General features: G+C 56.4%; 44 protein-coding genes and 2 tRNA genes. 17 read left to right on the top strand and 29 right to left on the bottom strand.

Translation table 11 applies throughout. From position 1 onward, the window contains the following. Positions 1–715 precede the first annotated feature (715 nt). Positions 716–1,771 carry a peptidoglycan-binding domain-containing protein gene (locus VFX97_02060; protein HEX5701985.1) on the top strand — a complete coding sequence of 352 codons (1,056 nt, stop codon included), beginning with the start codon at positions 716–718 and terminating at the stop codon, positions 1,769–1,771. Here the strand turns inward: VFX97_02060 and VFX97_02055 are convergent. The 4 genes from VFX97_02055 to VFX97_02040 all read right to left on the bottom strand — a co-directional run bounded on the left by VFX97_02055 (position 1,768) and on the right by VFX97_02040 (position 6,030). Then, a complete protein-coding gene (locus VFX97_02055; protein HEX5701984.1) occupies positions 1,768–2,235 on the bottom strand; it encodes a hypothetical protein in 468 nt (155 codons plus the stop codon). The genes VFX97_02060 and VFX97_02055 overlap by 4 nt on opposite strands. Before the next feature lie 459 nt (positions 2,236–2,694). Next, complete coding sequence (gene sdhB, locus VFX97_02050; GenBank protein ID HEX5701983.1) at positions 2,695–3,438, bottom strand: succinate dehydrogenase iron-sulfur subunit; 744 nt, start codon at positions 3,436–3,438, stop codon at positions 2,695–2,697. Between the two features lie 6 nt (positions 3,439–3,444). After that, positions 3,445–5,343 (bottom strand): succinate dehydrogenase flavoprotein subunit, encoded by a 1,899-nt coding sequence (sdhA, locus tag VFX97_02045; GenBank protein ID HEX5701982.1) that lies wholly within the window; start codon positions 5,341–5,343, stop codon positions 3,445–3,447. Positions 5,344–5,358: 15 nt separating this feature from the next. Continuing rightward, entirely contained in the window at positions 5,359–6,030 is a 672-nt protein-coding gene (locus VFX97_02040; protein ID HEX5701981.1) for a succinate dehydrogenase cytochrome b558 subunit, read from the bottom strand. Between the two features lie 156 nt (positions 6,031–6,186). Here VFX97_02040 and VFX97_02035 point away from each other — a divergent pair, with 156 nt between their 5' ends. Further along, the gene (locus tag VFX97_02035; protein HEX5701980.1) at positions 6,187–6,486 is read left to right on the top strand and encodes a Smr/MutS family protein; all 300 of its coding nucleotides are present in this window, start codon (positions 6,187–6,189) and stop codon (positions 6,484–6,486) included. Here VFX97_02035 and VFX97_02030 read toward each other — a convergent pair. From VFX97_02030 to VFX97_02015, 4 genes are all read right to left on the bottom strand, one after another. After that, positions 6,458–7,132, bottom strand: coding sequence for a hypothetical protein (locus VFX97_02030; GenBank protein ID HEX5701979.1), 675 nt, complete (start codon positions 7,130–7,132; stop codon positions 6,458–6,460). The genes VFX97_02035 and VFX97_02030 overlap by 29 nt on opposite strands. A 15-nt stretch (positions 7,133–7,147) precedes the next feature. Further along, the gene (locus VFX97_02025) at positions 7,148–8,203 is read right to left on the bottom strand and encodes an alpha/beta hydrolase (protein ID HEX5701978.1); all 1,056 of its coding nucleotides are present in this window, start codon (positions 8,201–8,203) and stop codon (positions 7,148–7,150) included. A gap of 94 nt (positions 8,204–8,297) precedes the next feature. Next, a tRNA-Arg gene (locus tag VFX97_02020) sits at positions 8,298–8,374 on the bottom strand. A gap of 133 nt (positions 8,375–8,507) precedes the next feature. Further along, complete coding sequence (locus tag VFX97_02015; GenBank protein HEX5701977.1) at positions 8,508–9,029, bottom strand: adenine phosphoribosyltransferase; 522 nt, start codon at positions 9,027–9,029, stop codon at positions 8,508–8,510. Positions 9,030–9,233: 204 nt separating this feature from the next. Here VFX97_02015 and VFX97_02010 point away from each other — a divergent pair, with 204 nt between their 5' ends. Both VFX97_02010 and VFX97_02005 read left to right on the top strand, forming a co-directional pair. Next, positions 9,234–11,429: a VWA domain-containing protein gene (locus VFX97_02010; protein ID HEX5701976.1), complete on the top strand. Its 2,196-nt coding sequence runs from the start codon at positions 9,234–9,236 to the stop codon at positions 11,427–11,429. Between the two features lie 64 nt (positions 11,430–11,493). Continuing rightward, entirely contained in the window at positions 11,494–12,609 is a 1,116-nt protein-coding gene (locus VFX97_02005) for a N(4)-(beta-N-acetylglucosaminyl)-L-asparaginase (GenBank protein ID HEX5701975.1), read from the top strand. A 145-nt stretch (positions 12,610–12,754) separates the two neighbouring features. On the opposite strand, the gene VFX97_02000 is transcribed toward VFX97_02005, so the two are convergent. From VFX97_02000 to VFX97_01985, 4 genes are all read right to left on the bottom strand, one after another. Beyond that, entirely contained in the window at positions 12,755–14,401 is a 1,647-nt protein-coding gene (locus tag VFX97_02000; protein HEX5701974.1) for a PDZ domain-containing protein, read from the bottom strand. A 7-nt stretch (positions 14,402–14,408) separates the two neighbouring features. Continuing rightward, positions 14,409–15,131 (bottom strand): hypothetical protein, encoded by a 723-nt coding sequence (locus VFX97_01995; GenBank protein ID HEX5701973.1) that lies wholly within the window; start codon positions 15,129–15,131, stop codon positions 14,409–14,411. Between the two features lie 2 nt (positions 15,132–15,133). Continuing rightward, positions 15,134–15,787 (bottom strand): sigma-70 family RNA polymerase sigma factor, encoded by a 654-nt coding sequence (locus VFX97_01990; GenBank protein ID HEX5701972.1) that lies wholly within the window; start codon positions 15,785–15,787, stop codon positions 15,134–15,136. Between the two features lie 380 nt (positions 15,788–16,167). Next, positions 16,168–16,977, bottom strand: coding sequence for a hypothetical protein (locus VFX97_01985; GenBank protein HEX5701971.1), 810 nt, complete (start codon positions 16,975–16,977; stop codon positions 16,168–16,170). Between the two features lie 261 nt (positions 16,978–17,238). Here VFX97_01985 and VFX97_01980 point away from each other — a divergent pair, with 261 nt between their 5' ends. After that, positions 17,239–18,279: a hypothetical protein gene (locus tag VFX97_01980; protein ID HEX5701970.1), complete on the top strand. Its 1,041-nt coding sequence runs from the start codon at positions 17,239–17,241 to the stop codon at positions 18,277–18,279. A gap of 159 nt (positions 18,280–18,438) precedes the next feature. On the opposite strand, the gene VFX97_01975 is transcribed toward VFX97_01980, so the two are convergent. Genes VFX97_01975 through VFX97_01960 form a run of 4 tightly spaced genes read right to left on the bottom strand, consistent with a single transcriptional unit; the run spans position 18,439 to position 22,275 of the window. Then, positions 18,439–19,860 (bottom strand): hypothetical protein, encoded by a 1,422-nt coding sequence (locus VFX97_01975; GenBank protein HEX5701969.1) that lies wholly within the window; start codon positions 19,858–19,860, stop codon positions 18,439–18,441. A gap of 47 nt (positions 19,861–19,907) precedes the next feature. Continuing rightward, on the bottom strand, positions 19,908–21,140 hold the full coding sequence (locus VFX97_01970) for a metal-dependent hydrolase (protein ID HEX5701968.1): 1,233 nt from the start codon (positions 21,138–21,140) through the stop codon (positions 19,908–19,910). Positions 21,141–21,154: 14 nt separating this feature from the next. Next, positions 21,155–21,439 carry a hypothetical protein gene (locus tag VFX97_01965; protein ID HEX5701967.1) on the bottom strand — a complete coding sequence of 95 codons (285 nt, stop codon included), beginning with the start codon at positions 21,437–21,439 and terminating at the stop codon, positions 21,155–21,157. Between the two features lie 29 nt (positions 21,440–21,468). Beyond that, positions 21,469–22,275, bottom strand: coding sequence for a hypothetical protein (locus VFX97_01960; protein HEX5701966.1), 807 nt, complete (start codon positions 22,273–22,275; stop codon positions 21,469–21,471). A gap of 283 nt (positions 22,276–22,558) precedes the next feature. Between VFX97_01960 and VFX97_01955 the strand changes: the two genes are divergently transcribed. Both VFX97_01955 and VFX97_01950 read left to right on the top strand, forming a co-directional pair. Beyond that, a complete protein-coding gene (locus VFX97_01955; GenBank protein HEX5701965.1) occupies positions 22,559–23,242 on the top strand; it encodes a sigma-70 family RNA polymerase sigma factor in 684 nt (227 codons plus the stop codon). Positions 23,243–23,569: 327 nt separating this feature from the next. Next, positions 23,570–24,370, top strand: coding sequence for a zf-HC2 domain-containing protein (locus VFX97_01950; GenBank protein ID HEX5701964.1), 801 nt, complete (start codon positions 23,570–23,572; stop codon positions 24,368–24,370). Between the two features lie 37 nt (positions 24,371–24,407). On the opposite strand, the gene VFX97_01945 is transcribed toward VFX97_01950, so the two are convergent. The 7 genes from VFX97_01945 to VFX97_01915 form a co-directional block, all read right to left on the bottom strand. Next, positions 24,408–24,998 carry a class IV adenylate cyclase gene (locus VFX97_01945; GenBank protein HEX5701963.1) on the bottom strand — a complete coding sequence of 197 codons (591 nt, stop codon included), beginning with the start codon at positions 24,996–24,998 and terminating at the stop codon, positions 24,408–24,410. A gap of 8 nt (positions 24,999–25,006) precedes the next feature. Further along, a complete protein-coding gene (locus tag VFX97_01940) occupies positions 25,007–26,353 on the bottom strand; it encodes an ABC transporter permease (GenBank protein ID HEX5701962.1) in 1,347 nt (448 codons plus the stop codon). After that, a complete protein-coding gene (locus VFX97_01935) occupies positions 26,350–27,258 on the bottom strand; it encodes an ABC transporter ATP-binding protein (GenBank protein ID HEX5701961.1) in 909 nt (302 codons plus the stop codon). The genes VFX97_01940 and VFX97_01935 overlap by 4 nt, the downstream gene beginning before the upstream one ends. Before the next feature lie 14 nt (positions 27,259–27,272). Next, complete coding sequence (locus VFX97_01930) at positions 27,273–27,575, bottom strand: acylphosphatase (protein HEX5701960.1); 303 nt, start codon at positions 27,573–27,575, stop codon at positions 27,273–27,275. A gap of 135 nt (positions 27,576–27,710) precedes the next feature. Beyond that, positions 27,711–30,539 carry a hypothetical protein gene (locus VFX97_01925; protein HEX5701959.1) on the bottom strand — a complete coding sequence of 943 codons (2,829 nt, stop codon included), beginning with the start codon at positions 30,537–30,539 and terminating at the stop codon, positions 27,711–27,713. 341 nt (positions 30,540–30,880) lie between these two features. Next, the gene (locus VFX97_01920; GenBank protein HEX5701958.1) at positions 30,881–31,462 is read right to left on the bottom strand and encodes a DUF2585 family protein; all 582 of its coding nucleotides are present in this window, start codon (positions 31,460–31,462) and stop codon (positions 30,881–30,883) included. A gap of 29 nt (positions 31,463–31,491) precedes the next feature. Further along, complete coding sequence (locus VFX97_01915) at positions 31,492–32,265, bottom strand: chlorite dismutase family protein (protein HEX5701957.1); 774 nt, start codon at positions 32,263–32,265, stop codon at positions 31,492–31,494. 227 nt (positions 32,266–32,492) lie between these two features. On the opposite strand from VFX97_01915, the gene VFX97_01910 reads away from it, so the two are divergent. Together VFX97_01910 and VFX97_01905 are read left to right on the top strand one after the other, a co-directional pair. Further along, entirely contained in the window at positions 32,493–32,873 is a 381-nt protein-coding gene (locus tag VFX97_01910) for a cytochrome c (protein ID HEX5701956.1), read from the top strand. Positions 32,874–32,995: 122 nt separating this feature from the next. Next, positions 32,996–33,072, top strand: a tRNA-Arg gene (locus tag VFX97_01905). A 115-nt stretch (positions 33,073–33,187) separates the two neighbouring features. Here VFX97_01905 and VFX97_01900 read toward each other — a convergent pair. Then, positions 33,188–34,072, bottom strand: a complete 885-nt coding sequence (locus VFX97_01900; GenBank protein HEX5701955.1) for a hypothetical protein — start codon at positions 34,070–34,072, stop codon at positions 33,188–33,190. 249 nt (positions 34,073–34,321) lie between these two features. Here VFX97_01900 and VFX97_01895 point away from each other — a divergent pair, with 249 nt between their 5' ends. Next, a complete protein-coding gene (locus VFX97_01895; GenBank protein HEX5701954.1) occupies positions 34,322–35,344 on the top strand; it encodes a tetratricopeptide repeat protein in 1,023 nt (340 codons plus the stop codon). A 72-nt stretch (positions 35,345–35,416) separates the two neighbouring features. Here VFX97_01895 and VFX97_01890 read toward each other — a convergent pair whose 3' ends face one another. The 5 genes from VFX97_01890 to VFX97_01870 all read right to left on the bottom strand — a co-directional run bounded on the left by VFX97_01890 (position 35,417) and on the right by VFX97_01870 (position 46,926). Next, positions 35,417–39,196, bottom strand: coding sequence for a carboxypeptidase-like regulatory domain-containing protein (locus VFX97_01890; GenBank protein ID HEX5701953.1), 3,780 nt, complete (start codon positions 39,194–39,196; stop codon positions 35,417–35,419). A gap of 597 nt (positions 39,197–39,793) precedes the next feature. Beyond that, positions 39,794–43,594, bottom strand: coding sequence for a TonB-dependent receptor (locus VFX97_01885; GenBank protein ID HEX5701952.1), 3,801 nt, complete (start codon positions 43,592–43,594; stop codon positions 39,794–39,796). 268 nt (positions 43,595–43,862) lie between these two features. Further along, on the bottom strand, positions 43,863–44,792 hold the full coding sequence (locus tag VFX97_01880; GenBank protein HEX5701951.1) for a serine hydrolase: 930 nt from the start codon (positions 44,790–44,792) through the stop codon (positions 43,863–43,865). Between the two features lie 70 nt (positions 44,793–44,862). Continuing rightward, positions 44,863–46,305 carry a DUF4139 domain-containing protein gene (locus tag VFX97_01875; protein ID HEX5701950.1) on the bottom strand — a complete coding sequence of 481 codons (1,443 nt, stop codon included), beginning with the start codon at positions 46,303–46,305 and terminating at the stop codon, positions 44,863–44,865. A 123-nt stretch (positions 46,306–46,428) separates the two neighbouring features. Then, on the bottom strand, positions 46,429–46,926 hold the full coding sequence (locus tag VFX97_01870) for a hypothetical protein (GenBank protein ID HEX5701949.1): 498 nt from the start codon (positions 46,924–46,926) through the stop codon (positions 46,429–46,431). A gap of 133 nt (positions 46,927–47,059) precedes the next feature. Here VFX97_01870 and VFX97_01865 point away from each other — a divergent pair, with 133 nt between their 5' ends. From VFX97_01865 to VFX97_01835, 7 genes are all read left to right on the top strand, one after another. Then, a complete protein-coding gene (locus tag VFX97_01865; GenBank protein HEX5701948.1) occupies positions 47,060–47,602 on the top strand; it encodes a BON domain-containing protein in 543 nt (180 codons plus the stop codon). Positions 47,603–47,783: 181 nt separating this feature from the next. Next, complete coding sequence (locus VFX97_01860) at positions 47,784–49,568, top strand: tetratricopeptide repeat protein (protein ID HEX5701947.1); 1,785 nt, start codon at positions 47,784–47,786, stop codon at positions 49,566–49,568. A gap of 932 nt (positions 49,569–50,500) precedes the next feature. Then, positions 50,501–52,135 carry an apolipoprotein N-acyltransferase gene (gene lnt / locus VFX97_01855; GenBank protein HEX5701946.1) on the top strand — a complete coding sequence of 545 codons (1,635 nt, stop codon included), beginning with the start codon at positions 50,501–50,503 and terminating at the stop codon, positions 52,133–52,135. A 38-nt stretch (positions 52,136–52,173) separates the two neighbouring features. After that, positions 52,174–53,284, top strand: a protein-coding gene (gene prfB / locus VFX97_01850; protein HEX5701945.1) for a peptide chain release factor 2 whose coding sequence is annotated in 2 segments (ribosomal slippage) — positions 52,174–52,245 and positions 52,247–53,284 — 1,110 coding nt in all. Because the reading frame shifts where the segments join, the coding sequence is not laid out codon by codon here. A 99-nt stretch (positions 53,285–53,383) separates the two neighbouring features. Beyond that, positions 53,384–55,831, top strand: coding sequence for a DNA translocase FtsK (locus tag VFX97_01845; protein ID HEX5701944.1), 2,448 nt, complete (start codon positions 53,384–53,386; stop codon positions 55,829–55,831). A gap of 131 nt (positions 55,832–55,962) precedes the next feature. Next, on the top strand, positions 55,963–57,015 hold the full coding sequence (locus VFX97_01840) for a caspase family protein (protein HEX5701943.1): 1,053 nt from the start codon (positions 55,963–55,965) through the stop codon (positions 57,013–57,015). Positions 57,016–57,262: 247 nt separating this feature from the next. Beyond that, positions 57,263–57,592 carry a helix-hairpin-helix domain-containing protein gene (locus VFX97_01835; GenBank protein HEX5701942.1) on the top strand — a complete coding sequence of 110 codons (330 nt, stop codon included), beginning with the start codon at positions 57,263–57,265 and terminating at the stop codon, positions 57,590–57,592. Positions 57,593–57,671 lie beyond the last annotated feature (79 nt).

Genomic DNA, 57,671 nt, shown 5'->3' with positions numbered 1-57,671 from the left:
TTCGTAAGAGCCGCCTTCTGACTTGGCGGTCTCTCATTAGCCTGCGTCTTATGATCACTGCGTTTCGCGTCGCTCACTCGAAAGAGCGTTGAAGTCACGAGCGCAAACGAAACCGTCAGCATGACAATCCATCTCACATGATTCCTCATACTCGAACACCTCCAGGGGGTTGGGTTTAAGAGATTGCGAATCGCACAGGTCGAACCTCTCGAGACGTGAACTGTGTCAGCCGCCGGAGCGTGCTCGTGCACAGTCGGCGGTCGCCGCTGCGAGGCAGGTTTGGGGGATGGTTGACTAACGGATGCGACGACGTGGAATGCCCTCTCGTTGAATGTCAGGGAACATCCTCTGGTCGAATGCGGCGGACAATATCTCAGCCAAATCAACCTGTCAACGAAAATCTGTATGAATCAATTAACTTTTGTAGGGGCAGTGAGAAAAGGTGCTAGTGCTTCAACCAGCCTGGAATGCGATATGACTAAGGTCTGCGATTCTCTTCATAAGATCGCTTCATGGAAGGCGACGGTGACGTCAATCCTTCCTCGAAGATTTGCGTCAAGGCCGGGTCGATTGCGCTCTTGACTACGCCTAATCACGGGCGTATAACCCGGCCGGTTCGAAACATCAGGAGTCCCACCAAGCTCGCTGTAATTGCGACTCCCCTAAAATGTTTCCTGCTCACTAACGTCTGCGCTCAACATTAAAGGAGAAGAGAATGGCTCAGTCCGGAGTCCCAACTATCGACGCCCTCATGCAGGATCCAAATGCGCCTCCGATCGTTAACAGCGGTGGTGACCGGCCCGCCGTGGGGATCGTTCAAGATTTGCTTCGCGCCCACGGCGTAAATGGAATGCCGCGTCAGGGCGATGCAGCGCATGGCAGCTTTGGTCCAACCACAACTGCTGCGGTTCGGAACTTTCAACAAGCTCACGGCTTACCGGTGCTCCCTCCCGGCAACCCACAAGTCGCAACTGTCGATGCTGCGACGCTGAGAGCTCTGGCCGCTGCCCCGACCGAACCGAATGCTAACCCGACCGCTTCGCGTGGATATCTGACTCTGACCCTGGATTTTCCGTACACCGGAATGCTTAGAGTGATGAGCATCACGACCGAGTTTGAAGGCGCCGGACGTTTTAACGCACAGAACCGGAACACTGATCGCGCCGGGTTGTCTTACGGGTTGATTCAGTGGGCGCAGAAACCCGGAAGGCTGCGGGACATCGTGTCAGCCTTTCAAACCGATGAGCCGCAGTTGTTCGCAACTGTATTCGGAGACGGCGATGCAAATCTGGCCCAGCGGATGGTCGCGCACACTCAGAAAGCGAATGGCGGAGTTAAAGCCAACGGCACCACCACCGATCCGGCGTTCAATCTAATAAGCCAGCCGTGGACAGGTCGCTTCACTCGAGCCGCGCTTGAGCCGGCCCTGGAAAAAGTACAGGTGCGCACTGCACTCGCAGCTTTTAACAACTCGCTCCAGTTCCTGCATGGGTTCGCCCCTCAGATCACCTCAGAACGAGGGATTGCCTTCATGCTTGATCTGGCGAATCAGCATGGGGATGGCGGCGCGCGGAGTATCTTCCGCGCAGTGATTCAAGCGCAACCGAATTTGACGGGCGCTCAATTATTGGCCGCGTTGGCCGACGAATCGGTGCGCCGGGTTGCCGGGCAATTCGGCGCTAACAGTCCGGAAGCTCAGAGTACGCGAAACCGGCGGAACGCCTTTCGCCTTTCGCCCCTGCTCTCGGATGGGAATTTTGATCCGACCTAATGGACGAGGAGTGTCGGATTACTTTCATCGCCAGGCTCGGACTTTGCCGACGCGGTTACGGAGTTAGCCACTCTTAACATCTGCACATATACCGCAAGCACCCAAAGCGCGGCGATCGGTCCGACATCAAAGGCCGGCGGATCAGGTGCAGCCCGCAGGTTCATGACCCCGGCCAGCACAAAGAGAATTAATCCTATCCCGCCGAACACCTTACCGAAGTTGCGGTGACGCAACATTTGAATGGCGAGCAAAATCCATCCGGTAAAGAAAAACAGATCAAACGTTAAGTCCATCCCGTAATCAATGAACCGCAGGCCGCGATACAACGCGACGGCTGACTCGCGCGCGCTTTCGGTGGTCGCCGATATAAACGCCTGACCCATTTTGCTCATGACGCTTCCCTGGATGATCATCATCTGCGCCATCACCGCACATGCGATGATCCCCAGAAGCGTTCCCACCATCTACTATTAAACTGGGGCTTTCGGAGCTCAGCAAACGTCTAAGTCCGACGAAGGACACCAGCCAAAGCACAGCGGCGCCCGCGAAGGCGAAGTGCAGCGCCATGTTTATGGCGATGTATTTCGGCGTGCCCCACGCGGCTAGAAATTCCTGCGTAGTCTTTGTCTCCGGACCGATGTAAGGGTCGGCGATTGCCAGCACCAGGTAGGCAACGATCCCCAGGAGGCCGCAAGCAGCACCGGCTCTATCATGCGCTGGCTATGATTCACGAAGCGGCTTTCCTCACCGGCAAGATAGACACGGAACCAAGAGCTGACCGGAAGCACGAGAGAGAAGAAAAGAGACTACCAGCCTCTTTCATCTTCAACTTCTGCTTATGCGCGTCCGGTGACGGATTCTTAGGTTGCGCTCGACGTTAATAGCGAAACGTCAGCGCAGCGTCAAGCGGTAAATTGGAGAGATTATTTCTTTAGCCAACCGAACAAACCGTGCACGACGGTCTCGCGGTTCTCTTCATAGATCGCTCGGGTGAGCGGGATATTCATCGGACAGGCTTTCACGCAATTCTGCGCGTTGCCGCAGTTCGTGATGCCGTCGTCGCCCATCAACGCTTCCAGACGCTCTTCGCGATCCATCGCGCCGCTCGGATGCATATTGAAGAGGCGCACCTGCGCGATCGCCTGCGGGCCGATGTAGTTGTCGCCATCGTACTGCGGACAGGCTTCGAGGCAGCAACCACAGGTCATGCAGCGCGAATACGCGTAGCGCTCCATCACGTCTTCCTGATCCATGCGCGGGCCGGGGCCGAGGTCGTGACTGCCGTCGAGTTCGACCCAGGCATGCACGCGTTTCAAGTGATCGAACATCTGCGAGCGATCGACGACCAAGTCGCGCACGTTCGGGAATTTCGACATCGGTTCGAGCTTAATCGGCTGATCGAGGTTATCAACGAGCGCCGAGCATGATTGTCGCGCGCGGCCATTGATCACCATTGTGCAGATACCGCAAACCTGTTCGAGACAATTCATGTCCCACGACGGCGGCGTTGTTTGCTTGCCCTGTCTGGTGACCGGATTCTTGCGAATCTCCATCAGGCACGAGATGACGTTGAGATTCTTGCGGTAAGGAATCTCGAACTCCTCCCAGCGCGCGGGCGCGTCGGGATTGTCGCGGCGTTTGATATGAATCTCGACTGTTTTGCTCATTGATTCCTAACTAACCCTGACGTCGCCCGTTGGTCCGCTTAAGTTCCCGGGCTTCTGCTCCATGTCACTCTTCGGAATCTGTGGGGCGCCGCCTTTTTGCGGCGAGCCCGAAGCCGCCGCAGTTTCTTTCTTATCAGCCGAGTAATCGCGTTTGCGCGGCTGAATCAGGGAAACGTCCACCGGATCGTACGAGAACACCGGGCCTTCACCTGAGTATTCGGCAATCGTCGTCTTTAGCCAGTTTGCATCATCACGTTCCGGAAAGTCAGGTTTGTAGTGCGCGCCGCGCGATTCGTTCCGATTGAGGGCGCCCAGCGTAATCACACGCGCCAGCTCGAGCATATTGTCCAAATGTCGTGCATGCGGCAAAGCCATGGTCGCCCAAAGATTCGAGTCGTTGATCGAGATGCGCTGATAACGATCCATCAGTTCGAGCAACTTCTCGTCCGTCGCTTTCAGACGATCGTTGTAGCGAATAACCGTGACGTTGTCGGTCATCACTTTGCCCATCTCTTCGTGCAGCTTGTACTGGTTCTCGGTTCCGCTCTGCTTTATCAGTCCCTCGTTAATTTCCTGCTGGCGCTTCGTTTCCTGTTCGTAAATCCGCGAACCGTTTGCGCCGTTCCGCTCGACGTTCTTCGCCCATTCGAGCGCCGCCGGCGCCGCGACGAAACCGCCATACACGCAACTGACCAGTGAGTTCGCTCCGAGACGGTTTGCTCCATGAATCGAGTAGTCGCACTCGCCCGCCGCCAGCAATCCGGGAATATTTGTGTGCTGCTTGAAATCAACCCACAGCCCGCCCATCGAGTAGTGCACGCCGGGGAAGATGCGCATCGGCACATGTTTCGGATCGTCGCCGACAAACATCTCGTAGATTTCGAGAATCGCGCCGAGCTTGCGATCCAATGTTTCAGCCGGGATATGCGTTACATCGAGAAAGACCTGGTTCTCGCCACTAACGCCGAAGCCCTCGAGACAAATTTTGAAAATTTCGCGCGTGGCGATGTCGCGCGGCACCAGGTTGCCGTAAGCCGGGTACTTCTCTTCCAGAAAATACCAGCGCTCGTTCTCAGGGATCGACGAAGGCGATCGATTGTCGCCTTTGCCCCGCGGCACCCAGACGCGGCCGCCTTCACCGCGCGCGGACTCGCTCATCAGACGCAACTTGTCTTCGCCGGGGATCGAGGTGGGATGCACCTGGATGAATTCGCCGTTCGCATACTTCGCGCCCTGCTGGTAGCACGCCGCGACTGCGCTGCCCGTGCAAACCATCGAATTGGTTGATTTGCCGAAGATGAGTCCGGGACCGCCGGTAGCGATGATGACAGCGTCCGCGGGGAATGCTTTCAGCTCGAGCGAGCGCAGGTTCATCGCGACCAGGCCACGACACACCTGATGATCGTCGAGTACCAGCGACATCATTTCCCAGCCTTCGTACTTCTTAACTTTGCCGGTGACTTCGTAGCGACGGACCTGCTCATCGAGCGCGTAGAGTAGTTGCTGACCAGTCGAAGCTCCCGCGAAGGCTGTGCGGTGATGCTTCGTGCCGCCAAAGCGGCGAAAATCCAATAAGCCTTCGTTCGTGCGCGAGAACGGCACGCCCATGCGATCGAACAGGTAAATGATCGCCGGCGCCATTTCACACATCGCTTTTGCCGGTGGCTGGTTGGCAAGAAAGTCGCCGCCGTAAACCGTGTCGTCGAAGTGCTCCCACGTCGAATCGCCTTCGCCCTTCGTGTTGACGGCGCCGTTGATGCCACCCTGGGCACACACGGAATGTGATCGCTTCACAGGCACGACGGAAAACAACTCGACGTTGTGCCCGGCTTCAGCAATCTTCATCGCCGCCGCCAAACCGGCGAGGCCGCCCCCGACAACTGCAATATTGATTTGACTAGCCATCTTTCGTTTTGACCGCTACAAGATTCCGCGCAGCAATCCGCCCGGCCGGATGAATGCGACTGCGGCGTTAATGCCGACGAAAAGCAGGACAACTCCAAAGCCGATACAGGCGTAACCGGCCAGACGCTGCGCGCGCTCGCCGATCGTAATTCCCCAATCGACGAGGAACAGCCAAATACCGTTCGCGAAATGCCAGACCGTCGCCGTGATTCCGACCATGTAGACGATGAAGATTGGAATCATGCGGAACTCGCGCGAAACAATCTCGAACGACTGCTCGGGATGATGCGCCACCGAAACTGTGTTCAGACCCGGAATCATTCCAAATCTAAAGTTCAGAACGTGAAACAAGATAAAGAAGAATAGAATGACGCCGGTAACGCGCTGAACCGTGTAGAACCAGTTGCGCGGATATGGATAAGCGAGATTGTTGGGTCGCGCTTCGGCCGTGATGACCAGGCCGTAAACCGCGTGATAGATCAACGGGATGAAGATGCCGAAGATCTCGACTAAAAGGATGTACGGAATCGCCTGGAGATCTTCGACCGCTTTATTGAAACTGGCGGCGCCGGCGATGGCTTTGGAATTCGTATAGAAGTGCTCCAGCAGAAAGAAGCCCAGCGGCATGATGCCGCTCAACTGATGGAGCTTTCGCAAGACGAAAGTCCGGCTCAGACGAATCGCCAAAGGAGATCTCCTTTTCGGATTTGCTCAATCAAGGTCAGCGAACTCAGCGGGAATTTGATAGCTTGCAATAGCAAGGAAAATTATAGAGCGGCGACGCGCAAATGCAAAACGCGGCAGTTGTACTTCGTGCTTTGTACTTCGTGCTTTGGACTTTAGATGACCGAAGACGACTACAACCCTTTCCCCGAACCCGTCGTGATCGAGATCACTGACGTCTTCGATCTGCACACGATTCCGCCCAAACAAGTAAAGGCAGTCGTTGAAGAATACCTGCTCGAAGCGCACGCGAAGGGTTTGCGCGTAGTGCGCATCATTCACGGCAAAGGCATCGGCGTGCAACGCGAGATTGTACGCGCAGTGCTGGAGCGAACTGACTTCGTATTGGATTGGACTGATGCGCCGCCGGAGGCGGGAGGATTGGGTGCGACTATTGTGCGACTCGCGGAACGTACTTAGTTGTGGTCCGCCAACGTCCGCCCACCAGTCGTTTGGTTGTAATCTTCACCCGCTTCTCGTCGGCTATCGTGGCATCCTCGACGATTTCCAGGACCTTCTTCGGCCGGTCGTTAAGAACAACAAATTCCTCGGTCATGTGCAGGCAACATCCGGATTTGCTGAAAGTGCGCAGACGCTTGCGCCGCGCATCGCGTTCGAGCTCGCCGAGACGCCCCGTTTGTGAAAGCTCGGTAAACTCCTCGTTTAGGATGAATCGTCCGGCGCGCGGCAGAAACAGATAAATCTGATACGAGGGCGCTCCGTAACCGCCGTTCCGTCCGTCACACAACGCGAGATCTTCAATGCCGTCGAAGTTGTAATCAGGAAAGCTCACCGCGCTTTGCTGGGAGAGGCGCGTGATGTTCGCGCTCGGCTGATCATTTTCGCCAAGCATGAACGAGGTGTCAGGAAGCTTGAAGACTTGAAATGGACTCCGGTGATTCTTTTTGAAGAGCGTGTACGTCGCGGGGCCCTCGCAGATCTTGTCCTCGCATCCGGCAACTTCGATCCGCACGTCGTAAAGCTTTGACGCACTCTTCACCTCGAACTGGACCTGCGCGGCAGCACACGTGCAGAACAGAAGTAGCGAAACGAGAATTTTAATCATTTCCTGGTTCGCAGCTTACGGCTTGTCGGTAACGACCAGTTCCTTCACCGGCGTCCCATCGCTCCACTTCCCCATAAAGCGTTGCTGCGGTGTGTTGCCAAGTGCGAACTGACGATTCTTTCCCGAGAAGGCGGCATCGCACAACCCGTCGAAGAGTTTCCAGAGTCCATAGTAATCCATGGCGTCGGTCATGGGAGTTCGGGAATCAATGCGTGCCGGGCCATCATTTGCCGAACCACCCGGGGGACCAGACCGTCTTGCCGTTAAGTCGCCCTCACCGTTGTCGTACTCTGCGTTAGGCGCTGTCGGCGCGCGGTGCCCTGCGATCAGACCGGGTCGTCCTCGTTCGTCGCTGACTAACAATACGAAATCTTTGTTGTCGGCCGAGATTTGTTTCGTTTCGTAATAGATTCTCTTCGCATCGTGATCGGCAACCAGACTGTCGCGGTCTCCGGCGATCGAAAGCAGCAAGGTGCTACTCGGAATTTTGCTCAAGTCCGCGATTGGGACGCTCACCGGAGCGCGTGTCATACCAGGTTCAATGGCCATCACGGCCCTGATCTGCGGGAGCTTATTCTCGCCGGCCAACGCCGCCAAACTGGCCGCCAGCACGCCACCAAGTGAATGCCCGACGGCGGCGACTTTATTCAAGTCAGGCCGCACGTGACCGGGCTCGCTTTGCAACCGTGCGAACGCGGCGCTGACGGCAACAAGTGTGTTTGGAATAAAGTCTTCGCGTCTGGTCAGGATGCTGGACTGATAGCGCGGGAACACCACGATGTTGCCGCGCTTCACAAGATGATCGATCCACGCGCCGTAATACAGTGGATTGGTACCGCCCCATCCATGCAGGAAAACAACCACCGGCGCGGTCTTCGGCTTTGGCCGATCAGGTTCGTAGATCCAGTATTCTTCGCCACCCTGCCCATACCGGTTCTTGATCACAGCTGCATGTGGCTTTTGTTTCCCGCCTGGCCCAGTGTCCGGCTGCGCTGGAGGAGTCGGCAACTGCTGCGACCTCACGGGCAAAGTCAGAAGCAAAACGGCAATAACGATGAGACTTCGAACCATACAAATTCTCGTCGAGTCAGAATACGAACTTAACTCAGGTATTCACTTGGACGCGAGATGTCGCGAAAGAGTTTGATTGGATGTCTTATTGAAATGGTGCCCCCGGCGCGATTCCAACGCGCGACCTCTCGCTTAGGAGGCGAGCGCTCTATGCAACTGAGCTACGGGAGCACGAACCAGGAATGGTACAACTGTCAGTGGTCAGTTGTCAGTTGTCAGTTGTCAGTTGTTATTCATCCAACCGTAAGTTGGCGCTTTCCGGTTTGAAATGCGCTTGACCACGGACCACTGACGACTGACCGGCTCACGACTGATATTTGATTAGCGACCTCACGTCGTAACCGTCAAGCTTCTTTCGGCCGGGCAGGAACTCGAGCTCAACGACGAACACGAGCCCTTCGACTGTACCGCCGAGTCCCTCCACCAGGTCGCACACCGCTTTCGCGGTACCGCCGGTGGCGAGCAAGTCGTCGGCGATGATGACGCGGTGCCCGTTGCTGATCGCGTCCCGATGGATTTCCAGAGTGTCCTGGCCGTATTCGAGGTCGTAAGAGATCGACGCGCGCTCAGCCGGCAGTTTCTTCGGTTTCCGCACAGGCACAAAACCGGAGCCAAGGTGATAGGCGAGCGCCGGCGCGAAGATAAAGCCGCGCGCCTCGATGCCAATCACGGCATCGATCTTGGTCCCTTCATATTCCGCCGCGAGCGCATCGACGGTTTTGCGCAAGCCTTCCGGATGCTTGAGAAGCGTCGTGATGTCGTAAAAGTTGATACCCGGCTTGGGAAAGTCAGGCACTTCGCGAATTAGTTTTTTCAGGTCGTCCATGAACGTTAAATTAACCAACAAAGTGGTCGTGACCTTCGATCTACGTGCCCTCGCCTTCTACATGAAGTCAGATTTGCAAAAGCATTCACCCAAAGGCGCAAGAGACCGTATAAGGCCACGCAAAGTAAAGCGCGACATGATATCATCCCCGCGATCTTTTCCTGCTAACCCCAGCGCTGGAAACCTAACCTCGGCTTGTGGAGCATGCGAGTTTCAAACTTGCTCAAACGGCTCGCAATCTTCTTCACCGCATTCTGCGCGTCTGCCATTTCCGCGGCCGCCCAACAACCGCAAAATCAAAATCCAGATGTAATCAGAGTCAACACATCCCTCGTCCAGACGGACGTGATGGTCTTTGATAAGCAGGGAAAATTTGTTGACGGGCTAAAGCGCGATCAGTTCGTGCTCAAGGTTGACGGCAAGCCGCGCGAGATTTCTTTCTTTGAGCTCGTCAAAGCCGGCAGCTCGAGCGAGGAGGCGCAGCTCGCGGCCGCGCGCGGCGTAGCGTCTAACGCCGGGGCGCCGGCGCCACTGGATCGGGGACGCCTGGTGTTTTTCTTTATCGACGATCTTCACCTGTCGGAAGGAAGTATGCATCACGCGCGAAAACTGCTGGCAGAGTTTGTCGATCGCGAGATGAGACAAAACGATCAGGTGGCGCTAATTTCCCCCAGCGGTCAAATCGGCTTTCTGCAGCAACTGACCGACAACAAGCAGGTGCTTTTGAAGGCTATTGAGCGGATGCGCGCTCGACCGTTCAAATCGGGCGACTATCAATCGCCACCAATGTCAGAGTTTCAGGCGCTGCGCATCGATATGCGCGACCGCGATGTGCTCGATCCCTTCGTCGATCAGGTTTTGCGAGATAACCCATTGCTCGGTCGCGCGCGCGCCGAAGAAGAGGTACGGGCGCGCGCATCCGCTATGCTGCGAATGGCCGCGGTGGGAACCACCAACACTTTGGCTTCGCTCCAATGGGTGATGGAAAAGTTTCGTTCGGCGCCGGGCCGCAAGGTGCTGTTCTTATTATCCGACGGCTTTTTTCTCGACTCCCGAAACTCTGATTCGTATGCGCGTCTGCGGAAGGTAACTGCTTCGGCCGCGTCTTCTGCGTTCGTAATCTATTCGATCGATGCGCGCGGGCTGGCCAACTTGCAGCCCGATGCGAGCACGCCGGTACTTTTTGATACCTCCGGCCGGATGACGCGCGGGACCATGGGTGAACTCGGCGCGTCGCAAGACGTACTGAATGCCCTGGCGAACGACACGGGCGGAAGGGCTTTCTTCAACAGCAACGCTTTGTCGGTGGCCGTCACCAGGGGGCTGAACGACGCCTCGGTTTACTATCTGCTCGCTTGGCGGCCAGACCCGAACGAAGAGCTCAATCCGAAACAACGACGGCTCGAGCTCAGTGTGATTGATCGTCCTGATTTGCACGTGCGCTCACGAAATAGTGTTGGTGAGGCGCCCAACGCCGCCCCGAAGAAGGCGGCGGCGCCGAGTGGAACCAGCAGAACGAACGAAGTCCGCAAGGATCTGCAAGCCGTAATGCCGAAGTCAGGCTTTCCCGTTAACCTCACCCTAAACTTCATCAACAGCGTCGAGAAGGGTGATGTGCTGATCAGCTCAGTCAGGCTGGTGCCGGCCACGCTTCATTTTGAGAACAAAGCCGGAGTTCCCACCGCGGCCATTCTGCTGACGGGCTTAGTTCTGAATGACGAAGGCAAGGTGCTGGATTCGTTCGACAAGCGATTGAACGTGCGCGCGAAATCTGCCGCAGACACCGAACGACCGCCGGACATTCTCTACACCAACTATTCAGTTTTGAAGCCCGGTCTGTACCAGGTCCGCGTCGTGGCTGCGGATGAAAATGGGGGGGCGGCGGGAAGCGCCTGGGAGTGGATTGAAATATCGGATTTTTCCGCGAAGAAACTCGCGCTGAGTTCGCTCCTCGTTGGCGAGCGCAAAGGCAGGTCCACCACTAATGACAGTACCCTCCCCGACGCCAACGCCGATCCGCTGTTAGCTCAGGTTGGTCTTAATGTCGCTCGCCGTTTCGCTTCATCCTCCTATCTGCGCTTTGTGACGATCATCTATAACGCCGCGAGCGGGCCGGGGACAGCAGGCGGTAATGGAAGTCCGCCGCCCGCCGGCCTCACGCCGCCGGCCAAACCTGACCTGGCGGTGCAGATCCAGGTGTTTCGCGATGACGAACCGGTGGTAACCGACCCACTACACCGGATAAGCACTGAGGGCGCGACGGATCTGGCGAGAATTCAGTACGCCGCGGAGCTGAAACTCGCGGGGCTTGCGTCCGGCAGCTACATGCTGCAAGTCACCATCATTGATCGCATCGCCAAGGCCTCAGCCTCACAACGTTTCAAATTCTGGGTTGACTGAACACGGGTTTAGTCTTAGCTTGTCCCCCGCGTGCCCCAATAAAACAATCCGAGGATAAGCTGCGATGAAACGACGTGATTTCATGATCAGCAGCGCCGTGGCCGGCGTTGCTCTCGCTTCCGAACGCGCGGTGAAAGCTAACGCGCCGACCATGCTGATTCCGGCAGCGGTCAAACCCTTAGTCGTTGCTTCATCTAACGGCAACCGATTCAAGAATGGCGGTGACGTGACGTGCGTGCAGAAAGCGTACTCAATGATCACCAAAGGTGACGACGTGCTCGACGCCCTGGTCGCCGGAGTGAACATCGTTGAGTTGGATCCACTGGACGACAGCGTCGGTTATGGCGGACTGCCGAATGCTGATGGAGTTGTTCAGCTTGACTCGTCGGTGATGCACGGGCCCAGGAAACAAGCGGGCGCAGTCGCCTGTTTGGAAGGAGTACGGACGCCTTCGCTCGTCGCGAAAGCCGTCAGCGAACAGACTGACCATCATTTGATTGTCGGCAAGGGCGCGCAGGACTTCGCGCGCGGCATGGGATTCAAGATTGAAGACGATCTGAACACCGCGAACTCGCGCGCCCGATGGCTTGAGTGGAAGCGTCGCATCGACCCTCTGCACTATCTCGATCCGAAAAAACGGGCCGAGGCCGGACGCCGCGCGACTGAACAGATGTTAGCTGAGGGACTCTTGCGCGCAGAGAATTTGCACGGAACGATCAATTGCGACGGCATCAACTCAAAGGGCGAGATTTGCGGCGTCACCACGACCAGCGGTTTGGCCTGGAAGATTCCCGGCCGGGTGGGTGATTCGCCGATTCTCGGAGCTGGTTTATATGTTGATGGCGGTGTCGGCGCCGCAGGCTCGACCGGTCGGGGCGAAGCGAATCTCTACAACCTGTGTTCATACCTGATTGTCGAAGAGATGCGGCGCGGCGCGCACCCGAAAGATGCGGGGATGACGGCTTTGAAGCGGATCCAGGCAAATACGATCGAGAAGCGTCTGCTGAACAGTCGCGGGCTGCCGAACTTCGGGATCAACTTTTATATTCTGAATGCGAAAGGCGAGTACGCCGGCGTCACGATGTACCAGGGTGTGAATGCGCGGTTCGCAATCTGCAACGACAAAGGTCCGCAGACGCTGCCGTCTGATGGTTTGTTGCCGGGAAAACCGGCGGACTAAAAACAGTTTCAGGTTTCAAGTTCAAAGTTTCAGGTTCGGCTTCGGACCTGAACTTAGACATGAAACCTGAAAGTTAATCTGAGATCTGAGATCTGAGATCTGAGATCTGAGATCTGAGATCTGAGATCTGAGATCTGAGATCTAATTATTCGACCGGTTCGATCACGAGCTGCTTCTTTTCTTTGTGACGCAGCACCGACAGGACCTGTTTCTCTTTCTTGTTAAACTGATGCGTAAAAATCCAGCCGCCACGGCCGACGAGGCGGCCATTAATCATTTCGATCACGTCGCCTTCCTTTAATCCCGCACGGGCGGCAGCACTTTCCGGTTCTACGCCGACAACCAAAACACCTGAACCACCCCATTGCGCATAATATTTACCCGAGAGCGTTATCGCTTCAATCCCGAGGGTCAAGCCTCCTCGCCAGCGAACCTTCGGCATTTCAAACTGCCAGTCGAAGACCGGTTGAAACGCGCCGCCCAGCTTTACTACGATAGAAAGCGACTGCTTCAACTTCGGTCGTTCGACGGTGAACTTCACGTCCTCGCCACTGCCGGCCTTGGTGAGCATCTCGGAAAACTCTTCAGCGCCCTTCACGTCGTTTCCGTTGACGCGCAGGATCACGTCTCCAACCTTCAGCTTGGCAAAGGCCGCCGGGGTGCCGGGCAGCACCGAAGTCAACAGGATGCCGACTTCGTTGTCGATTAGATCCTCAAGCTCTTGCTCGCTCCAGCCGAAGGCCATCAGGGATTTCTGCGACGACTCATCAACTTCTTCACCACGAATTCCCAAAAGAGGACGGGGCACGCTCGACTGGCGTTCGAGCACGCGTTTTGTGGCCGCGTGCACCGCAGCAGCCGTCAATAGCCGCGCGTTGTTACCTTCGATTGCATCAACAATACCGAGTGTCTTGCCCGCTTGATCGCAGGCGACGCCGCCGATTACATTTGGCGATAGTTGAATGCCACGCAGCTGCAAACCTTCCAGGTCGGTCTTCGCTTTTACCTTGGCTTGGGCGATTTTTGCTTCCGTCTTGCCGATGCGAACGAGAATCGTGTAAGGCGTCTCGGTAGAGACTCGCTCAGGAGCAAATAATTGCACGTTCTGGCCGTCGCTAACTTTCTTGTGTGCACTGCCCGAGATCTCTCCCGTCGTTGCCGCCTGAGTGAGTTGCAGTACCGACAAACCGGTTAGGCCATCCACGCCGATGTAGCGTGCGCGGAAAGTCCTGCCGTCCTGCGTCATCACCGTCAGATCGGGCTGCATTCGCGGAGCACGCGGCAAACGGCGGTGCGCGGCATCTCTGGATTCATCAGGTTCATCCGGCGGCGCCAGCAGACTGGAACGCTGGATTTCCATTTCGGCGGCAACTTGCGGCAGGCGCGCGACGATGGTCTTTCCGTCCTCGAGCGCCACGCCCGCAATGATGCTGGCATGCGCGTCCGCGTTCACGTCTTGCGGAGTGATAGTCGCGATCGAGCCGGGTTCATTTCGCAGCAGATAACGAAGCAACTTCACACCGGTGAGGCGATGCACGATCGTCACCACCTGCGGCGCGACCGGTTCCTGATCCTTAACCATCGTGACACGCGAAGGCCGCGGCGTTGGCTTGCGCACACTTTTCTGCGCTTTGGGCGATTGCGGCTGAGTCGGCTCGGCAGTTTGTGCCGGCTTGATTGGTGCGACCGGCGCGGGCGTCTGCACGGTCTGTGCCGTCGCGCTCGCGCACAACAGCGAAGTTGCGACCCACGTCAGAACGAACAAGCCAAATGATTTCAGACTACTTCTCATTTCAGTACTACCAAACCCTACTATTGCCTGTGTAACTTACCGGGACGCGGTTCCCCACCAAACTTTGCGAGCCAAAACTAACCGGAGGCAAAGAAATTTTCTTTTTCGTTCCGCGCTCGTCTTCGACCGCGAACACGACCGGTTTTGAAGGAGCATTCACGTAAGCCTGATCGCCCTGATGGATAGTCCGGGCGGGCAGTACGCTGTGATCCTCTGACCGCACCCGCGAACCAGCTCCCCGCTTACGAGGCGTGACGCTTGAAGCAGTTTGAGCGGCTTCGTCAGGCGTGTTCACGTCGGTCGTATCGCTGGGGGCCGGCGCCGTATCCGGGGAATGGCTCGCCGTCGCTCCCGGCGAAGGTTGCTGCACGGTCGCCACTTGCGGGGACGGCTCAATATCTCTCTGCGCGACCCAGACCAGAGTCCCACCTACCATGACAAAAAGCGCGGCTGCCGCCAGCGCAGGCGTTCGAATCAGGCGCGCGAAGAACGGTTCTCGGCTGGGCGCCTGCTCGCGGGCAATCCGCGCGCGCAGACGCATTTCGAAATCCGCGGGCGCGACCACCGGATCGAGACTGCCCACTAGCTGGCGCAGCTCATTTCGTTCGGCGCGAAAGTCGCGACAACCGGCACATAGTGACAAGTGCGCAGTCGCCCTTTCGCTCGGTCGCTCTCCCAATTCCAGTTCGTCAATCTGTTGCCGCGTAAAGCGGCATTCAAGGCTTCTCATGTTTACACCACCTGAACATAATTCCGCATTTTGTCGCGCAGGAAATTCCGCGCGCGATTGATCCGCGATTTCACCGTGCCTTCGCTGGTTTGCAAAATCGCGGCGATTTCGTCGTAGCTCTTGCCTTCCACATCGCGCAGCACCAGGGGCGCGCGATACCTGTCCGGGAGAGTGCTGATGGCCCGCTTAATCACGGCTCGCTTCTCCGCGTCGATGAGGGCAATGTCCTGTAAAGGCTGTTCGTCCACAGGCTGAAAATCCATCAACTCTTCGCCGTCGGGCGAAGTTAAGAGGCCGGTGAGCGAAACCAGTCTCCGTCGCTTGCGCTTGCGTAACTCGCTAATCGCCACGTTGGTGGCGATGCGGTAGATGTAAGTCGAGAACGCATGCGTCGTTTGATAGCGGCCGGCGGCGCGATAGACCCTTATGAAAGTCTCCTGTGCCAGATCCACCGCTGTGTCATAATCGTTCACCATCCGATAGATGTAGCTCGTAATCTGGTTGCGATAACGCCCAACCAGCTCGGCGAACGCATCTTCGTCGCCGGCCAGCGTTCCTTCCAGCAAAGCGTGATCGGTAGCGGGCTGCACAACCAACGCCGGCGCGGAGGCCGCAGCGGCAAAATCAAAATGCTTAACTGAACTTAACGCTCTCATGGGCAGGCAGGCTCTTCGGGTGCTTCCACCCGCAACGCCGAATCCTCGGAATTCCTGCGGGTTTTGCAAGCAGACATTATACACCGCTGCCTGCGACGCTCAGTGGTGAACACGCTAAACAGGGGGGTAGGTTCCAAAAAGGCGTGGAAAGCCATTTTCCAGTCATCATCTGTCATTTTTCCTTTGTCATTTTGACTGGCTTTGCGTGGAGCATCGACGGGTAAGAATCGATAGCACGTCCGAGGCAACGACTGACGGAGTTCCCGACGAAGCCGAAGGCTCACTCAACTCGACGTCGAAGGGCAGTCCGCAACCCTAATGACAAGTCAAATCTCAAATGCCAAATAAAAATGGTTTTTATGCGACCCTAAGAAAACAGCCTAGTCGGTTCCGCTGGCAGCGTCCGGATGCTGGAAAACTGAATCATCCGTCTTTACGCCGTAGGTGATGGTCATCACGCGCGTTTCCGTCGCTTGTTTGCCGTCCACGTACACAACCGTACGGTAAGGCACAAGGGTGCTCTGCGCGTAACGGTAATCGTAGAAGCGCTTCATGATTTTGATCGGTGTGGATGGGGCGGGCAGCGGATCTTCGTATTCCAGCCAGAGCACGCGCAGCGATTTGACGCTAATAAAGTAACGCGTCTTGTTGTTCGCTTTATCGGTGAGGTCAAGGACGTACAAATCGATTCCCTGCTGCTTGTCTTTACCGGCTGACGTCAACTTCGAATCGTTCTCTTTGTAACGCAGCAGCGCCTCGATACTGTGCGTTTGCTGCGAAAGGAACTCGGCCATGGTGTCCGCGCGCGGGGTAAACGGCGATCCATTGATGATGCCAAAAATACGCTCGCCGTTTTTGACCAGTGTGAACTCAGTCTGAGCCGTCTTCTGATCGAGCCGAATCCTGTCCTTCTCAAACTTATCACCGGCGATGAAGCGTCGCTGGTAGCGGACCTCTTCAGGCCGGCCTTCCGACGTCATCCGCGACATGCGCCCATTCTCCAAGCCGGTTTTGCGAACCTGGGACAGGCCCGGCCGCGTGCCGTGAACGATGATGACGCTTTCGGCGATTTGCTCAGCCGTAAATTCTTTCTGCGCCATGGCGGTCGCGGGCGCAAAAAAAATCGCGCCCAGTGCCAGCGCGGCAAAGAGGCTTGAAATAATTGATTGAGGCAACTTCTTACGATTCATACCTTAGATTCGGCTCTAACTCTGGTGACGAACTCCGCTCAGCTTTGGGCGGGGCGGATTGTAGCACAGCGAACCACCGGACACGGATGCGAGCCAACGGATAGATGCGCGGGACAATCGGAGTGGATGTCTCAGGTTTGACAATAAGGACGCCTGAAGTTACGTTGTTTTCGCTTCCGAAAAATCAAAATTAGACGTGGGCGGCAGCGTAACTTAGGGAAAAGGGGCGTGCGCCGTCAGCGGTTTGGAGTCGCAAATCTCATGAAACGTGTAGGCATTTTAGTGGGGCGGGAAAAGACGTTTCCCGAAGCATTGATCCGTAATATCAACGAGCGCGGCGAGGGCAAGGTCACGGCTGAGTACCTGGTTCTCGGGGGCGTCAAGCACGACGATCCGCCACCTTATGATCTGGTGATCGATCGCATCTCGCACGAGGTGCCGTTCTATCGCGCCACGCTGAAGCGTCTGGCGCTCGAAGGAACGATCATCGTCAACAACCCGTTTTGGTGGTCGGCCGACGACAAGTTCTTCAATTATTCGCTGGCGACGAAACTTGGTGTCGCTGTTCCGAAGACGGTCCTGTTGCCGCAAAAGGATTACATTCCGGGCATCGTGAGCGAGAGTCTGCGCAACCTGGAATTCCCGCTCGACTGGAAGGCCATTGTTGATTACGTCGGTTTTCCCGCGTTCATGAAACCTTTCGATGGCGGCGGCTGGAAAAATGTTTCGAAGGTGAACTCGCTCGAGGAACTGATTCACGAATACGACCAGACCGGAACACTGTGCATGACGCTGCAGGCTGCCGTGGATTTCGATCAGTTCGTGCGTTGCTACTGCATCGGCCAGGAAGAGGTGATGATCATGCCGTACGATCCGCGCAAGCCTTATCTTTCCGGCGAGCAGTACGTCTATGATCCGAATTACCTTTCGCCGGAATTGTCGGCCCGCGTTAATCATGACGTGCGGACACTGTGCTCGGCGCTGGGCTACGACATCAACACGGTTGAGTTTGCGATCCAGGGAGGCATTCCGTACGCCATCGACTTCATGAATCCCGCGCCGGATGCGGAGCTGGCATCCGTCGGCGAGTTCTATCACAACTGGGTGACTGAGGCAGTGACGAAGATGGCGTTCAAGCGACTGAGTGAGACGGTTGAGCGGCCGGAGTATCGCTGGGATGCGTTGCTGAATCCGCCGCCGCGAAAATTGGATGCCGTCGCGTCAGCGTCCGAACAAGCGGGCCGCACGGTGAAACCGAAATCTGAGAAGAAATCTACGAAAGCTCGCGGAGCTCAAAAGTAGAACGGTTAGCCGCGGAGCGGCGAGATGTTTATAGCTTTCCTTTCGCTTGGTTACGACGAGGCCGGAATGCGGGTGCATTTTGCCGGCCTTATCACTCCTGGATAGCCGCCACTCCTATAAACATTCGGCGCTACGGCGCCACACATGTCCGGGTGAACGTTACGCGCTTACTTTAATGTCGCGGCGACGTGACAAAAACTTCCGCACCACCAACGCGCCCGACCAGCCAATGATCGATGACGACGCCAGGGCCCAGCCCGCGCCCGCGACGATCTGATCGAGAAATGACCCGGTCAGGGCCACGAACAACGCAGCAAAGCTGACTCGCGCGGAAAACTGCTGAACACGGCCGGCGCTCTCAAGCCAATTCATCCGCCGCAACTCAGCAGATAAATAGTCATCATCGTCGTTGAGACGCGAATAGTAGTCGGCTTCAGTGCGCGCCATCCGCTTGGTCGCGGCATCGGGCGCAACGCGCGACGCGTCCCGGTAATGATGAATGACATGGGCCAGCTTCCCGTCACCCAGGGCAATCTCAGCCAGTCCAACATTAGCGCGAAACGCATCCGGATCGATTTCGATCGCTGAGCGAAATGCTTTGGCGGCACGTGCCGGCTGTCCGAATTCGGAGAAGCTTTCGCCGACGCGCTCGGCCAGACGTGCGTCTGCGTCGCCTCGCCGCAGCGACAGCCTAAGGGCGGCGCCTGCGCGGGCCAGCAAACGCGCATCGCTAAAGGCGGAAGCTTGTGACCGCAGCAGCCGCGCGAATTCGTAAATCAGGTGCGGATCATGCGGCGCCAGATGAAGGGCGCGCCGAAACGCTTCAGCCGATTCACGCAAACGTCCCGCGACGCGCAGCCGGTTAGCGATTGCGCGCAGCATCTGCCCGCGTTCGGCGTCGTCATCAACTGCGCCAGAAGGGTTTGCGACCCGGTTCTCAATTCGATGCCGCGCGTTTTCGTCAGCGTTTTCAAGCACGGACGGTGCGGCAATCCCCAGTCGATTCACCTGCTCAAGAAGTTCTTTCGGATCGCATAAGTAGTCGCGCAGCTCGCACGCGCGAGCGTCCAGCTTCTCCTCCGCAACCCGGGGAAAGAGTGCGCTAATCATTTCGCGGAACTTTCGGCCGCCGCTCGCAAAAACAAAGTTCCTGCCTTTGCCGCTGATCTCAATTCGGTAACGATAGCGAACTCTGCCCCCGCGACGCAGGGTACGCACGGCCGCGACTTCGACACGCTCGATCTCATCAACAGTTAGTCTTGGACGCCGGCCGCGCACAAGCCGCTCGAACAGCGGCAGCAGCCCGGAACGAAGCAGAGTAAAGCCGTCGAAATAGAGCCGGTCAGTCGCGATAATTACGGGAATCACAATCCAGGCAGACGCCAACACTACCAGCGCGGCTAAATCCCTGTTAGTGCGCAGCAGAATGACGGAGACAAATGTCAGCAGCGCGGCAAACGCGAAGTAGCCCGCCGGTGACACGCGAATACTCGCCATCAAGTCACGCTTCAGCGTCGCCCCGCGAGCGCACGGATTATCGCGCAACGTTTCGAGAAGTTGTTTCTGGGTTACTTCGTTCACAAGAAAAATCTCAATCTCAGATCTAAAATCTCAGACCTCAGTTGTCTTTACTTAGACGCGCATTCGACCGGCACGTTCAGAGAAAAAGTGCCCCGAGTTGCGCCGGGTTCAGTGTAACGCAGGTCGGCGATTTGAACGATGGTCTGGCTGACGCAGTTCTCGTCCTGCACCCGCGCGATAGGAAAGCGCGCAAAGTTGAGCAGAATCCTCGCGCGTCGATCCTCCGCGGCCAATGCAGAGAGTTCGGCGGCGCGGCCGGTTGGCTTTTCGTAGCGCTTGAACACCGATTCCGGAGAATTGTGTTCATAGCCATTCAGGCTTGGTGGTGGGCTGGGTGAAGCGTCTGGTGAATTGTGCTGATAGCCGCTTACGATTGCTGGCGAGCTGGAGGAAGAGTCGGTGAGGCTGACAAAGTAGCGATAGATCGCGCGGTCAGTCTCTGCCACGCACGACCAACGCAAAGGATTCGCGAGCGTGGGCATCGCGGCCACTCTCAAAACACGTTCGTTGATAGGGCCCGCAGAGCGGGCCGCCAGGTCCCGTGCATGATTAAGTGCCGCACGGTGCGCTAACCCGAGCGCCCCCCAGTAGATGACAAGTCCGGCCAACGCCGCTACAGCAATTGTCCTTTCGCGGCCGCGACTGAGTTTAAGCACTCGTACAACGACTAAACTGAGCACCCCAACCAATAGCACGACGCGCGCGATGTTGATCCCGGCGAGACTCGGGTCAGGACGCGAAGCCACCAGAAAAGTCAGCCCCACAAATGCTGTCGCGAGCAGTGCCCACACAACCATCTTCGGCCAACCGCGTCGCGTGGCCAGAAAAGCGGCGCCGCCTACCAGCAGCAGAATGTACGGATCGACGATGAACACGAGATCGCCGTAAAACCAGCGACCGCTCCAGGGCAGAAACGGCCGCACGCCGTAGTTGTTCGTCCAGTCCAGCAACGGATGGGTAGCCGTCATAATCAGTGAAGCGAGCAACAATCCGCGAAATCGCGTCCGCGGTCCGGTGCCACGGAGGCGAGCGAAGAGGCGCTCTCCTAGCCAGATCAGCGTCGGCACAATGAATGCTAGCGCCATCACCCCGACAATCGAGTGAGTTATGCCGCGATGATGATGCAAGTAGGTCCACCGGTCAGTGACGAATCCGACGACGACATCCGAGTCCGGACTGTTCGCCGCAAGCATGCAAACTGTCGTCGCCAGTGGCGAGAGCCGCTCAAGTCCCGCTTTCGCTGCGGTCAGTCCAACCAGTGTGTGGGTAAATGGATCCATGCCGACGCGCGAGACTATTCGCCAACCAATATCCCGTCAGGCGCAATGATGAAGTCGTCGCACATAGGCGAGCTAGTCCAGCGTGCGCTGAAATCGTCAATGGCTCCTAAAACCCGTAAGGTTTGACGGTGCGAGTCATCGACGAACACCTGCATCTCAATTTGGTAGTTAGTTCCGGAAGGCCCAACACGCTCGACTGTGACGGGTTGGTCATTCCGCGCAAGGAGGTCTGAATAAGACAACTGGCGATACTGCGCCAGTATTTCAGTTAGAACCTGCCGCGCTTCGGTCTGATCCATCGAATGTCAATTCGACAAGCCTAACTATCTCAGAGGGTAAGGTCCATCGGCGGAGGGGCCGGTAATTGTTTGTGCCGGTCGGCATCAATTCGGAGGAGTTCGCGCACTGCTGCACGAGCGGCCGCTGACTCGCGAATCGGTTTGCCGTCTTTGTCTTTCGCGCTGCGCGCGGCGGATACCAGGTTGAAGAGCAAATCGGCAGCTTCCTTTTTCTTCCCCTGCTTATCGTAAACCAGCGCCAGCCGCAGGTTCGCCGATTCCGGCGTCACAATCGTCGCGTTTTGTCTCGCGAGGTCGGCATACATCGCGGCTGCTTCATCAAACTTTCCGTCCGATTCTTTCTTCTGCGCGAGTGCGAACTTTGCCAGCACGGCCACATCGCCGCTCCCGTTACTCAGATTCTGCAGCTCCGTCACGCCACGTTCGGGCTCTGTCACCAAAAGGTTACGGGCAATGAACAATTGCGCCTGGCTGCGGTACGGATCGCCATACTTGGCGGCGACTTTCTGAAATTCTTCGATCGCCCGTTTAGCGCGTTCCTGCTCAGTACTGAAAACCGGATCTTTCGAGGTTGGTGGCGGGGTCGGGTTAATTTCCGCCCGCGCAATCGCGATGGCGCGACCCATGGCGGCTTCAGCTTCGTCCGCTCGTTTCTGCCGCCAACGATAGATTCCGTATGCCGCCGCCGCCAGAACCACCACCGCCAGCAACACATAGAGCACCTGTCGCCCCCGTCCGGCAGTACGGGTCGCCACCCGATCGGCAAGCAACATCGTGGTGTCGCGAAACTTATCGTGCTTCAGCTCGCGGGCGCGCTTCTTTTTGTATTTAGCCAAGCAATTTCCTCTTGCAAGTTCGCACGGTGACGCGCGTTCAAAAATGTGTATGATCGCAGAAACAGCGAATTTAACGGCGGGTCTGGTGGATGTCAAGCAGGCGCCGGCCGCAACTTTCGCCCAGTGCGCGTCATCAAAGTCACCGGCTGAACTTAGTCATTTAGGGAATGTCGGACAGGGAACAAAACATCGGACGAGGGAGTCTAAGGGAACGTCGGCACGAGCAAGCGCGGTCGAACGGTTTTAAGCTTGTCGCGCCAGACGGAGCCGTTGGGGGTTTAGCGTGAGCTACGGAGAGCAAATCGCCCTTCGCACCCAGGCGGAGTTGAACGAAGTTGCTTCGGCAGCTTTAGTCGGTGTCCGTTCGACTGCTGAAGACCTGTTCCTTGAAAAACCGGAAGACCTGTTCCTGGAGAGATTGAAGCGCGGCGAGGCCGCAGCGTTCGAACAGTTGGTAGCGGAAAGAACCGGCGATATTTACGCGCTGCTTTATCGCCTGACCAGTGACCCTGAAGAAGCTCGGGACCTGACGCAGGAAACATTTTTACGAGCTTTCCAGGCGATAGCGAAATTCCGCGGTGACGCGGATTTGAAAACCTGGCTGTACCGGATCGCAATCAACCAGGCGCGAAATCGCTGGCGCTGGTGGCGCAGGAGACGCCGGGATGCGACGGTTTCACTGGACGCGCCGATCGGAGAACGCGAGCAGACGATCGCCACGCGCCTGGAAGACGCCAACGCCTCCAATCCTGAACAGGAAGCGCTCGCACATGAGCGCGAGAATCAGTTGCGCGAGGCTTTGCAGAGTTTGCGTAGCGCTTATCGTGAGGCCGTCGTGCTGAGAGATGTTGAAGGCCTGACGTACGAAGAGATTGCGGCGGCGCTGCAAATCAACATCGGGACCGTAAAATCGCGGCTGGCGCGGGGACGCCTGGAGCTGCGACGCAAGTTAGAAGGCTCTTTGTAAATTGAAAGTGAATGGTTGGCCAGCCCCGGCTTCACGGAGAACCGGTGCCAAAAGGGTCGAAGTGACGGCTGGACAGGGTGGCCAATTCGGAAGTGTGAGAGTGAGTTTGGAAACGTGGTCAGCAACAACACGTGAGCTTCACTCGACCATGGATGAATCGATAACGCCAACCTTGCAGAGCCGGCGTTGCTCCAGGGAAGAGCAGCCGGGGCTGGCCAGCCGTTCACTGAAAGGCAGAGGTCAGATGTCAGACGTCAGATATCAGATCAACGCGTGAACAAGACTGATTTCGATGTCTGATACCTGACATCTGAAGTCTGAGTTGTTATGAACTGTGAAGAAATTCAGGAGTCGCTTTCGCTCTATTGCGATGATGGGCTAGCGGATGCCGAACGCATCCGTTGCGATCGGCACCTCGAAGTCTGTCCGGTTTGCCGTGACGAGCTCGCGCAGTTTCGCGCCGTGCGGGTCAGTCTCGGGACAATGTCGCGGCCTTCAGTGCCTGCTGATCTAATCCCGGTAATCCAAAATGCGGTTCGCGCGGAGGTTTCAGTCCAACGAGCGCGCCGCAATGCGCCTTTCGGCGAGGCTTTCGTCGATTTTATTTCCGTTTGGCTCCAACCAAGGGCCATGCGCTACGCGTTCAGCTCGGTCGCGTCAATTATCCTGTTCGCGGCTGTGTTCGCCGCCCTGCGACCACACATGCTGGCGCTGAAGGAAGCCGCGACCGCATTTGAGCAATACAATGCGGTGAGCAGCAGCGGGCCCTACGATATAAATCGGCCTATTACCCCGACCAATTACGCCGCACTGCGCACGCCGTTCAATTCTGAGTCGCCTAGTCTCAATCCGAACGGCGGCCTCGCCACTCTGAATCTTGCGAACCCGCATTCGCATCAAAGTGAGAGTACCGATGACATGGTCGTGATCGCGGACGTGTTCAGCAACGGAACGGCTTCCGTTGCGGATGTGATGCACGCGCCGCGCGACCGCCGGATGCTTGATGACTTTCAGGCGGCGCTGAGAAACAACGCCGTGTTCGTGCCGTCTTCTTTAGACCGCCGGGCCGGAACAATGCGGGTCGTGTTTTCGATTCAGACAGTGGAAGTACGCGATCGGAACTACTAACCCAGACATCAGACATCAGACATCAGAGTTCGGGACTTTAATCTGACGTCTGACTTCTGATGTCTGACTTCTGACCTCTTGCCTTACCAAATCTCGCTTCGATAATTCCCTTCCGATTCTTCTTTCCCACATTTGCGGTTAGCGACGGATAGGTTTCATTCACCGCCGCCAGTTTGCCGCCGTCGATGAGCTTTTCAACTCGCTTGATGTCACGTTCAGACGCCTCGATCTCCATAAACAATCCGAACGGTAACTCATCAATCACGAGTTTCGCTTTGCCAACATCCCAGCGCGTCCGACGCTTTTCATAAACTAACGCGGGCGCGAAGCCGAGCGCCAACAAAATCTCGTGCGTGGCTTCCGCGTCGCTGACGCGCGTCTCGTTTTCCTGCTGATGCTTGATGGGAGAGTTCGTGGGAATGCGTTGCTTGAAAGTAAGAATTGCTTCGCCATTCACGCGGCGAATGCGCATGGCGCGCTTGCCGAATGCTAAATTGCCGCCGCGATAGATCGTGTTCTCTTCGAACTCGACCTTCTTGGGCTTATAACCCAAACCGCGAAGTCGCTTTTCGATCGCGCGACGCTCGCCGGGGGTCAAACGATATTTCTTTTCGATTTCGATCGGCATTGTTCTTTTCACGACTGCCGGATCCAACGCAAGACTTCTGGAATGGTTGCTTTCTTCCCGTACATCAACATCCCGACGCGATAAATCCGCGACGCCACCCAAATCAGTCCGACGACGGTAGCGAATCCGATCGCGAGCGACAGCATGATCTGCCACGCCGGCGGAGTCTCAGTCGTGATGCGCACCATCATCGTGATGGGCGCGAGGAACGGAAACATTGATGCCCAAAAAGCCAACGAAGAATTCGGGCTGCGAATGATTGGAAAGACAAAATAAAAACCGGCGACCAGCATCAGCACTACCGGCATGGCGAGTTGGCCACCTTCCTGCGTCGTCGTCACCATCGACCCGATTAACGCGTATACGGTAGCGTAGATGAAATAGCCAAGCAGGAAGTACAGAACGAAATAGACGAACATGATCGGCGGCACGTGCGGCACATTCATCGAGCTGCCGCCCATCATGGTTCCACCGAACCCGGCGAACGCCAACAGCGCCAACCCCCAAATACTGAGCTGCGTCAGCGCCACCAGCGACACACCCACTAACTTGCCCATCATCAGCGGAAAAGATCTCATCGACGAAAACAGAATCTCTGCAATGCGAGTTTCTTTTTCTTCGATGACGGCGCCCAAAACAATTTGGCCGTACATCAGCACGCTGATGTAAATGAGCATGCCGAAGGAAAACACCACCATGAAGCTGCTGCCGGAAACTTTCTCCTCCCCGCTGGCACTGATTTTCGTGCTGTTTAAGGTCACGCGCCGGCTGGCTTCGCGCAACACGCGCTGATCGATCTTGTTTTCCGCCAAACGCTCTTCGCGCACCGCGCGACTCAAACGCTCTGCCACCGTGCCGCGCGTGAAAATGTCGCCAGTGTTACGCCCGTAGAATTCAGCTTTTCCCGCGGTGAGAATGTCGGGAGGAATAACCACGTAACCATCGAGCTCGCTGCGGCGGACGCGCTCGTTCAATTGCCGCTTAACTTCCTCGAGCGCCCGTCCGTCGAGCGTCACTTGTTCAATATCAAAGCGTGCGTCACTGCGCTCTCCGGTGCGCTGGGCGCGATCCTGCTGGTTCGAGTTCGCAGCCGCACCCGAATTGGAATTCAAGTCATCATCGTCGTCGTCATCTTCGGTGTCGGCCAAAGCTTCGCGGAACCGATCGTAAATCTTGCCGGTCTGGTCGATGACGGCCAGACGCGTCGCGTTGCCGACATTGATGCTGGCGATGTAGACCGGCACCACGGTGAAAAGTGCCAACATCACCGGCCCCAGCACCGTCGCGACGATGAAGAACTTGGTGCGGACCCGCTGCAGGTATTCGCGTTTTATGACGGCAAAAAACTTTCTCATGATTCGCGGACCTTGGCGATGAAAATGTCGTGCAAGCTGGGCTCAGCCAGTTCGAATTTGTTGATGACTGCGCCACTCGCGACCAGACGTTTGAGCAGGGTTTGCGCATCGGCGCCCGGCGCGAGCAAGACCTCGAGATCGTCGCCGCTCTCGCGAGTGTTCGCGACCAGCGATGCGTCTTGCAGCACGTCATCGCTGCCGGTAAATTGAAGCTCAACGGCATTACGCGAGAAGCTGCGGCGTATCTCACGCAGCTTTCCATCCAGGACTTTATGCGAGCGATTGATCATGCAGACGTCGTCGCAGAGCTTTTCGGCAATCTCCATCTGGTGCGTCGAGAGAATGATTGTCTTTCCTTCAGCCTTCTTCTCCAGAATCGTCTGTTTCATCAGTTCCACGTTGACGGGGTCGAGTCCGGAGAACGGCTCGTCCAGAATTAGCAGGTCGGGATCGTGAATCACGGCGGTGATGAACTGAACCTTCTGCTGCATGCCCTTCGACAGGTCTTTCGCTTTTTTGTTTTTCCAGTCAGTCAGTTGCAGTTTCGCCAGCCACTTGTTGATCCGTTCGTCAGCATCCTTGCCCCGCACGTCCTTAAGTTCGGCAAAGAAGCGCAGTTGCTCGCCGATCTTCATCTTGCGATAGAGGCCGCGTTCTTCGGGCAGATAGCCGATGCGATCCTGAAGTTGCGAACTCATCGGCTGGCCGAACAGTTTGATACCTCCTGAATCCGGCACGGTGATGTTGACGATCATTCGAATGGTCGTCGTTTTGCCCGCGCCATTCGGACCGATCAACCCGAACACGCGGCCGCGATGGACCTGGAGACTAAGGTCGTCTACGGCCGTGAAGTCGCCGAACCTTTTCGTGACGTGGTCAACAATCAGGGTAGGTGCGTCGCTCATGTGGGACCGCGAAATCAATGCTCGATGCGGAATGCCGAATAGCTGCCCGTCGGATCGAGGGTTAATTCTTCGACGTCCTCGACGCGACCAAAACGCGGGCCGGCCGCGAGGTCGTGTTTGAAGGCTTCGACCTGTGTCGGCGAACCTTCGACGAGAGCTTCCACGCGCCCATCAGAGAGATTCTTCACGTACCCGACCACTTGATGCCGTGCGGCGGCGCGCTGCGCGAAGAAGCGATAGCCGACGCCCTGCACCTCGCCGCTGATCAAGAAGCGCCGGGCGACCTTGTGGGGATTTGTTGCGGCATCAAACTGCATTTTGTGAATCCGAGTCGGTCACACTATTACTGCAAAATTGAACGCGATAGTCTAGCGGCGCGGCGCGAGGTACGCACGCCTCTGGCGTGCTAATTGATGAAAAGGCTGGCACGCCAGAGGCGTGCGTACCGCTGTCTACTTCAGTTCGACGATCGCGATGCCTCCAGCCGGAATTGTTAGCTGCACATTGGCACCGTTCAATGGAAGCCTGGTATCCGTCAGCCATTCAGTCGCGGTAGTGACCTTTTGATTCCTCAAACCCACAGTCACATTCACAACCGCTGAACGATCGACTTGCGCCAGACCCTGTTGCGGTTTGAAAACGCCGCTGTCATTGAAAAGCGTTACGACCCAGCCGTTCGCATTTCGATTGACCAGGTATTCCACGTCGCCTTCAACTCGCACCGGCGTCGCTTCGGCAAAGAGATGTGCGAGAAGATGCGCCGCGAACGGTGTCATTCGTTCGTCTGCGCCCAGCAAGTCCGGCGCCGAAATAAAGATCACACGACCGCGGCCAATCTTATTCGACGTCACTAATGGATCGCCGCTAGGCGCCGTCATTAGCACCTGGGCCGTTGTGGGGTTGAACCGTTCGTAACGAAACATCTGCCCACTCAGATCCTGATTTTCCTGCGCGTTGATGGCGCACTTCGCGCTATCAGCTTCAGCCGTCGCATTGCTCATGCGTACACCCAGAAGGCTCTCGGGTAAACCCTTAACCTGCGCCGCGTTGAGAACGACGACACCACCTTTCCGAACGTAATCAGCGAGCCGCTCAGGCCACCCCTTTGACCAGTTCACTTCACCGCCCACGACAACTGCGCGGTAGTTGTCGATCGCTTCTTTCTGCGTGTCGGATGCAACCAGGACGTCGAAGATGTTTCCGAAGGCACCCGGCACGAACGCTTGCCGGTCACCGGTGGCCGGTTCGCCTTCGCGCACGAGTCCCGGGTAGTACGCGGCGCCGAACAATTGGCGTAACGCGCGATCGCTGCGATTGACTTGAGAAACACCGAAGGCCCACTGCGGGTAATCGATCATGTCCCAGCCGTGCGCCGGGTCGAGCAGAAACGCAATGGGCGTGTAAGGCGCACCGCGATCGGGGTGCTTCTCAGCAAAACGAATGAACTCGTTCGTAATGCGGCCAAGCGGATTCAGTTGGAAAGGATGCTCGCCCGGACCGGGCTTGAAAAATTGATCGAAGCCCTGCTCGAGATAGATCGCGGATGCGCCGGACATGTAATACAGGTAGTAACTCTTTCGATACCAGGACAGCGATGGCCCCATCGTCGCACCGTAGCGCGAATGGAAGAAGTGGTCGGGCCCGCCGAAATTCTGCACCTTGGTAAAGGTGGTGGCTGAGTCGCCAAAGTTCGGCGCATGATAGTAGAGAAATGCGCCACCGAACTGTCGCGTTGCGCCACGCGTGAAAGCGATGCGCATCGCGAACATCGGTTGCACGGCCGCCGTCTCCATTCCCAAAAGTCGCACGCCCCAATGGCTGAGCGCGTGCGCGAAAGAAGTGCTCGACGTGGACTGCGCCGGAATCAGCTTGTCCCACATCGGGCCGGCCGGTCCGCGGAAAGTCGCGCCCCACTTGCGCGCCAGCGCATCACTATAGAAGCTGCGCAAACCCTCGAGCATCTGCGTCCGTGTCATGTCGGGCTTGATCTTGAGGTGTTGCGGCGCTTCTTCCCACACGTAGCCGATGCTCTCGCCCGAGACCCAACCGATAAACTGATCGCGCAGCTCTCCGTTCAAGAGTGACCAGGCCGCTTGCGCGTCCGCGTCAGAAGCGAAGTTCGCTGCGCCGTAATTGATGAGAATCGCAAACGGCGAACGTGTCTCTTGCAGGTAGCGACGAAACGGGCTGCCTTCTTTCAGAAGCTCGGCCGCGTTGTTGATGTAAATGACGGGTACAACGAATTTTGAATCGAAGATCGGAACCTCACGCTTGCCCGAATATGTTTTGACGAATTCGTCGATCGGTTCAGCGTGGAACGGATAGAGCGGACGCTGATCGGCGGGCTTGTCGTACATCGACCAGAACTCTTTGGTGATGTTCCAGGGCATCACGAAATCGCGCCCGGCAACTTTTGGCGGATTCCATGATTGAGGCACACTCGGCGCCGCTGGTTGGTCGATTAGCGGCGCCAGCGCGGGACGCGTTTTCGCGTAGTCCCGCAGGTAACGAGCCGCCGCGAATTCAGGCTTCTCTCTTCCTTGCGGAGCGTAAGAGCTATCGTTGGTGAGCACGAAACAGTCAACCAGCCGCGACGCTTGAGCTGCTTTTTGAATTTCGATCGATACACGCGCCGGACCCTTAGCGAGCGTTGCTTTGGCGCCATCCCAGGCAAACGCCCACTGCCAGTACATTTTGATCTCGTCGTGAGGATCGATAACGTCTTTCGCGCCGAACTCCTGACTAAAGACATCGCGGCCGGATTGAGTGATCTTTATCGTGAAGCTCTCAGTTTTGCTTGCCCAATCCGCGTAGCGCACCCACAGTTTGTATTCACCGGCGCGCGGCACTTCGATCTCCTGCGAAATCGTTCCGCGTATCTCATCGGCGCTCGCGTTAACTGAGTTCCATTCGCTCTCGCCGCCCTGCGACCATTCGGCCGAAACGCCGGGTCCGTTAATTCCCCAACCCGGCTTCTTCGCCGCGGGCTGTTGCATCCACGAAGGGTTCAGCAGAGGCTCATGGCGCGCGTCGGCGCTGATGCCGCGCATGTTTTCAGCTTCATACCAGAGGTATTCGGAAGAGGGGGCGACCGGGAGACGCGGAGACGAGGTATGTTCGAAACCGGAGCGGGCGACAGTGAGATGGGGAGACGCGGAGCTTTGAATCAAGCCCTGCGCAAAGCTCGTCGGCGTAGCGTAGACGAGAAGGCATCCGACGATAATGGCAACCAGTTTTGTTAATTGCGGCGTGATGTCCTTGCGTCTTTTCTGATGCGCCATTGTTCGGGATGGTCGATCATTCGTACGAGAGCTGCCCAAGAATTCTGTCGTAAGCCTGATCAAGCTCCATTGCCTCCGCTTCGGAAATGTATTTACACCGGAACGCCAAATCTAACCAGACTCGTGTATCTTCCGCTTCGCCTTCCGAGTCGCTCAACTTGCTTTTGAAGTGTGCTGGATAGCGACGCTTGCGCCAAGCCTCGCCGATATTCGAACAGACCGAACGTGACGCTCGCCGCATCTGGTCAACCATTGAGCAGCGTTCCTCGGATGGAAAACGCTTCGTAATTTTCAAATATTCGCATAGCTGCCTCAATGGCTGCCTGATACCCGCGTTCGGTTTAATGACCCAGTTGCCAACCTTTAATCGCATCGATCGGACGAATCAGCATGATGATTTCCAGAATCAAGCTATCGCGAATCCAGAACAGCAAAACGATCTCACTGACGATGAAGATCGGCAGCGATCGCAACCAGCCCAGCTTGCGCGCTATCAGCAGGCCCAGACCACAACACACCATATCGCCCAGCGAGTTCACAACGGTGTCGCCCTGGTAGCCAAGCGCCGCCGTGGCTTCCCGATAACGATCGATCACCGCATTGGTATTCTCCAGAATCTCCCAAAGCGCCTCGAGCACCAGGGTGATCACCAACCGCCAACTCGTGGGCACATTTCTCTTCACCACGAAACGAAACAGGAGCAAGAGCAGGCCGGCGATCATGAAGCCGTGCAACAGATGTGTGAAGCTGTACGGATCCAGAAACGTTTGCGATGTCAGCGAACTCCACGCGTCCGACGTCCAGAAAAAGGACCGGCATCCACACCACCACGATCGGCCCTGAAACCGCAGCTGAACCGCCGTCGCGACGAAGATCAGAACGACCAGCGCCGGCCACATTCTGAGCTGTCGTTGCTTGTTCAAGCAGGATTGGAAAAAAGCTCCTGGCGGAATTATCCGAGTGCGTCCAGGCACTGAGCCAGACTGCGCCGACGGCAGGTGAACATCGGAGTGCTCTTCAACGTGAAGCAGCTTGCTTTGGTCTCGCGCAACTCCTGAAACATGTCGAGAAAATCCGAAGGATTGTCAGTTTCGAAGGCCACTACAAACTCCTGATCGTCCAGACCAAACGAATACGTCGTGTGCAGCTTTACTGAACGATACTTCGAGCCGATGCGTTGATACTCCTCCATCATCTCGTGCCGCTGCTCCTGCGGCCGCGCGTACCATTCATGCGTGCGCTGAAGCGGGCAAACGAACAGGTATTCGGACTGGCCCGGCACGACGTGAGTATGATCCTCTTCGTGATCTGAGCAGTCTTTTTCGATATACATCGATCGCTTGGTCATCGAAAGGAAAGACTCAGTCGCTTCCAGGTACTTCGCCATCGGCGTACCGTTCAGCACGCTCGTCATGTCTTGAAAGGGTTCGAGGTTGTAGCCGATGCGCCAAATCATAAAGTCGGCATTCGCGCGCCACCCGACCGTCGAATAAGTGTGGATCAAAAGATCTCGACGGAAATCATCGATCGTGTTTATGAAACGCTGTTTGCAATCTGCTTTGTCGGCATCCGCCAGCATGCGCCATTCTGGCAATGCTCGATAAAAAGTGAAGTTAACGAACTGCCGCGGACACTTTCGTTTGTGCTCCTCTAACTCTTCAACATTGGGCGCGAGCCGCAAAGCGCCGCGCGGACCGTTGGTTGGAGATTCTCGTTCGGTGCTCATCAGGGTTGAAGTGAACGACTCGAGGCGGCCGTAAAATGAAATCCAAATCCTTAAGTAAGGGCGCACCTATTCTGCGGCGAGTTAAACGCTTTTGCAATGCGAGGCGAACCAATCCGTCACGCTGTGACGCGCGTGGTATACTGCCCACGTTCCAGGAGCAAATTGCTGAGGGATAAAGAATGACTTTCCGCGGATCTTTCTTAGTGATAATCATCTGCACACTGCTAATGTGTGCATGCAGCAATCAGCCAACGACAACTAACACCGAGCCGAAAGCTCCGATGGCAACGGCGACGCCGACGCCGACGCCCGACGAGTTTGCTCTGGTGCGCGGCATCTACGCAAAGGATTGCCAGAACTGCCATGGCGTCGATGGCGTCGGCGGGACGGTAAAACTTGAAGACGGCAAGACACTGAAAGTTCCGAGCTTCAGCAAGGGCCATGCGTTGCGTCATACGGATTCAGATTTTCGCCGTCAGATAATTGAAGGCGGCGACGGCATGCCTTCGTTCAAAGTCCAATTGACCGGGCAGCAGATCGACGAACTGATTCGGATGATTCGTAAGGAATTTCAACCGGGGCACACGCCGCCGGCTGAAAAGAAATAAAGTAAACTTGTGCTTTGTACTTTGAACTTTGAACTAAGGTCTTAGTCTTAGGCTTAAGTGGGTGACGTTGGACAGAGATCAAAGAACAAAGACCAAAGTACAAAGACCTTCTTTTTTTATGCGCACCCATAGCTCAGTTGGATAGAGCGTCTGACTTCGAATCAGAAGGCCGGAGGTTCGAGTCCTCCTGGGTGCACCACTTTTAAGGTGCGCACTCCTCTGGAGTGCTTGCACGCCAGCGGCGTGCCAGTGCTAAAGCAAAAGGCCGGAGACGATCTCCGGCCTTTCACGTTTGAAACCAAGATAAACCGCGCTCATTTTTCTGATGATGTCTTAGTGACCTTCGTCCCGGACTTCTTTTCGTTCTCAGTGGCGACTAAGTTCACACGCGTCAGTCGCACATTGCCGTTGACGCCGCTGAACGTGAGCGGCGGGCCGCCGTTTCCAATTCTGGCTGAATAGCGCGAGCCGTAATCGTCCTTATCGATCGTAACGCCCGGAATCTCTGAACGTACACTGCCGTTCATCCCTTTCGCTGTAAGTTGGGCGTTCAGGCCGCTGGCTAATTTCAGCTCGATGTTGCCGTTGACTCCGCTGACACGCGCACCCGAATCAGAGAGGCTAGTCAAACCCACCGAGATGTTGCCGTTCACGCCGCTGATGGTCGCCGTATCATTTGCCTGACCTAAGGTGACGCCCCCGTTAACCCCTTTCACTTCGAGCGCACCATCGATGTCGCCGCCGTTGACGCGACCGTTAATCCCTCTCAGCCCCAGCGCAATCTGGCGTGGAGCCTTGATCGTGACATCTTCGGTGGCTTTGGATCCGAACAGGTGTTCCCAGAAGCCGTGACCGACTTGTTTGCCCTTTATCACCAGTCCCGTGGGCGTCTGCTCGACAGTCACTTGCCGCCGATTCAATCCCTCGCGCCCACCTGCGGTCCGCAGCACGTAAACTTCAGCGGTCTTGGTATCCGACGTTTGAATATCAACCTTGCCGTTGATGCCCGTGACATCGATTCGCGCGCCTGGCTGCAGCTCGAAGCTCTTCCGAATCTCCTCGCGCGCATCTCCCTGTGATTGTTCTCCGGAAGCTCCGACGACCCGGCTCAGGCTCTGCCGTACGCCACCGCTCGTGCGCCACAAGCCCAGAATTGCTGCGGCTACGACCAGCACTACGACGATTAGTACACGTTTCATTGAAGCCTCCTGATGATCGGTGGCGGCGGCCACCATTGGTGTTTCTACACGCTGAACAACGAATTGATTAGTGCGTAGGTTCCTCGAATCTGCGGTCGAAGACAAGGAAATCTTACCGAGCCACCCGTGCTGCGCGAACAACCGGCGATCTGTTGACTTAGCTCAGGAATTGGCATAAGAAAAGACCGTATCTCTTCTTAATCCCCAGCGGGACAAGTATTAGATTCCCTACGTGAAAGGAACCGCCGTATGACCCAGCTTTTAGTCCGAGCAAGACGCTCGATGTTCGCCGTACTCTGGCTTGCACTTCTAATTGCCTGCCTTTCCGTAAACGCAACAGCCCAACGTGGGGGCAGTAGCACCAGTTCCCCGATTCCGTTCGGCGACGGCCATATGATCTATGGCGACCTAAAGATTGGCGGCGCCGGCGCCGAAGAGACGACCACGTTTCACGTCGTGATCTATGCCGGAATGAACGTGGTGCAGCGTCAGCCTATTTCAAGAGACGGCCGATTCCGCTTCATGGGCATTCCCAACGGGGAATACGCGCTGGTTGTCGAGTACGACGGCCGTGAGGTTTACCGCGATCCTTTCCGGCTTGCAGAGCGGCAAAAAACGGACATTCGCAAAGACATTACTTTGGAGATGCGTCACTCGCCCACTAACGCACCGCCACGAACCACCGGCCTCTATAATCGATCTGCGAACAATCAAGCGCTGCTTGAGCGGGCCCGAACCGCCGCGGAGAATAAAAAGCTCTCAGAAGCCAGCAAGCTCCTTGAACAGATCGTCGCGAACGATCCAAAGGACTTTGTTGCCTGGGCAGAGATGGGTTCCATCCTGTTTCGCGAAGAAAAATATTCTGATGCTGACAAAGCTTATCAACGCGCGCTGGAAGAAAAGCCTGACTTTCTGGTGGTCCTGGTAAACCTGGGGAAAGTACGAATTGCGCAGAAGAACCCTGACGGCGCTATCGAAACGCTTACCAAGGCCGTCGAAATCGATCCCAAGTCAGCCGACGCTCATCACTATCTCGGCGAGGCTTACCTGCTGGGGAAGAAGGGATCGAAAGCGGTTGGCCACCTCAATGAAGCTTTGAAATTGGATCCCGCCGGCAAAGCCGATCTTCACTTGCGCCTCGCGGCGCTTTACAACGCAGCCGGCATGAAAGATCGGGCCGCTGCTGAGTACCAGCAATTCCTCACGAAGAAGCCTGACTATTCAGACAAAGCCAAGCTGCAGGAATACATCAACCAAAACCAGAAGCCGTAAGCGCAGGAAAACCAAAAGGGCTTGAAGCTTTCGCTCCAAGCCCTTTTCGGGGAAAGCACGTTCCGGTGCTGGCTAGAAATCCAGCCGGATCGCGAACTGCATAATTCTCGGTGTGCCTTGAATTGCGGTGAAGTTGCCAAACGTCGGGCCCGGCTGTCCGTTCTGCGGATCCAGGCCAAACGTATTGTCGGCGTTTCCGGTCAGTCGCTGAGTGTTCGTAACGTTGAAGACCTCCCAGCGAATCTGAAGTTTGTGCTTCTCGTTCCAGGGCATATCAAACGACTTGTACAAGCCCATGTCGAGCGCCACGTAACCAGGATACCGGATGATGCTTCGGTCTCCCGTTTCACCAGGCGCCGGACTGCGGAAGCTTTGATAGGCCGCCACCGGATCCGAAAAGATATTCGGCGCCGCATTGCCGACTCCGCGAGTTGGCGAAGACTGGATGTTGCGGGTCCTAACCACGTTGCTGCGCACGTTCCAGTTGGTCGGCCAGCCGCCGAGGTCCACCAGATTGACGAGCGGTAAGCCGGAGTTCCAGCGGAAAATGCTGGTTACTTGCCAGCCGCCGATAATCGCGTTCACCAACCCATTCGAGCCACTCGCGAACTGACGTCCGCGACCGAACGGCAATTCGTAGATCGAGTTGAAGTTGACGATATGGCGAATGTCGAAATCCGACACCGAACGGTTGTCACGTTGTCGTAGTGGATTCAGGATGAAAGCAGCACCGTAAACGCCGCTGGTCTGGAGTCCGGACGCATCATCCATGGAATGGGACAGCGTGTAATTGAAGTCCCAAATCAATCCCTTGGTCCGCTGACGGATGGACAACGTGCCGCCGTGGTAGTCCGAACTTCCAATGGTGCCGAACGCTGAAAGCGCGCCGTATTGGCTTTGGAAGAACAACCGGCGACCGGAATTGTCATCCAGCAGTTGTTGCAGGAAGGTCCAGTCGTTTCCGAATTCATAACACCCGCCCACAGAATTGCAGTCAGTGTTGAGCTGCGTTCCCGCGCGCGGCACAGCCATGACCAGGTACGCAGCTTGGGTGTTGCTTAGGCCGGCGCCAAAGAAGATTCCGTCAATGGTTCCCGGCGCATAAACGTTTTCGAACCACGGAATATTCGGGACCTGCGAAAGCGGCGTGTTGTTACGTCGCAAAGTCTCAAGCAGCTGACCCGCAGTATACCAATCCTGTCCCGACTTCTGATCGACGATGTTATTGAGCGCCATCACGTCGCGCGTGGCCAGCAGGTTCCGGCCCAGCCGGCCGATGTATGACGCCTCAACCAACAAACCCTTGGGCAGCTTGCGCGTAAAGGTGAAATTCCAGCTGTAGTTGATCGGCGAAACGAGGTTCGTATCAAGCGAACCTTCGATGCGCTGCTGGAAATCCTGCGGTTGGGTTTGTGGGAATACCAGGTTTGCCGGCACCGTAATTCCGGGCAGGCTGCGAATGGTCATATTCGGACCGGTGATCGGCGGTGCCGGATTATTGGTGATGTTGTAAGTGTTGGCTGAAATAGTCTGGCTGGCGCCAAACCCGAGCGTGTTGTTCGCGTTGAAGTTCACCGCCAGAGCTTGTCCAAAGTAGTCGTTGGTGATGGCGAATCCGCCGCGCAACACTGTGTCGTTATCGGCTCCGAAGAGCTTGCCGAGAAATCCGGATCGGAAATTCGGCGACCAGGCCAGTGAGACTCGAGGCTGGAAATTGTTTTTGTCCCAGGGATAGAAGCCTGGCCTATCGTGAAAAGGTCCAGCCAGATCGACGGTGATGGGGGGTGTAAAATTGACCCCGCGCGCGGCCGCTTCGATTCGCTGGTCGAGGTAATCTGACAAGGCGACACTGGGTCTGGTTTGGTAGCCGTTCGTCTCATAAACCGGCCGGCTCAAGCCATACCGCAATCCCAGATTCAAGGTGAGCGTCGGTTTTAGCTTCCAGATGTCCTGGACGTAGACGTCGTACTCTTCAGTGGCGAAATTGCGTCCCACTCCGGCTCCCTGCGCCAGTGGCTTGCCGTCAATGCCAAAGTTAAAGTTGGCCGAATACTGTGACAGTCTGCCCACCAGCGCCGCGAACGCGTGACGCGTATTCACTGCTGTACCCGACGAAATAGTTGTTCCCGCGGGCAGCCCGGTAAGCCCAGGCAGCGACTGATTGATCGCGTTCTGGATAATATTTCCGGACGCAAAATAGAACGACTGATTAGTGATGCCGTTGTCGAACGACGTGGCAAAACTCTCGCGCTCGTTACGCACGACGCGAATGTTCGTGCCGAACTGGAACGAGTGGTTACCATGCAACCAACTGAAGTCGTCGGTGATGTTCGTCACCGGAGTCACGCGGCTGAAGGTGCGATTCGTCAGTCGTTCAGCCAGAAACACGCTGCGATACCGGACATCATCCGTGGTGGACTCCCCTTGATCGCTGAAAGCCTCACGCGTGAGCCCATACCGGAAACTGTTCGTCATCTTTGAGTTGATAGTCCACGCGTGTCCGACCACGAGACCAATCGGATGGCTCCACGTATCGGGCGATGGAAAGTCAGGGAAGTAAGGGGTGTTCGCGGTGATGTCTTTTTGATAGTTGCCGCGAAAGAAAATCGTGTGCCGCGCATCACTCGTCACGTTCCAGTCGAAGCGCGCGGTGTGCGCGTTCAACTCAACCGGCAGGCCCGCGTTGAAGCGAAATCCGCCCGTGTTAAGACCGTCTCCGCTCGTGGTGTCATTCGCGGTGTATCGAGCAGCAGCGGCCCCGAGAATAGCGGTCGCGGCGGGATTGACGTCGACGACCGCGACTCCGCCCAGCGTGATAGCGTTAACCTGAGCCGGGCTGAGCGTCACGAGAACACCGGTGTTCGTGCGAAACCTTAATTCGCCGCGGCCCAGACTTGGCAGGGGAACGATGCGTACGACGCTTGATTCGCGCGCGTCGCGACGACCTTCGTAGTTGTAGAAGAAGAAGAAGCGATCTTTCACGATCGGACCTTCGAGCGAGCCGCCAAACACGTTACGCAGCAGCTTCGGACGTGGTACCCCGGAACGGTTGTTAAAGAAATCGTTCGCCGTCGTGATCGTGTTGCGGTGATACCAGAACACGTTTCCATGGAGGTCGTTCTGGCCGCTCTTGGTAATGAACGAGACCTGCGCCCCGGACGAGCGTCCATAGCTCGCGTCCGCATTCGTGGTGATTACGCGGAACTCCTCAACCGTGTCAGGGCTGACTCGCAAAACCGGTGTGAAGGCCGTGCCCAGTTGCTGTTCGTTGACGTCGATGCCATCCAGCGTCAGGTTCGCCTGGTCGCTGCGACCGCCGGCCACGTAACCGTCAGGAGTCACCGCCGGCTGCAAGCTCAGCAAGTTTCCCACGTTGCGCGCGTTAAGCGGCAGTTGCAGGATCTGCTGGGACACAAAGTTGTTGCCCAAGCTCGCATCCTGAGTATTTACCAGGTTCTCAACCCCGCCGGCCGTGACGTTAACCGTCTCAGTAACGGCGCCGATTTCGAGATTCACATCGACTGAGTTGGCTCTGTCGGCGAGACCCTTTACGCCTGAAATGACGGCCTTCTTAAAGTTGGCCGCTTCGGCTTCGAGTACATAGGTGTCAGGCGGAACATTAGTGAACGTGAAACCTCCGTCACTATCCGTAACTTGATCACGACTAAAATTCTTCTCATCATTTCGAAGGGTGATTTTGGCGCCGGAGACGGCGTTGCCCTGGGGATCCTTTACGATTCCCCTGATCGAGCCGGTGCCGGTTTGGGCCGAGGCACTGGTTCCGAGGGTCGCCACAAACAACACCGCGATCATTAATGAAAGCCCACTCGCGAACAGTTTCTTCATTCTCATCGCTTCCTCCAGATAGCTTGTGTAGGACTGTTGGGTAATTGAGACGGCTTGAGGCAATGGGAGGTGCGAGTCACGGGACTCGGCCCACTGCCGGTGATTGGGAACTCGAACCAAGGACGCATTACGTCTGGTTTCAAGATCTAGAATCATAGTTTCAGTTCGCGGACAGGCACTTCTTATTCCAGCCGCAACAGAAATGTGAAACGTTATGAAACTGACGGTTTTTGCTTGTTTTGCCGATCAAATTACCGAAGACGCGCGGCATTATATACAAAACCTTGGAAATTGCATCCAGAATTTTGGCGCTTCTGCGAGAATCGCTGATGCCTGAATTCTAAACAGGTACGCCCGGGTTATCCACCGGCCAAGACAACCTTGGGCATTTCATCGACCGTGATCGCCATCGCGATCCGGGCAAAGAAAAAGGCCGGAGAAAATCTCCGACCTTCTAGTTTTGAGCCATGACTACAAGCTCATTTCTTCCGACAAGTCTTTAGCGGCCTGGTTTCGGAATTCTCTTCATCATCCGCCGCAGCGCTGACAAAAAAAGGCGGGCCGTGGTACCGACCCGCCTTGTATCACCGTTACTGGAACGGATTAGAAGGTATAGCGTAACGCAAACTGCATCACGCGTCCGGGCCGCGTTTCGCCAACCGGCGTCTGCGATCCGATGTAGGTTCCAAAGTTCGAGGGAGGCGTACCCAGGAACGGTTCAGGGTTAAGAGTCAGGTTGGCAATGGTGCCAAAGCGCTGAGTGTTGGTCACGTTAAAGACTTCCCAGCGGAATTGCAGCCTGTGTCCCTCCGCGTACCACATACCGAAGGACTTGCTCAGGCCGAGGTCCATCACAAAGTAACTCGGGATCCGCAACGTATCGATATTACGATCGCCCGCTTCACCCGCGCGCGCGTTGCGGAAGGAACGGTATGCTTCTGTGACATTCGAAAACAGATTGGGGCGGGCTGAACCGTCCGTCCCAACCACATCGACGTTCGCTGAAGCAACATCCCGGAGTCGCACACCCCGACTGGTTAGTTGGTAATTCGTCGCCCAGAAACCGACATCGGCGGGACTGCCGGACGGGAGTCCGCTATGCATGCGAACAATTCCGCTCAACTGCCAACCACCGATGATGCCGTTGACGATGCTGTTTGAATTGCCCAGGAATCTCTTGCCGCGACCAAAAGGAAGGCCGGCCAGGAAATTCATGTTCATGTTGTGCCGTACGTCAAAGTTGGAGACTGAGTAATCCAAATCCGGATCGATAGCATTCCGAGTTACATTACTCAACACACGCAACGTTTCCAGAGTGGATCCGTTGTCCATCGCTTTTGACAACGTGTAGTTGAAGTCGAAGAGGAAGTCGTTTCCAAGCCGTTGCCGGACGGAAACGCTACCCCCGTGGTAGTTAGACTTACCGATCGAGGAGAGTACCTGCAAGGCCGCGTACTGCGGATGGTAGAACAACCGATCGACGCGTGCATCCCGATCAAAGATCTCCTGCAATAAGGTGTAGTCAACGACATTGAATCCACCGACTGCCGGACGGGCGTGGAACAGGTAAAACACCTGCGTCGCGCTCAGGGTTGGATCGCCAAGCGCGGCGCCGAGCCCTGGGTACCAGTTTTCAAAGAACGGGATATTCGGCACGCTTGCAATCGGCGTATTTGCGAGCCGAAAATCGGTAAGCCTGGCTGCTGCTGAATACCAATCCGTCTGCGAAATCGGATCGACGATGTTATTAGGTTGAGCAACGTCGCGCACCAGCAACAGATCTTGCGCCATTCGGCCGACGTAACTGAACTCGACCGCTAATCCTTTTGGCAGTTCCCTACCGTAGGACGCGTTCCAGGTGTACTGCACCGGAGTCTTCAAGGACTGATCGAAACTCGCAAAAATCCCGAAGCCCGGCGGCCGCTGAAGCGGGAAGTTAAGCTGAGTGGGCGGATTCAAACCGTAGGCCGGCGTCCGCACATTCGGGTTGAAGCCGCTCACCAGCGGTGGAGGGGCCGTGGTCGTGTTGAAGGTGTTGGACGTGTTGGTCGTGGCGTTTGAGAAGCCAAACGAGTTCTCAGCCTCTGAGGAAACCGCCAACTGACTACCGACGCGGTCATACAACATTCGGAAACCACCGCGGAGCACTGAGCGCCCGTTTCGTCCGAACGCACGGCCAAACCAGTTGTCACCAAAATCCGGAGACCAGGCGACCGCAACTTGCGGAGCAAAGTTGTTTTTGTCCATCTCATAGTAATCCGGACCGTTATTAGCTTTGCCACCGAGGTTGAAACTGATTAACTGGTTATAGGGCACACCAGTCCGCATGCCGTTTACGCGGTTCTCGAAAAACTCTCCGAGATTCACGTTAGGCACCAATTGGAACCCACCTGTCTCATACACCGGCGTGTTCAAACCGTAACGCAAGCCGAGAGTGAGGGTCAGGTCAGACCGCACCTTCCACGAATCCTGAATATAAAAGTCATACTCGTCCGTGGCGTAAGATCTGCTGGACGGCGTACCTGGAGTGGCTGCGGAACCATCCTTGTTGAAGATCTGGTTGGCGGCGTTTTGCGTGCCACGGCCCAGAACTGCCGCTATCGCGAATTGATAATCGCTGGTAAAGCCAGCTGCCAGGTTTGCGGGAGCGGTTGGCAGAAGCGTCGCTCCTCCACCGGAATAGAAGAACGGATTAACCAGCACCGAGTCGAAGGCATTCGCGAAACTATCGCGATTGTTGCGGATGAACCGCATGTTAGTACCAAACTGGAAAGTATGCGTCCCTTTAATCCAGGAAACATCGTCACTCAGGTTCCATACCGGTGTGGTGCGGTTGAACGTACGTTGAAACAGGAAGGGAGTGTAAACATCCCGGAACGAAAGCGAATTGTCCGCTGAATCGCCTTGCTGCGAAAGCGCGAGGCGTGTCAGGCCGATCCGGAAGTTGTTAACCAGATTGTTGGTGACAGCCCAGGTATGCCCACCGACAAAACCTTTCGGGTGATACCAGAGGGCCGGAGAAGGCGTCGTGGGAAACTGCGGCGCCTGCTGGTACAAATCGTCCTGATAGTTTCCTCGGAAGAAGAGGGTCTGACGATCCGTGACACTAAAATCAAGTCGCGCTGTATGGGCTTCAAACTCGTTCTTGATAGGCGCATTGAAGCGGAATCCGGCGCGGTTAAGTCCATCACCGATACTAAAGTCGTTCGGCAACGGTGCGGTGGTAAGCACTGCCAGTGCGGCTGGGTTGACCCCTCCCAATGCGGGATATGCCGCAGCGATGTTGGCGGGAGTCCACGTGGCGAGCGCGCCGGAGGGGGTCCGGTAGATTACGTTCCCTTGTCTGAGCGAAGCCGTGGGAACAAAACGGAGAACCGATTGTTCTGCGGCATCGCGGCGGCCTTCATAACTGTAGAAGAAGAAAAAACGATCCTTAATAATGGGGCCGCCGAGTGAGCCACCAAAAATGTTCCGAAGCAACTTTGGCCGCGGAACTCTGGGATCTCCAACTTGCGCATTACCCGCGACAACCGCGGCATCGGTCGCCACAAAATTGCCGGCGGCGTTATTAAAAAAGTCGTTGGCCGTGGTGACAGTGTTCCGATGATACCAAAAAGCAGATCCGTGAAAGTCGTTAGTGCCTGACTTCGTCACCAGCGAAACCTGGGCCCCGGAAGATCTGCCCTGGTCAGCGTTCGGCGAAGACGTGGTGACGCGAAACTCCTGAACGGAATCAGGGGTCACGCGCAGGACGCTGGCAAAGGCGTCACCCGGTGTCACGGTGGTACTTCCGTTAACCGGATCGAGACCCGTCTGTTGCTCGTTAACGTCAACACCATCGAGCGTAATATTCGCCTGGTCACGACGGCCGCCATTTACTTCGCCTTGCCGAGTGACGCCAGGTTGCAGCGAAAGCAATCCGACTATATTGCGGGCGTTTAGCGGAAGCTCTTGGATCCGCCGCGATTCGATTGCATTTCCAATTGAGGCATCCGACGTGTTGAGCGGTGCGTCCAATCCCCCGGTCACCGTGATCGTTTCACTGATCGCGCCAACCTCCAGGGTGACATCCAGATCCTTTGCTGTATCAACCAGGGCCGCAACGTTCTCGGCCCTGACTTTCTTGAAGCCTGCGGCTTCTACATCGACGACGTAGGTGTCCGGAGGGAGCGCGGTAAATACGTATGCGCCGTCCGAACCCGTGATCTGATCACGACTGAAATTTTTTGCTTCATTCCTAACGGTAACTTTTGCGCCAGCGACCACATTACCCTGCTGGTCTTTGACAGTGCCGCGAATTGAAGCCGTTCCCGACTGCGCTAATCCAGTCAAAGAACTAAGACAGATGACTATGGAGAGACCAAGTACTGTGAAAAAAAGTGAGAAGAGCCTCGTTGTTTTCATTCTTCCTCCTTGAAAAATTACAGACCTCAAAACATCCTAATTTTTAGACGGGGAGACTCGGACCTTGAGCAAGCCTAGTCAGTTCCTTTAGGTAAGAGGGCTTCCGAAAGCTGGACAGGCACTTAGTATTCCACCAAGTGGGCAGTGGAGGGAGTTCAACAATTCCGCGCTATCTTAAGTTTCTCATTGGGCTTTGCCAGAGAAAGCCCCACACTATTTTCAAAAATATGGTGAGATGCAATTCATAATTTCGGATGCGTTTCCTTAGTCAGCGATCCAAGATTTTGGGTCTACTTAAGAACGTGCTGTCGGTCGCGAGAATGGACGACAAACGCATCATCAACAGATAAGCCGGGTTATCGACGGACCAAATTACCTCTGGCATTTCGTCGACGGTGATCGCGATCGCGATCGTTCCCTGCTTCGTGTAGAGGATCGCGACACAGCTTCGTAACAAATCGAGAGCGCCGTATTTGCTGGCCATCGGAACGCCGGGCAGGTCGCGGCCAATTGAGTTGCGACCTTGCTCGCGCTTCATCAGATCGAGCATCTGCTTTGACGCTTCCTTGCTGACGATTTCGCCGCGCTCAAGCTTCTCCATGATCTGTATCATTTCGTGAGGGGTGGTTGCGCCCAGGCCGAAACGCTTCAGGTTATCGCCTAACTTCCCTTCCTTGCTCTCTCCGCCGCCGCCGACGCGACGCATGATGCGCGTAGCCTTGAAACCGAGAGAGTTCATGCGTTCGTTAACCGCGTCGGTTGTCAGATGATCAAGGACCAGGTTCGTCGCCGTGTTGTCGCTGAGCACCATCATCAGGCGCACGGCGTCTTGCAGAGTGAGGCGGAGCCCATCGCTTAGTTCGGGGAGAATTCCCGAGCCACCGTATCGTGCCGCCTTTGTCAGAACCAGTTCGTCAGTCCACTTCGCGCGGCCTTCGGCGACCCGCGCGAACGCTTCAATCATCACGGCGATCTTGATCGTGCTCGCGGTTCGCACGCGCTCGTCACCATTGAATGAGTAGGTTTGGCCGGTATCGAGGTTCTTTGCGTAGAGAAAGACTTTTCCCTTGAAGGGAGCGACTTCAGCGCGGATTCGCGATTCGAGAGATTGAGAGGCTTGTTTTTCCTGCGACGAAGCGCTTACCACCGCTAACGATAAGACGATGGCTAATGAGGCTATTCGATAACTGCGTTTCATGGGCGGCGGGTATAACAAAAATGGCGCAGGCTGACAACCTGCGCCATAGAAAGCCGCCCGTGACTGCGGCTTAGTACCGCACGCGCACGCGATAGCTCAACGTCGCTTCGCCGTCTTTAGCGACGGGCACATTGAACTGCGCGGCAAACGCTGCGGTCTTCTTCGCTTCGAAGCTCGACGAAATCATTTCCCAATCGCCGCCGATTGGTTCGTTCACAATCACGCTCACGGCGGTTTCTTTGTGATTTCGAATTTTGATTTCGTAAGCGTACTCGTACACATTACGCGCGATCACTTTGTAGTCGGTCTGCTTGCGTTCCGCGACGATGTCAAAAGCGTCGCCGACTTTCACGCGCACATCCTCGTCCTTCGGCGTGTGATCGATCTTGTCCTCACCGATGAACTGCTGATTGCCGGTCGTGTCCTTTTTGTACAGCCGAATCGTACCGGCCGGCAGCGGCATGCCGAGTTTGTTCTGCTGCGCGTTGCGAAACTGCATGAACACGCCAACCTTCTCTTTGATGGGCTGGCCGGGATTGTTGTAGCTCTGGTAGTAGTGACGCTGCCCGTTGACGACGAACTCCTTTTTTACCTCGAATCCGGCGGCCTCGAGCAGCGAGACCTGCTTGGTTTCGTTGTCACGAATCGTCGCCGGCCGCTGTAACGTGTAAAGGTGATATTCAAAGAAGCCTTGCTCCTGGAATTGAGCTTCATTCTTGGATTGTCCTCGCGCCATGCTCACCGCCATGTCATAGGTACGTTCCTCAGAAACACGATTGACGTCGCCGGCGACCAGTTGCAGTCGCGCATTCTCAAACGTCGCGCCGCTGGAATTCATCAACGTGACCCAGCCCTGCAAATCGCCCTTCGTGTCATCCGCATTGACGACCAGCACGTAGTCAGCGCGCCAATTCATCCCGTTGGTGAGATAGCTCGCCTCAATCGTCTGCGGGCCTGACTCGCGGTTCTCGATGTCCCAAACCAAAGTCGGGGTGGCGACGAGATTCTTCGGCACATCGGGAAAGCGCATCTCGACGATGTTCGCAGGATTGATCACGATCTGCCCGTTGATGCGCCACACCTGGCCCGCATTGTTTGAAAGCAACGTCGCCTGTACGGGCTCAAAAATTTCCGAGTTGTTCTGATAGCGACGCAGGACCAGCGTGATCTGTTTGCCGACAAACTTGTCGAGCAGCTTTGCCGGATTCAGCAAGTCGTACTGATAATTCTGTTCGAGAATCCGCAACGCGGTCGGTGACAGAAGCGAAGCCAGATGCACCGTCTCAGGCCGAATCTGTGCCGTGACGTCCGCGAAACGCAGAGCGATGCGACCCGCCGGCAGGTTCAATCGCCGCGTCTCACGCACCAGGCCCAGGTTTGAGTTGTAAACCGTGATGTTCACTGACTGCCGATCGGCAGCCGTCGTAGTTTGTTCAGATGTTTGTGCGAACGTGCTCGCGACGCTCGTAAAAATCAGCGTTACAGCAAAGAGTCCGCTTACCAGGCGTTTCATGATGACTAACCCTCCAGGATGAACTTACCGGACGCGCACTTCCGCGCTCACGATTAGAACGAGGTACTGGTGGAGACTTGCGCAGGATTTCAGCGGAGTAGTTAGTTGGGACGCGAATTGAGATTAACGACGCTTGCGGCGTTTTACCGGGACGAATGTACCTGTCACTTCGTATCTGTCGAGGTCTGTGCCAACCTCGGGCAGGGTTGCCGGTGGTTTAGGTTCGGTCACCATTATGCCGACCACTTGCGGTTCACCCATTACGGTTTTGAATCCGTTGACGGCATAGCTGCCCGATGCACCGGCAAAGAAACCCAGGAGTCCCGCCGCCACGGCGCGTCGAATTCGTGACATGCGCTGCTTTAATCGCGCCAGCCCGACGGGACAATCGCGCGTCAGGATCGAGCCATCTTTTCGTCGATAGTATCTGATACAGAGACGTCGCTCAGTGCCGGCGATCAAATCTTCAGCCTGAGTTCTGGTCATGGCGGATAGGTTGTAAACATTCAACTCGCATTGACCGCAGAAGCGAATCCGTTCGTTACCAATCATTTTGTCCCAATCCGCCGGACATGGACTGGCGACTCTCACACGTGAAAGTGGATCTGAAAAGCGCGACATGACTCGGCTCCTTCGATTAAAGGATTAGACGCTCGACGCACGTCTCTGTTCCCGTACGCTTGGGGTTTGAACGGCGAGATTTAAACGCCTTGCAGATTTGCAATCCCAATTGGTAGGTTACGTGTCGCAACTCATGCATCGGCAAGACAGAAAGCGAGTCGTCGTTTCCACTTCCCGGCCATCCCGCAGTGCCGGGCCACCGCGCCGCCGAACCGGATCGCGCGAGGGGGTTGTCGCACTTAGCGTCATCGGCGCCGCGGCGCTGGCCACGTTTCTCGCTCTCTTTGTCACCAGCCGGCCATACGATCCGATGGATTCGACCTTCGACGCTCAACAGACCGTGCCTTCCGGACCGCTCGCGGCGCAATCACCGACGCCGACACCGACGCCCACAGCGACATCGACGCGACCTTCCGAATCGCCTGAACCGGCCGGCGAAACTGCGGCAGCGACCGTCGATGATGCAACTATCCAGGCCCAGATTGAGCGCGCTTCTCGATCTGATCCGGCGTTGGAGAACCTGGACGTCAGCACCATCGTCGAAGCCGGCCGTGTGACCATCATCGGGTCAGTTCCATCAGCCGAAACCAAACAGCGGGTCGAGCGCACCATTCGCGCAATCCGAGGCGTGGTGGCCGTCGACAATCAATTGGTGGTGATTGGGGCCACGCCGTAGGAACAATGTCCTACTCCAGAGTAGGGTCCAAAGTCTAATGGTTTAAAGTTCCAAGTTCGATGTTGGGGCTGGACATTGGGCATTAGACGTTGGACATGGAGCACCCTTCGCCACGTCGTCCAACCGCTGTTAAGATAGACGCATCGAATTTTTCCCGACCGTTTTCCAAAGGTTTTTGCTGATGTTTAGACGATTATTCGCAATATTCTCGACTGTTGTTGTTTCGCTGGTCGTTTCGACGGCGTCTGCCCCAGCCACTTTGGCGCAGTCAGGCGCGACGGAAACCGTTGTCGTGTTGCCGTTCGAGAACCGCTCAAATCATCCCGAATTTAACTGGATCGGCGAGAGCTTCGCTGACTCGATGTCGACTTTATTGACTAAACCCGGCCTGGTCGTGATCACGGGTGACGAGCGAGCCGTGGCGTATCAACGCTTGCATCTGCCGCTGACCGTGCTGCCGTCGCGCGCCACGGCGATCAAGATCGCTCGCGAACTAAGAGCCACGATCATCGTCATCGGTAATTTCAACGTGACGGTTCCGGCGGCCTCGCCCGACAAACCCGAAACGGCAAAGGCCCTGGCAACGATCGCAGGGGAAGCGCGCGTCGTCCGGATCAACGAAGGTCGCATGGCCGGTGACGTGTTCGACGGTGCGTGGGCGCCCCGCGTTTACGACTTTGGCGGCACCGTGACCGACCTGCAAAAGATGAATGGCGAGCTCGCCTATCAGATTCTTTCGCAGCGCGACAAGGCCCTTTCGTTTTCACGCAACCAGCTCATCCAGGAAGCGACGCGCGTTCCGCCTCAGGCATTCGAAGCCTACATGAAAGGCCTGCTGACCGCGGCCAAGGACCCGACGCGCGCCATCTACTTGAAGAACGCGATGAAGCTGTTTGAGAAAGAGAACGGCGGCGCCGTTTATTCGCAGGCGGCGTTCGCGCTCGGCGAGTTTCATTTGAGTCAGGGTCAACTGAAAGAGGCCGCTGAGTACCTCACGATGGTGCAAAAGAGAGAGCCGCATTATGGCGAAGCGCAGTTTTACGCCGGGCTCGCATATTGGAAACTCGGCGAGGACAAGAAGGCGCTCGAGATTCTGGTGCCATTGGCGGACGAGAAGGTGATGCCTCTCGTTGCCGTCTACAACAACGCCGGCGCCGTTTCGATCGCCGCCGCAAAGGCCGAAAAGAAACCCGAGGAGAAGACGCGGCTGTTGCTGCAAGCGATAACTTTGCTTTCGCGCGCCGCCGATTCGTCACCCGATGACGCTACGGTTCTTTTCAACTATGGCTACGCTTTGTTCCTTTCTGAAAAGTACGCCGACGCCGCCGAGAAACTCGAGAAAGTAATCGCCGCAGATCCCCGTGATGGCCAGGCGTACTTCCTGCTCGCAAAGACACAGGAGCGCGCGGGCCGCGCTGAACCAGCGAATGCGGCGGACAATCAGGCGCGTGTTTACATGCAGGCCAGCTATGCCAAGTGGCAAACCGAATGGCAAAAGTCCCAAACGATTCCCAACGTCTCGCCGCGCTCGCGCGACGTGTTGAACCAGGTCGATCTTTCGAACCTGACGCGGCTACAGCTGATTGAGCAGGCTAAAGTCGATAACACTGAAGAAGCTCTAAACAAAATTCGCGAACTGTATCAGCAGGGACGCGACGATGAAGCAATGGTCGAGATTCGAAAGCTGCTGGTGATTGAACCGACGAATGCCGAAGCGTTTCTTTTGAGCGGTCGCATCAATCAACGGCGTGGCGATCAGGAGGCTGCCATTGCGTCCCTCAAGACGGCCATCTTTTGGGACCCGTCGGCGAAAGCGATTGATGCGCACATTCTGCTGGGTCGAATCTTTCTTGAGCGCGGAGACATCGGCGAAGCACGCAAGTACGCGGCGAGCGCCATGACTCTCGATTCCGCGAATCAGGAAGCCGTCGCGCTGCAAAGGCAAGTGACGATGGGAAGACCGTAGCGGGCGGCAAAGAGCAAAGCGTTAAGAGCAAGGCGGCAAGAGTCTTACGATGACTCTTGCCGCTTTCGTTTTGTGCTTGGCGCGTTGCACTTTGCTCTTTACAAGCCGGTCGTGGCACGGCAGGTGCTGAGGATTAAGTCGGCAAGCACGATGAAGTTAAACGTGCCCCCGCCGCCATCACTTCTCTGAGCGCTGCAAGCCGCTGCGCCAGCCGCCCGCCGAGCGATCCTTCAGTTCAATAGCCCCCCTATCAAGAGCCCGGTCAGAAATGACCGGGCTTCCTGCTTTTAGCGTTGCGACAAAGTCAGAGCCACCTGCGGTAGCGGGTGGTTGATCTTCAAACATGAATGGGAAGAACTCTGCAATAACAACCGCCCGCTACCGCAGCGGCTCTGACTCTATCGTCTTGGCACGGCAAGTGCTGAAGACTAAGTCGGCAAGCACGATGAAGTTAAACGTGCCCCCGCCGCCATCACTTCTCTGAGCGCTGCAAGCCGCTGCGCCAGCCGCCTACCGAGCGATCCTTCAGTTCAATCCCCCCTATCAAGAGCCCGGTCAGAAATGACCGGGCTTCCTGCTTTTTACGAGCCGCCAAAAACCAACATGGTTATTTCCCAAGGTAAAACCCCGACTGAGGCGGCCCTTCCGGCAACCTGACCGCCTTTTTCGTCAGCGCCCACAATCAGTCTTCTTGCTTCGGTCATTACGACGGAATTTGTCACTTTGACGGTGACGGTTTTTGTGAAAGAGGCCCTCAAAGCGGGTCTGGGGAGCCTCACTTTCCCCCTTTCTGAAAAATATTTTTCGACCCTGTCGGATTTCTCGAAACGACTTCCAGAATCCTCCGCGGTTTGCTGTTGCGCGCGACACGGGTGCGTTAAAGCAGGCAAGAAGTCTGCGTACCGCGCGAGTGCTCTGCTAAACTCCGTCGCATGAGCGAAGTGCTGGCGGATGAACCGCCAATTCAAAGGCGGCGACCGCTTTTCCTCACCGCGATCCGCGCAAGCGCGCCGTCACTTCGTGAATTTGGATTGGCTTCTTCATCAGCCATTCTCCTTGTCCTTTCATTTCCAAATTTCGATTTGTGGTGGCTGGCCTGGATCGGATTAGCGCCGTTGCTCTTTGCCGTCGCGACGACTTCCAGAAAACGCACGGCGTTCGTCCTCGGCTTGATTTGGGGAATGATCTTTTTTTACGGAACCTGCTGGTGGCTAACGTACCCAATGATTCATTTCGCCGGGGTGGCGCCGTGGCTCGCGTACCCGCTGTTGCTGCTGCCAGTTGTTTTCGTTTCAGTTTTTCCGGCGATGGCTTGCCTCTGCATTTCGCACGTCGTCAAAAGATTCGGAACTTCGGCGTTAGTTGGGACGCCGCTGGTGTGGGTCGCATGCGATTGGCTGCGGGCCGTGGTCACAGGACTTGACTGGAATGCGCTTGGATACTCCCAGGCGTTTCAGCCGTTCTTCATTCAGAGTGCGCGAGCAGGCGGTGTCTACGCCGTAACTTTTCTCATTGTGATCGCCAATGCAGCAATAACCTTCGGCGCGATTCACCGGACGACTCGGCGGATCGTAGTAGCGGTAGTAGTTCTGCTGGGCGTCTATTGCGTTTTAGGAATGTCTTTTATGGCGGCAATGAACCGCGGTCCGGTTTCTTCTGAGCCTCAACCTTTTGATGCGGTCGTGGCGGTGCAACCAAATGTGCCCATGACTCAACAGGACGATGCCGGTTTCAGGATGCTGCTTGAACGTCATGTCCAACTAAGTGACGAAGCCTTCTCGAGAGCAGGAGTAACAGAAGCGCAGCATCGTCTTCTCATCTGGCCTGAATCACCGATGAACTTCAGCTACTCGCGCGATCCTCAACTGCAAGCAACCATCGGTTCGCTCGCGCGCACACATCGCACGTACGTGCTGCTTAATTCGCTCGAGCCGGCGCCGAATGGCGGCTCGTACAATTCTGCAATTCTCGTAAATGAGCAGGGTCAGAAAATCGCGCAGTATGATAAGATTCGCCTGATGCCGTTTGGCGAGAACGTGCCGCTGCCCCGCTGGCTACCGGGTTCGGGTTCGGTACGGAGTATCGTCGGCGAATTCACGCCCGGCAGTTCGCATACGCTGATGCCCCTCGGCGCGTTTCGTGCCGGGGTTTTTATTTGTATAGAGGCCGCTCATGCCGATGTAGCGCGCGCCTTCACGAATACCGGAGCCGATGTGCTGATTAATATTTCGAATGATGGCTATCTGGGACCAACTGCCGTGATGCGTCAGCACCTCGCGGCCGCCGTCTTTCGCGCCGTGGAAAACGATCGCGATTTAGTTCGTGCGACCAACAGCGGCATCAGCGCCTACATCGACTCGAATGGCACTGTGCGCGACGCTACGCCGAGTTTTCAGGAAGCAGTGCGAACCTGGACGGTGAGCAAGACGGCGATCGGATCAACTTTTTATTCGCGCCACGGCGATGTGTTCGCTTACGGCTGCGCGTTAATTACTCTGGGATTCATTTCAGCGACGTTTATGACAAGGAGAAAAGGTACGCACGCCTCTGGCGTGCTCGGCAACTAGTGATAAGAGCACGCCTGAGGCGTGCGTACCCATTACAAATGATCGATCCACAATCAATTCAGGAATTAAGAGACTCGTTCGACGACTTAAAGAAGCGCGTCGATCAGCTCGGGAGGTTTCTTTGATGTCCCGGCGAAACAAACTGAGCTAAGCCAAATTGAAACACAGGCGTCGGCCCAGGACTTTTGGTCGAATCAGGAAGAAGCACAGAAGCTTTTGCAGCAACGAAGCCGTTTGGAGCGCGTCATCCAGCGGCAAGAGAAATTCGAGACCGAGCTTTCAGACGCACAAGTGCTCTTTGAATTTGCGGAAGAAGACGAAAGCTCTCTGACTGAGCTGCGTCAGTTGGTCAAACGCCTCGAACATGAGATCGCCGAAGCCGAAACCGAGATGCTGCTGTCCGGGGAGAATGACGGGCGCAACGCGATCTGCACCATTCATCCGGGCGCGGGCGGCACCGAATCGCAGGATTGGGCTGAGATGCTGCTGCGCATGTATTTGAAATGGGCTGAACGACGCGAATTTCGCACTGAGGTCATCGACTACCAGCCGGGAGAAGAAGCTGGCATCAAGGGTGTGACGTTCAAAGTCGAAGGCGAATACGCGTACGGGCTGTTATCTGCCGAGGCGGGCGTGCATCGATTAGTGCGCATCTCGCCGTTCGATCAAGCGGCGCGCAGACATACTTCTTTTGCTTCGTTGTTTGTCTATCCGGAAATCGACGATGACATCGAAGTCGAGATCAACGAAAAGGATTTACGCGTGGACACGTATCGTTCGAGCGGCGCAGGCGGGCAGCACATCAACGTGACGGATTCGGCGGTGCGCATCACGCATTTGCCGACCAACATTGTGGTGTCGTGTCAGAACCAGCGTTCGCAGCATCAGAATCGCGCCGTGGCGATGCAGGTCCTGCGCTCCCGGCTTTACGAACTGGAAGTTGAAAAGCGCAAGGCGGAAACGGCCGAACTTGAGGCGAACAAGCAGGACATCTCATTCGGCTCGCAGATTAGGAACTATGTGCTCGCGCCGTACCGGCTGGTGAAAGACGCGCGCACTAAACTGGAAAAAGGCGACGTCGATTCAGTCCTCAACGGCGACATCGACGAGTTTATTAAGCAGTATCTGTTGTCGAAGCGAGCAGCTTAACGCGAAGTAATGAGTGATGGGTAATGAGTGATGGGTAATGATTAATGATAAAGCAGTCGTTGTCTGCTCACTGCGCACTGCCCACGCCCACTGATTTATATGGCCGCCATTCCAACTGACATCGATATCGAACCCGTGCCTGAGCGGTCGCGGCTGAACGAGATCATCGTGATCGCGCTCGTGGCCGCGGCGCTGCTGCTCGGGCTGTGTCTCGCTTCGTATCATCCCAACGATCCTTCATGGAATGCCGCCGGTGAAGCCAGTGCCCGCAATTGGATTGGGACTGTCGGGGCGAATGTCGCCGCGGCGTTGTTTCAGTCAATCGGTCTCGCCGCCTATCTGATTCCCTTCCTTATTCTCGCGGCCGCTTGGCGCCGGTTTCGCACCCAGCGCATCAATGCGCCGATTTATCGCTTGTTGGGATTGACGATCGTCGTGCTTTCCGCGGCGGCTTTGCTGACGCTCGCGAACATTCATCCATTCTTCGATGCCAGCTTCAATGCCGGCGGGCTAATCGGCGTCTTAATCGCGCGCGCGCTGGTCGCTGGGCTGAACACTGTCGGCGCTGCCATTCTGCTGATGGCAATTGCGGCCACCGGCATCCTGCTGGCGACGAACTTTTCCTTTGCGAATGCCGGCCAGTCGCTTAGCGAAAGATTCGGTTCCCTGCGATCGCTTCCCATCAGATTCAAAGGATGGCGCTTGGCGCGCCGTGCGAACCGTGAATTGCTTCGCCAACAGAAGCTGGATGCCGCAGGTGCAAACGGCAACGGCACCGCGACCGGCCCGCAGGTGGTAAACAGCGAAGGCCAACCAATCACGCGCGCACCGGAAAGCGCCGAAATCGCTTCAGCCTTCGAGTCGTTCGCTGCCTCCACGAGCGGAAAAGCCATGGTCGCCGCGGCGGGCGCGGGCACAGCGCCGGCCAAACGCGGAATGTTTCGCGGCAAAGCCACACCGGCCGCCGAAACCGCAGTCGTCTCAGAAATGCTGCGCGAGGCCGCGGTGAAGCGTAAAACTGAATCGCCGGCCAGCGGCAGTTTGCCGTTTGAAGGCCGTAAGGCCAGCAGCAAAGCCAAGACGGATTATCAACTTCCGGCGCTCGAATTCCTCAACGAGGCACAGATGCGTCGCGAACAAGCCGACGATGAACTGCTCGGGATGGCCACGAAGCTCGCTGAGAAATGCCGCGAGTTCAACGTGACCGGCCAAATCAAATTCATCTGCCCGGGCCCCGTCGTCACGACCTACGAATTCAAACCGGATCCCGGCGTGAAGTATTCCCGCGTGACTGGCCTGGTTGACGATCTGTGTCTCGCTTTGAAAGCCGAATCGATCCGCATCGATCGTATGCCGGGCAAGCCGCACGTCGGCATCGAGGTCCCGAATCCGCGCCGCGAAACAATCTTTCTGCGCGAAGTGATTGAGTCGCGCGCCTTTCGCGAATCAACTTCGAAGCTGACGATTGCGCTCGGGAAAACGATTGACGGTTTGAATTACGTCAGCGACCTGGCTCGGATGCCGCACCTTTTGATTGCCGGTACGACCGGAGCGGGTAAGTCAGTCGGCGTCAATTCCCTGCTCGTTTCCATTCTTTATCGAGCGCGTCCGGATGAAGTGAAGCTGATTCTCATCGACCCGAAGCGGCTTGAGCTTGGGCTGTATGAAGACATCCCGCATCTCGCGACACCAATCATCGTCGATCCCAAGCAAGCCGCGCGCGCGCTGCGCTGGTCTGTGGCTGAGATGGAGCGACGTTACAAACAGCTTGCCGGGTGGGGCGTGCGTAATATCGACGGCTACAACGCTGAGATCGCCAAACGTAACGCCGCCAAAGATTTTGATGAGAACGGCGAGCCGTGGAAGCCTCTGCCGTACATCGTGATCATCATCGACGAGCTGGCCGATCTGATGATGGCGTCAGGTCACGAGGTTGAGGAATCGATCACGCGGCTTGCGCAAATGGCGCGCGCCATCGGTATTCACCTCGTGCTCGCAACCCAGCGGCCATCGGTGGACGTCATCACCGGACTGATTAAAGCCAACTTCCCTTCCCGGATTTCGTATCGCGTTTCTTCCAAAGTCGATTCGCGAACGATTCTCGACACGAACGGGGCGGAGCACCTGCTCGGCCGCGGCGACATGCTGTTTCTGCCGCCGGGATCCTCGCGACTGCTGCGCGTACATGGCGCGTACGTTGACGAATCGGAAATCAACAAAATCGTTACGCACATCAAGGCTCAATGGCAGCCGGATTACGACGAGAGCATCACGCAATCCGAAGAAGAGGCGATGGGCCTCGACGACTCCGGCGGCGAGCGCGATGAACTCTTCGAAGACGCCCTGCGCATCTGCGTTGAGATGAAGCGCGCCTCGACTTCCGTCCTGCAACGCCGCCTGCGCATCGGTTACGGCCGCGCCGCCGCCGTGCTTGATCAGATGGAACGCGAGGGCCTTATTGGACAGGCCGACGGCGCGCGTCCACGTCCCGTGCTCGGTCGCGCGTTTGAGATCGTGGCTGATTGGGACGAGCAGGAACCCGAATAAGCCGCGACCACTCGACCTTCCACTTCCGCAAAACAGTGCTGATCGTTCGTCTCGTCTCACAGGCCGAGCTCTCCTGAACCACAATTACCTCGACCTGATCGAAAAAGCTTCAGTAAGGCACAGGGACACTCATGCGTTCAGAAATTCGGCAAAAACTTCTAAAGCGAGTTTTGATCACATCGCTTTTTCTGGCGTGCTCGCTCGGTTGTTGGTCGATTGCGTTTGGCCAACAACGCGATTGGGAGCCGAAACGAACCTGGGTTTTCATCGTCGGCATCCTGAAATGGAAAGATTCCGAGACGTTTAAGCCCTTTCCGCAACTGAACCGGCGCGATGCGCAACTGGCGGAGTTTTTCCGGGGCGCAGGCGTGCCGGCCAATCAGCTCGTCTTTTTGCGTGATGAGCAGGCGACGATTCGTCGCGTCCGCACTGAGTTCTCTGAGATGCTTTCGCAAACTCGCGAAGGTGATTTCCTGTTTCTGTACTTTACTGGTCACGGCTACAAAGCAGACGACGGGCGCGAGACGCTCTTCGCGACGTCCGACGCGAGCGAACGGGTCCCGGGCTGGCCGACGCGGTCAATCGTGCGGGACATCAACTGGGGGTTCCACGGCTCGCGCGTCATGCTGACCGCGGACTGCTGCTATTCCGGCGCGCTGGCGCAGGATGCACGCGGCTTGAACTCGGATATTTCGTATGCGTGCGTGACGTCGGCGACGGCTGATGAAGCATCAACCGAGAACTGGACATTCACTGAGATGTTGTTGGCGTCGCTCCGCGGAACATCCTACGCCGACCTGAACGGCGATCGGCAGATTTCGCTGGGCGAACTTGTTGAGAACGAACGGCGCGATATGAAGTTTGCCGAAGAACAGGAATCTTCCTTTGCCAGCCGCGGATTTCCGGCAGACATGGTTTTGGCGCAGGCGAACGAGTCCGCTAACCCGGCGATCGGCCGTCGGGTTGTAGTCCGTTCAGAGGGCGATTTGTACAAAGGCCGAATCATCGGCGTGCGCGGTTCGCGGTATCTGGTTCGTTACTTTGGCTACGATGATTCATACGATGAATGGGTGTCGCAGCGGCAGATTCGGGGACATACTCGCCGGGAAGAAAGTGGCGTTGCCGAGAAATGGTGGTTAGGTCGCGAGTATTCGACTGCCTCCGCGAATTCGTGGGGACAGTGACGTCGGGGCGCGATCGCGGCGTTCGCTTCGCGACGTCTGAGCATGGTCTGCTTCCACATTTTCTGTGGATAACCTTGTGAAGATCGCACACTCGGGCGTCACAAGTTTCCGAGTTGTAACACTTCCAGCAAATTGCACTCGCAGGTGGCGTTGCCAGGCGCGACCGTTCCGTTAGTGTTGACGTCGGTAAAACTCGCAATTATAAATCCGTGCAACGAGTCAAAAACCTTGACTCGCATGACTCCCAATGTACCGGTTCATCCTGCTGTCGCTTCTCCTGTTGGCTTTACTTGCCGTCACTTCGTGCGCCAAACGTTCACGTGCGACCGTATCTAACGCGCCGACGCCGCTTGAGCAACACTCGTCAGCTTCTTTAACTGCGCCGAAGATCAACATCAACACGGCGCCGGCGAGAGATCTCGAAGCACTACCCGGAATCGGTAAAGGCCTCGCCGGGCGCATCGTTGAGCATCGGGAGAAATACGGGCCGTTCCGTCGCGCCGAGCACCTGATGATGGTGCGCGGCATCAGCGAGACGCGTTTTCACGCGCTCCGCGACTTAGTCACGGTAGAATGAGGTCCCGCTCCGATAGGAGCGGAATGTTTATAGACGTCCATCTCTAACTTGAATGTACAGTGAGAGTGGAGCGAAAACC

The sequence above is a fragment of the Pyrinomonadaceae bacterium genome (assembly GCA_036277115.1).
Taxonomy (GTDB): Bacteria; Acidobacteriota; Blastocatellia; order Pyrinomonadales; family Pyrinomonadaceae; genus UBA11740.
Note: the sequence above shows the minus strand (reverse complement) of the source record. Positions and strands in the feature narration are given on the sequence as shown.

Excerpts from the sequence above, each read along its gene's own strand:
- VFX97_02060 (HEX5701985.1), top strand. The coding sequence starts at position 716 with ATGGCTCAGTCCGGAGTCCCAACTATCGACGCCCTCATGCAGGATCCA.
- VFX97_02055 (HEX5701984.1), bottom strand. The coding sequence starts at position 2,235 with ATGGTGGGAACGCTTCTGGGGATCATCGCATGTGCGGTGATGGCGCAG.
- sdhB (HEX5701983.1), bottom strand. The coding sequence starts at position 3,438 with ATGAGCAAAACAGTCGAGATTCATATCAAACGCCGCGACAATCCCGAC.
- sdhA (HEX5701982.1), bottom strand. The coding sequence starts at position 5,343 with ATGGCTAGTCAAATCAATATTGCAGTTGTCGGGGGCGGCCTCGCCGGT.
- VFX97_02035 (HEX5701980.1), top strand. The coding sequence starts at position 6,187 with ATGACCGAAGACGACTACAACCCTTTCCCCGAACCCGTCGTGATCGAG.
- VFX97_02030 (HEX5701979.1), bottom strand. The coding sequence starts at position 7,132 with ATGATTAAAATTCTCGTTTCGCTACTTCTGTTCTGCACGTGTGCTGCC.
- VFX97_02025 (HEX5701978.1), bottom strand. The coding sequence starts at position 8,203 with ATGGTTCGAAGTCTCATCGTTATTGCCGTTTTGCTTCTGACTTTGCCC.
- VFX97_02015 (HEX5701977.1), bottom strand. The coding sequence starts at position 9,029 with ATGGACGACCTGAAAAAACTAATTCGCGAAGTGCCTGACTTTCCCAAG.
- VFX97_02010 (HEX5701976.1), top strand. The coding sequence starts at position 9,234 with ATGCGAGTTTCAAACTTGCTCAAACGGCTCGCAATCTTCTTCACCGCA.
- VFX97_02005 (HEX5701975.1), top strand. The coding sequence starts at position 11,494 with ATGAAACGACGTGATTTCATGATCAGCAGCGCCGTGGCCGGCGTTGCT.
- VFX97_02000 (HEX5701974.1), bottom strand. The coding sequence starts at position 14,401 with ATGAGAAGTAGTCTGAAATCATTTGGCTTGTTCGTTCTGACGTGGGTC.
- VFX97_01995 (HEX5701973.1), bottom strand. The coding sequence starts at position 15,131 with ATGAGAAGCCTTGAATGCCGCTTTACGCGGCAACAGATTGACGAACTG.
- VFX97_01990 (HEX5701972.1), bottom strand. The coding sequence starts at position 15,787 with ATGAGAGCGTTAAGTTCAGTTAAGCATTTTGATTTTGCCGCTGCGGCC.
- VFX97_01985 (HEX5701971.1), bottom strand. The coding sequence starts at position 16,977 with ATGAATCGTAAGAAGTTGCCTCAATCAATTATTTCAAGCCTCTTTGCC.
- VFX97_01980 (HEX5701970.1), top strand. The coding sequence starts at position 17,239 with ATGAAACGTGTAGGCATTTTAGTGGGGCGGGAAAAGACGTTTCCCGAA.
- VFX97_01970 (HEX5701968.1), bottom strand. The coding sequence starts at position 21,140 with ATGGATCCATTTACCCACACACTGGTTGGACTGACCGCAGCGAAAGCG.
- VFX97_01965 (HEX5701967.1), bottom strand. The coding sequence starts at position 21,439 with ATGGATCAGACCGAAGCGCGGCAGGTTCTAACTGAAATACTGGCGCAG.
- VFX97_01950 (HEX5701964.1), top strand. The coding sequence starts at position 23,570 with ATGAACTGTGAAGAAATTCAGGAGTCGCTTTCGCTCTATTGCGATGAT.
- VFX97_01945 (HEX5701963.1), bottom strand. The coding sequence starts at position 24,998 with ATGCCGATCGAAATCGAAAAGAAATATCGTTTGACCCCCGGCGAGCGT.
- VFX97_01940 (HEX5701962.1), bottom strand. The coding sequence starts at position 26,353 with ATGAGAAAGTTTTTTGCCGTCATAAAACGCGAATACCTGCAGCGGGTC.
- VFX97_01935 (HEX5701961.1), bottom strand. The coding sequence starts at position 27,258 with ATGAGCGACGCACCTACCCTGATTGTTGACCACGTCACGAAAAGGTTC.
- VFX97_01930 (HEX5701960.1), bottom strand. The coding sequence starts at position 27,575 with ATGCAGTTTGATGCCGCAACAAATCCCCACAAGGTCGCCCGGCGCTTC.
- VFX97_01925 (HEX5701959.1), bottom strand. The coding sequence starts at position 30,539 with ATGGCGCATCAGAAAAGACGCAAGGACATCACGCCGCAATTAACAAAA.
- VFX97_01915 (HEX5701957.1), bottom strand. The coding sequence starts at position 32,265 with ATGAGCACCGAACGAGAATCTCCAACCAACGGTCCGCGCGGCGCTTTG.
- VFX97_01910 (HEX5701956.1), top strand. The coding sequence starts at position 32,493 with ATGTGTGCATGCAGCAATCAGCCAACGACAACTAACACCGAGCCGAAA.
- VFX97_01900 (HEX5701955.1), bottom strand. The coding sequence starts at position 34,072 with ATGAAACGTGTACTAATCGTCGTAGTGCTGGTCGTAGCCGCAGCAATT.
- VFX97_01895 (HEX5701954.1), top strand. The coding sequence starts at position 34,322 with ATGACCCAGCTTTTAGTCCGAGCAAGACGCTCGATGTTCGCCGTACTC.
- VFX97_01890 (HEX5701953.1), bottom strand. The coding sequence starts at position 39,196 with ATGAGAATGAAGAAACTGTTCGCGAGTGGGCTTTCATTAATGATCGCG.
- VFX97_01885 (HEX5701952.1), bottom strand. The coding sequence starts at position 43,594 with ATGAAAACAACGAGGCTCTTCTCACTTTTTTTCACAGTACTTGGTCTC.
- VFX97_01880 (HEX5701951.1), bottom strand. The coding sequence starts at position 44,792 with ATGAAACGCAGTTATCGAATAGCCTCATTAGCCATCGTCTTATCGTTA.
- VFX97_01875 (HEX5701950.1), bottom strand. The coding sequence starts at position 46,305 with ATGAAACGCCTGGTAAGCGGACTCTTTGCTGTAACGCTGATTTTTACG.
- VFX97_01870 (HEX5701949.1), bottom strand. The coding sequence starts at position 46,926 with ATGTCGCGCTTTTCAGATCCACTTTCACGTGTGAGAGTCGCCAGTCCA.
- VFX97_01865 (HEX5701948.1), top strand. The coding sequence starts at position 47,060 with ATGCATCGGCAAGACAGAAAGCGAGTCGTCGTTTCCACTTCCCGGCCA.
- VFX97_01860 (HEX5701947.1), top strand. The coding sequence starts at position 47,784 with ATGTTTAGACGATTATTCGCAATATTCTCGACTGTTGTTGTTTCGCTG.
- lnt (HEX5701946.1), top strand. The coding sequence starts at position 50,501 with ATGAGCGAAGTGCTGGCGGATGAACCGCCAATTCAAAGGCGGCGACCG.
- VFX97_01845 (HEX5701944.1), top strand. The coding sequence starts at position 53,384 with ATGGCCGCCATTCCAACTGACATCGATATCGAACCCGTGCCTGAGCGG.
- VFX97_01840 (HEX5701943.1), top strand. The coding sequence starts at position 55,963 with ATGCGTTCAGAAATTCGGCAAAAACTTCTAAAGCGAGTTTTGATCACA.
- VFX97_01835 (HEX5701942.1), top strand. The coding sequence starts at position 57,263 with ATGTACCGGTTCATCCTGCTGTCGCTTCTCCTGTTGGCTTTACTTGCC.